At 46.6% G+C, this 57,671-nt stretch carries 60 protein-coding genes and 2 tRNA genes (2 of these 62 running past the window's edge); 8 read left to right on the top strand and 54 right to left on the bottom strand.

All coding sequences use genetic code 11. From position 1 onward, the window contains the following. The 7 genes in view from FD968_RS04650 to FD968_RS04620 are tightly spaced (at most 44 nt apart) and all read right to left on the bottom strand, a layout consistent with a single transcriptional unit that may run on beyond the window. Positions 1-96: the start of a bifunctional 2-polyprenyl-6-hydroxyphenol methylase/3-demethylubiquinol 3-O-methyltransferase UbiG gene (locus FD968_RS04650; RefSeq protein ID WP_215368007.1), read on the bottom strand. Its footprint begins 426 nt before the window's first position; only the first 96 of its 522 coding nucleotides appear in the window; the start codon lies at positions 94-96; its stop codon lies off the left edge, out of view. A 17-nt stretch (positions 97-113) separates the two neighbouring features. After that, entirely contained in the window at positions 114-1,316 is a 1,203-nt protein-coding gene (locus FD968_RS04645; protein WP_215367646.1) for a tryptophan--tRNA ligase, read from the bottom strand. A gap of 31 nt (positions 1,317-1,347) precedes the next feature. Further along, positions 1,348-2,196 (bottom strand): 3',5'-nucleoside bisphosphate phosphatase, encoded by an 849-nt coding sequence (locus FD968_RS04640; RefSeq protein ID WP_215367644.1) that lies wholly within the window; start codon positions 2,194-2,196, stop codon positions 1,348-1,350. 9 nt (positions 2,197-2,205) lie between these two features. Continuing rightward, complete coding sequence (gene zapE, locus FD968_RS04635) at positions 2,206-3,309, bottom strand: cell division protein ZapE (protein WP_215367642.1); 1,104 nt, start codon at positions 3,307-3,309, stop codon at positions 2,206-2,208. Further along, positions 3,310-4,746 (bottom strand): dihydrolipoyl dehydrogenase, encoded by a 1,437-nt coding sequence (gene lpdA, locus FD968_RS04630; protein WP_215367640.1) that lies wholly within the window; start codon positions 4,744-4,746, stop codon positions 3,310-3,312. It lies immediately after the preceding gene. 11 nt (positions 4,747-4,757) lie between these two features. Further along, positions 4,758-5,966, bottom strand: a complete 1,209-nt coding sequence (odhB, locus tag FD968_RS04625; protein ID WP_215367638.1) for a 2-oxoglutarate dehydrogenase complex dihydrolipoyllysine-residue succinyltransferase — start codon at positions 5,964-5,966, stop codon at positions 4,758-4,760. A gap of 44 nt (positions 5,967-6,010) precedes the next feature. Further along, positions 6,011-8,866 (bottom strand): 2-oxoglutarate dehydrogenase E1 component, encoded by a 2,856-nt coding sequence (locus FD968_RS04620; RefSeq protein ID WP_215367636.1) that lies wholly within the window; start codon positions 8,864-8,866, stop codon positions 6,011-6,013. Between the two features lie 300 nt (positions 8,867-9,166). Between FD968_RS04620 and FD968_RS04615 the strand changes: the two genes are divergently transcribed. Further along, complete coding sequence (locus tag FD968_RS04615) at positions 9,167-9,865, top strand: excisionase family DNA-binding protein (protein WP_215367634.1); 699 nt, start codon at positions 9,167-9,169, stop codon at positions 9,863-9,865. Between the two features lie 56 nt (positions 9,866-9,921). Here FD968_RS04615 and FD968_RS04610 read toward each other — a convergent pair whose 3' ends face one another. The 16 genes from FD968_RS04610 to FD968_RS04535 all read right to left on the bottom strand — a co-directional run bounded on the left by FD968_RS04610 (position 9,922) and on the right by FD968_RS04535 (position 23,968). Further along, a complete protein-coding gene (locus tag FD968_RS04610; RefSeq protein WP_215367632.1) occupies positions 9,922-10,206 on the bottom strand; it encodes an H-NS family nucleoid-associated regulatory protein in 285 nt (94 codons plus the stop codon). Positions 10,207-10,408: 202 nt separating this feature from the next. Next, the gene (locus FD968_RS04605; protein ID WP_215367630.1) at positions 10,409-10,828 is read right to left on the bottom strand and encodes a PaaI family thioesterase; all 420 of its coding nucleotides are present in this window, start codon (positions 10,826-10,828) and stop codon (positions 10,409-10,411) included. A gap of 39 nt (positions 10,829-10,867) precedes the next feature. Then, a tRNA-Pro gene (locus tag FD968_RS04600) sits at positions 10,868-10,944 on the bottom strand. Between the two features lie 25 nt (positions 10,945-10,969). Beyond that, on the bottom strand, positions 10,970-11,320 hold the full coding sequence (locus tag FD968_RS04595; RefSeq protein WP_215367628.1) for a MerR family transcriptional regulator: 351 nt from the start codon (positions 11,318-11,320) through the stop codon (positions 10,970-10,972). Continuing rightward, positions 11,298-11,621 carry an integration host factor subunit alpha gene (locus tag FD968_RS04590; RefSeq protein WP_215367626.1) on the bottom strand — a complete coding sequence of 108 codons (324 nt, stop codon included), beginning with the start codon at positions 11,619-11,621 and terminating at the stop codon, positions 11,298-11,300. The genes FD968_RS04595 and FD968_RS04590 overlap by 23 nt, the downstream gene beginning before the upstream one ends. Positions 11,622-11,671: 50 nt before the next feature. Then, positions 11,672-14,128, bottom strand: a complete 2,457-nt coding sequence (gene pheT / locus FD968_RS04585; RefSeq protein WP_215367624.1) for a phenylalanine--tRNA ligase subunit beta — start codon at positions 14,126-14,128, stop codon at positions 11,672-11,674. A 17-nt stretch (positions 14,129-14,145) separates the two neighbouring features. Next, positions 14,146-15,192, bottom strand: a complete 1,047-nt coding sequence (pheS, locus tag FD968_RS04580) for a phenylalanine--tRNA ligase subunit alpha (RefSeq protein ID WP_215367622.1) — start codon at positions 15,190-15,192, stop codon at positions 14,146-14,148. A gap of 27 nt (positions 15,193-15,219) precedes the next feature. Beyond that, positions 15,220-15,585, bottom strand: coding sequence for a 50S ribosomal protein L20 (gene rplT / locus FD968_RS04575; RefSeq protein ID WP_068948443.1), 366 nt, complete (start codon positions 15,583-15,585; stop codon positions 15,220-15,222). Between the two features lie 25 nt (positions 15,586-15,610). Beyond that, positions 15,611-15,808, bottom strand: coding sequence for a 50S ribosomal protein L35 (rpmI, locus tag FD968_RS04570; RefSeq protein ID WP_011902674.1), 198 nt, complete (start codon positions 15,806-15,808; stop codon positions 15,611-15,613). A 135-nt stretch (positions 15,809-15,943) separates the two neighbouring features. Next, complete coding sequence (infC, locus tag FD968_RS04565) at positions 15,944-16,468, bottom strand: translation initiation factor IF-3 (protein WP_191904683.1); 525 nt, start codon at positions 16,466-16,468, stop codon at positions 15,944-15,946. Between the two features lie 42 nt (positions 16,469-16,510). Beyond that, complete coding sequence (gene thrS / locus FD968_RS04560) at positions 16,511-18,433, bottom strand: threonine--tRNA ligase (RefSeq protein ID WP_215367620.1); 1,923 nt, start codon at positions 18,431-18,433, stop codon at positions 16,511-16,513. Positions 18,434-18,548: 115 nt separating this feature from the next. Continuing rightward, positions 18,549-18,625 (bottom strand) — tRNA-Val (locus tag FD968_RS04555). An 18-nt stretch (positions 18,626-18,643) separates the two neighbouring features. Beyond that, positions 18,644-20,671 (bottom strand): bifunctional (p)ppGpp synthetase/guanosine-3',5'-bis(diphosphate) 3'-pyrophosphohydrolase, encoded by a 2,028-nt coding sequence (locus FD968_RS04550; protein WP_215367618.1) that lies wholly within the window; start codon positions 20,669-20,671, stop codon positions 18,644-18,646. Positions 20,672-20,693: 22 nt separating this feature from the next. After that, positions 20,694-22,565 carry an alpha/beta fold hydrolase gene (locus FD968_RS10615; RefSeq protein WP_215367616.1) on the bottom strand — a complete coding sequence of 624 codons (1,872 nt, stop codon included), beginning with the start codon at positions 22,563-22,565 and terminating at the stop codon, positions 20,694-20,696. Between the two features lie 35 nt (positions 22,566-22,600). Further along, the gene (locus FD968_RS04540; protein WP_215367614.1) at positions 22,601-23,251 is read right to left on the bottom strand and encodes a CoA transferase subunit B; all 651 of its coding nucleotides are present in this window, start codon (positions 23,249-23,251) and stop codon (positions 22,601-22,603) included. 15 nt (positions 23,252-23,266) lie between these two features. Continuing rightward, positions 23,267-23,968 (bottom strand): CoA transferase subunit A, encoded by a 702-nt coding sequence (locus tag FD968_RS04535; protein WP_215367612.1) that lies wholly within the window; start codon positions 23,966-23,968, stop codon positions 23,267-23,269. A gap of 159 nt (positions 23,969-24,127) precedes the next feature. Between FD968_RS04535 and FD968_RS04530 the strand changes: the two genes are divergently transcribed. Genes FD968_RS04530 through FD968_RS04515 form a run of 4 tightly spaced genes read left to right on the top strand, consistent with a single transcriptional unit; the run spans position 24,128 to position 27,614 of the window. Beyond that, positions 24,128-25,798 carry an electron transfer flavoprotein-ubiquinone oxidoreductase gene (locus tag FD968_RS04530; protein WP_215367610.1) on the top strand — a complete coding sequence of 557 codons (1,671 nt, stop codon included), beginning with the start codon at positions 24,128-24,130 and terminating at the stop codon, positions 25,796-25,798. Between the two features lie 3 nt (positions 25,799-25,801). Next, positions 25,802-26,188 carry a lactoylglutathione lyase gene (gene gloA, locus FD968_RS04525; protein WP_215367608.1) on the top strand — a complete coding sequence of 129 codons (387 nt, stop codon included), beginning with the start codon at positions 25,802-25,804 and terminating at the stop codon, positions 26,186-26,188. Between the two features lie 2 nt (positions 26,189-26,190). After that, positions 26,191-27,351: a GNAT family N-acetyltransferase gene (locus FD968_RS04520; RefSeq protein WP_215367606.1), complete on the top strand. Its 1,161-nt coding sequence runs from the start codon at positions 26,191-26,193 to the stop codon at positions 27,349-27,351. Next, positions 27,348-27,614, top strand: a complete 267-nt coding sequence (locus FD968_RS04515; protein WP_215367604.1) for a DUF1289 domain-containing protein — start codon at positions 27,348-27,350, stop codon at positions 27,612-27,614. The genes FD968_RS04520 and FD968_RS04515 overlap by 4 nt, the downstream gene beginning before the upstream one ends. Positions 27,615-27,658: 44 nt before the next feature. Here the strand turns inward: FD968_RS04515 and FD968_RS04510 are convergent, their stop codons facing one another. Together FD968_RS04510 and FD968_RS04505 are read right to left on the bottom strand one after the other, a co-directional pair. Next, complete coding sequence (locus FD968_RS04510; RefSeq protein ID WP_215367602.1) at positions 27,659-29,266, bottom strand: ABC-F family ATPase; 1,608 nt, start codon at positions 29,264-29,266, stop codon at positions 27,659-27,661. Between the two features lie 110 nt (positions 29,267-29,376). Next, positions 29,377-30,087 carry a queuosine precursor transporter gene (locus FD968_RS04505; protein WP_215367600.1) on the bottom strand — a complete coding sequence of 237 codons (711 nt, stop codon included), beginning with the start codon at positions 30,085-30,087 and terminating at the stop codon, positions 29,377-29,379. Between the two features lie 95 nt (positions 30,088-30,182). Between FD968_RS04505 and FD968_RS04500 the strand changes: the two genes are divergently transcribed. Next, entirely contained in the window at positions 30,183-31,361 is a 1,179-nt protein-coding gene (locus FD968_RS04500; RefSeq protein ID WP_215367598.1) for an acyl-CoA dehydrogenase, read from the top strand. A 1-nt stretch (position 31,362) separates the two neighbouring features. Here the strand turns inward: FD968_RS04500 and mnmH are convergent, their stop codons facing one another. The 17 genes from mnmH to FD968_RS04415 all read right to left on the bottom strand — a co-directional run bounded on the left by mnmH (position 31,363) and on the right by FD968_RS04415 (position 44,173). Next, positions 31,363-32,436: a tRNA 2-selenouridine(34) synthase MnmH gene (mnmH, locus tag FD968_RS04495; protein ID WP_215367596.1), complete on the bottom strand. Its 1,074-nt coding sequence runs from the start codon at positions 32,434-32,436 to the stop codon at positions 31,363-31,365. A 9-nt stretch (positions 32,437-32,445) separates the two neighbouring features. Continuing rightward, complete coding sequence (locus FD968_RS04490) at positions 32,446-32,865, bottom strand: thioesterase family protein (protein ID WP_215367594.1); 420 nt, start codon at positions 32,863-32,865, stop codon at positions 32,446-32,448. A gap of 20 nt (positions 32,866-32,885) precedes the next feature. Beyond that, positions 32,886-33,230, bottom strand: a complete 345-nt coding sequence (locus FD968_RS04485; protein ID WP_215367592.1) for a TIGR01244 family sulfur transferase — start codon at positions 33,228-33,230, stop codon at positions 32,886-32,888. A 71-nt stretch (positions 33,231-33,301) separates the two neighbouring features. Further along, a complete protein-coding gene (locus FD968_RS04480) occupies positions 33,302-33,739 on the bottom strand; it encodes a YeeE/YedE family protein (protein WP_215367590.1) in 438 nt (145 codons plus the stop codon). Between the two features lies 1 nt (position 33,740). After that, positions 33,741-34,178 (bottom strand): YeeE/YedE family protein, encoded by a 438-nt coding sequence (locus FD968_RS04475; RefSeq protein WP_215367588.1) that lies wholly within the window; start codon positions 34,176-34,178, stop codon positions 33,741-33,743. A gap of 23 nt (positions 34,179-34,201) precedes the next feature. Further along, a complete protein-coding gene (locus tag FD968_RS04470) occupies positions 34,202-35,323 on the bottom strand; it encodes a YeeE/YedE family protein (protein ID WP_215367586.1) in 1,122 nt (373 codons plus the stop codon). A gap of 17 nt (positions 35,324-35,340) precedes the next feature. Next, on the bottom strand, positions 35,341-35,658 hold the full coding sequence (locus FD968_RS04465) for a hypothetical protein (RefSeq protein WP_251367641.1): 318 nt from the start codon (positions 35,656-35,658) through the stop codon (positions 35,341-35,343). Between the two features lie 58 nt (positions 35,659-35,716). Beyond that, positions 35,717-36,640: an MBL fold metallo-hydrolase gene (locus FD968_RS04460; protein ID WP_251367640.1), complete on the bottom strand. Its 924-nt coding sequence runs from the start codon at positions 36,638-36,640 to the stop codon at positions 35,717-35,719. Between the two features lie 59 nt (positions 36,641-36,699). Continuing rightward, a complete protein-coding gene (locus FD968_RS04455; RefSeq protein WP_215367584.1) occupies positions 36,700-37,137 on the bottom strand; it encodes a DsrE family protein in 438 nt (145 codons plus the stop codon). A gap of 21 nt (positions 37,138-37,158) precedes the next feature. Further along, on the bottom strand, positions 37,159-38,889 hold the full coding sequence (gene soxB / locus FD968_RS04450; protein WP_215367582.1) for a thiosulfohydrolase SoxB: 1,731 nt from the start codon (positions 38,887-38,889) through the stop codon (positions 37,159-37,161). Between the two features lie 55 nt (positions 38,890-38,944). Further along, complete coding sequence (gene soxX, locus FD968_RS04445) at positions 38,945-39,568, bottom strand: sulfur oxidation c-type cytochrome SoxX (RefSeq protein ID WP_251367639.1); 624 nt, start codon at positions 39,566-39,568, stop codon at positions 38,945-38,947. A 34-nt stretch (positions 39,569-39,602) separates the two neighbouring features. Beyond that, the gene (gene soxA / locus FD968_RS04440; protein ID WP_215367578.1) at positions 39,603-40,415 is read right to left on the bottom strand and encodes a sulfur oxidation c-type cytochrome SoxA; all 813 of its coding nucleotides are present in this window, start codon (positions 40,413-40,415) and stop codon (positions 39,603-39,605) included. A 44-nt stretch (positions 40,416-40,459) separates the two neighbouring features. After that, entirely contained in the window at positions 40,460-40,768 is a 309-nt protein-coding gene (soxZ, locus tag FD968_RS04435; RefSeq protein ID WP_087909856.1) for a thiosulfate oxidation carrier complex protein SoxZ, read from the bottom strand. 56 nt (positions 40,769-40,824) lie between these two features. Continuing rightward, positions 40,825-41,277 carry a thiosulfate oxidation carrier protein SoxY gene (gene soxY, locus FD968_RS04430; RefSeq protein WP_215367576.1) on the bottom strand — a complete coding sequence of 151 codons (453 nt, stop codon included), beginning with the start codon at positions 41,275-41,277 and terminating at the stop codon, positions 40,825-40,827. A gap of 67 nt (positions 41,278-41,344) precedes the next feature. Continuing rightward, on the bottom strand, positions 41,345-42,433 hold the full coding sequence (locus FD968_RS04425; RefSeq protein WP_215367574.1) for a c-type cytochrome: 1,089 nt from the start codon (positions 42,431-42,433) through the stop codon (positions 41,345-41,347). Next, positions 42,417-43,817, bottom strand: coding sequence for a sulfite dehydrogenase (soxC, locus tag FD968_RS04420; protein WP_215367572.1), 1,401 nt, complete (start codon positions 43,815-43,817; stop codon positions 42,417-42,419). The genes FD968_RS04425 and soxC overlap by 17 nt, the downstream gene beginning before the upstream one ends. A gap of 20 nt (positions 43,818-43,837) precedes the next feature. After that, a complete protein-coding gene (locus FD968_RS04415) occupies positions 43,838-44,173 on the bottom strand; it encodes a metalloregulator ArsR/SmtB family transcription factor (RefSeq protein WP_215367570.1) in 336 nt (111 codons plus the stop codon). 107 nt (positions 44,174-44,280) lie between these two features. On the opposite strand from FD968_RS04415, the gene modB reads away from it, so the two are divergent. Then, positions 44,281-44,928, top strand: a complete 648-nt coding sequence (modB, locus tag FD968_RS04410; RefSeq protein ID WP_371817743.1) for a molybdate ABC transporter permease subunit — start codon at positions 44,281-44,283, stop codon at positions 44,926-44,928. After that, entirely contained in the window at positions 44,928-46,034 is a 1,107-nt protein-coding gene (locus tag FD968_RS04405; RefSeq protein WP_215367566.1) for an ABC transporter ATP-binding protein, read from the top strand. Before modB ends, FD968_RS04405 begins: the two co-directional genes overlap by 1 nt. A 6-nt stretch (positions 46,035-46,040) precedes the next feature. Here FD968_RS04405 and FD968_RS04400 read toward each other — a convergent pair whose 3' ends face one another. The 12 genes in view from FD968_RS04400 to FD968_RS04345 are tightly spaced (at most 60 nt apart) and all read right to left on the bottom strand, a layout consistent with a single transcriptional unit that may run on beyond the window. Beyond that, positions 46,041-46,664, bottom strand: a complete 624-nt coding sequence (locus tag FD968_RS04400; RefSeq protein WP_215367564.1) for a bifunctional 2-polyprenyl-6-hydroxyphenol methylase/3-demethylubiquinol 3-O-methyltransferase UbiG — start codon at positions 46,662-46,664, stop codon at positions 46,041-46,043. A 22-nt stretch (positions 46,665-46,686) separates the two neighbouring features. Beyond that, entirely contained in the window at positions 46,687-47,895 is a 1,209-nt protein-coding gene (locus tag FD968_RS04395) for an O-succinylhomoserine sulfhydrylase (protein WP_215367562.1), read from the bottom strand. Positions 47,896-47,955: 60 nt separating this feature from the next. After that, positions 47,956-49,494, bottom strand: coding sequence for an amidophosphoribosyltransferase (gene purF / locus FD968_RS04390; protein ID WP_215367560.1), 1,539 nt, complete (start codon positions 49,492-49,494; stop codon positions 47,956-47,958). A 4-nt stretch (positions 49,495-49,498) separates the two neighbouring features. Beyond that, a complete protein-coding gene (locus FD968_RS04385; RefSeq protein WP_215367558.1) occupies positions 49,499-50,065 on the bottom strand; it encodes a CvpA family protein in 567 nt (188 codons plus the stop codon). Further along, on the bottom strand, positions 50,065-50,889 hold the full coding sequence (locus FD968_RS04380; protein ID WP_215367556.1) for an SPOR domain-containing protein: 825 nt from the start codon (positions 50,887-50,889) through the stop codon (positions 50,065-50,067). The genes FD968_RS04385 and FD968_RS04380 overlap by 1 nt, the downstream gene beginning before the upstream one ends. A gap of 3 nt (positions 50,890-50,892) precedes the next feature. Beyond that, the gene (gene folC / locus FD968_RS04375; protein ID WP_215367554.1) at positions 50,893-52,218 is read right to left on the bottom strand and encodes a bifunctional tetrahydrofolate synthase/dihydrofolate synthase; all 1,326 of its coding nucleotides are present in this window, start codon (positions 52,216-52,218) and stop codon (positions 50,893-50,895) included. A gap of 4 nt (positions 52,219-52,222) precedes the next feature. Further along, positions 52,223-53,110, bottom strand: coding sequence for an acetyl-CoA carboxylase, carboxyltransferase subunit beta (accD, locus tag FD968_RS04370; RefSeq protein ID WP_215367552.1), 888 nt, complete (start codon positions 53,108-53,110; stop codon positions 52,223-52,225). 5 nt (positions 53,111-53,115) lie between these two features. Then, complete coding sequence (trpA, locus tag FD968_RS04365) at positions 53,116-53,913, bottom strand: tryptophan synthase subunit alpha (protein WP_215367550.1); 798 nt, start codon at positions 53,911-53,913, stop codon at positions 53,116-53,118. A gap of 47 nt (positions 53,914-53,960) precedes the next feature. Next, a complete protein-coding gene (trpB, locus tag FD968_RS04360; RefSeq protein WP_215367549.1) occupies positions 53,961-55,154 on the bottom strand; it encodes a tryptophan synthase subunit beta in 1,194 nt (397 codons plus the stop codon). A 30-nt stretch (positions 55,155-55,184) separates the two neighbouring features. Then, positions 55,185-55,862 carry a phosphoribosylanthranilate isomerase gene (locus tag FD968_RS04355; RefSeq protein WP_215367548.1) on the bottom strand — a complete coding sequence of 226 codons (678 nt, stop codon included), beginning with the start codon at positions 55,860-55,862 and terminating at the stop codon, positions 55,185-55,187. Between the two features lie 36 nt (positions 55,863-55,898). Beyond that, on the bottom strand, positions 55,899-56,726 hold the full coding sequence (gene truA / locus FD968_RS04350) for a tRNA pseudouridine(38-40) synthase TruA (RefSeq protein ID WP_215367547.1): 828 nt from the start codon (positions 56,724-56,726) through the stop codon (positions 55,899-55,901). 9 nt (positions 56,727-56,735) lie between these two features. Further along, on the bottom strand, positions 56,736-57,671 hold the 3' portion of the coding sequence (locus FD968_RS04345) for a FimV/HubP family polar landmark protein (RefSeq protein WP_215367546.1). The gene runs 450 nt beyond the window's last position; 936 of the gene's 1,386 nt are visible here — the last part of the coding sequence; its start codon lies beyond the right edge, outside the window — the gene reads right to left on this strand; it ends in the stop codon at positions 56,736-56,738.

Genomic DNA, 57,671 nt, shown 5'->3' with positions numbered 1-57,671 from the left:
TGCGCCGCATGCCAAATCGAGCACCAAACCGCCTTTAGGAATTTGAGTTGCAAAACGCCTCACCCAAGGTGAAGCGTTCAGTTGAGCATCATGCATCGCAAGCAATGAAAATCTTAATCGTAAGCTAGGCCCATCGCTTCGCGGACCTCACGCATGGTTTCTTGAGCAACCTTGCGGGCCTTGTCGCAACCATCAGCAATGATCGAACGCAATAGACTTGGATCATCTAAATACTTTTGTGCACGCTCAAACATCGGCTGTTGCTCAGCCAAAATCGCATCGATCACTGGCTGTTTGCATTCAAGACATCCTATGCCAGCAGACTTGCAACCCTTGTCCACCCATTGCTTAGTCTCTTCATTGGAATAAACGCTATGTAATTGCCATACTGGGCAACGGGCTGGGTCTCCAGCATCGGTTCTGCGAACGCGCGCTGGATCTGTTGGCATGGTTCTAATCTTTTTAATCACATCCTCAGGCAACTCTCGCACGCTAATCGTGTTGCCATAAGACTTCGACATTTTTTGACCATCAATCCCTGGCATACGGGATGCAGAGGTTAATAAAGCCTGTGGTTCTGGCAGAATAATTTTGCGTGCGCCCTCTAAGAAACCAAAGAGTCTCTCGCGATCAGCCATCGATAAACTTTGCGCTTCTTGTAATAGCGCTTTAGCCTGCTCTAAGGCCTCATCATCACCACGCTCTTGATATGCAACGCGTAATTCGAGATACATCTTGGCGCGCTTACTGCCTAATTTTTTGACTGCTTCGAGCGCCTTCTCTTCAAATCCTGGTTCACGACCATAAAGATAGTTAAAGCGACGCGCTACTTCGCGGGTCATTTCTACATGAGGAACCTGATCTTCACCCACAGGCACGTGCTGAGCGCGATAGATCAATATATCGGCCGCCTGCAGCAATGGGTAGCCCAAAAAGCCATAAGTTTGCAGATCTTTCTCTTTGAGCTTTTCGATCTGATCTTTATAGGTTGGAACACGCTCTAACCATCCCAAAGGGGTACCCATAGAGAGTAATAAGAATAGTTCTGCATGCTCAGGCACCTTACTCTGGATGAATAAAGTCGCTTGATTAGGATCTACGCCAGCAGCCAACCAATCAATCACCATATCCCAAACAGACTGCTCGATCACATCTGGAGTTTCATAGTGAGTTGTTAAGGCATGCCAATCCGCAACAAAGAAAAAGCAAGGATATTCAGATTGCAAGCGCACCCAATTCTTTAATACACCGTGGTAATGCCCAAGGTGTAAATTGCCCGTGGGGCGCATACCGGATAGAACACGTTCAGCAAACATCGTTTTTCTTTATCTTTATCGTGAAGTTAAATTAATGAAAGACAGACCAAACAGGAGTCAAGTGATCTGGCAAATGAGGCAATGTACCTAAGTCAATATGACTTTCATCAGGATCATGAAAATCTGATCCACGAGAAGCTAAGAATCCATATTGCTGGGCAATCTTCCCATAGGTTTGATATTGATCAGGGCTATGGCTACCAGTAACCACCTCAATTCCTAGGCCGCCTATATCTTTAAAGTGCTTATACAACTCGTCCATTTGCATGGCATTCAAGTTGTAACGGCCTGGATGGGCAATGACTGCCACGCCACCCGCAGCCTTAATCCAAGCTACCGCGTCATCTAGCTTAGCCCACATATGGGGTACGTAACCCGGCTTATCTTCAACTAAATAGTTTTTAAAGACATGCTCAGTATCTTTACAAATGCCCTGCTCGACTAAAAAGCGCGCAAAGTGTGTTCTAGAAATAAGCTCGTGATTGCCCGCGTATTGCAAAGCACCCTCATAAGCTCCAGGTATTCCCACCTTAAGTAATTGCTCGGCCATCATCTTGGCACGATTACCACGCCCATCACGCGTACGGCGCAAGCCCTCAATAATGCCCATGTGATCAGCGTCAATGCCAAGGCCAACAATATGAATCGTTTGCCCCATCCAAGTCACTGAGATTTCTACTCCAGCCAAGTAATCCATATTGAGTGCACTGGCTGCAATCTTGGCACGCTGTTGTCCACCCAACTCATCGTGATCGGTGAGTGCCCATAAATTGACACCATTCGCCTTAGCGCGTTCGGCTAATGCTTCAGGCGTTAAGGTGCCATCAGAGACCACAGAGTGGCAATGTAAATCGGCATTTAGGCTGGAAAGGCTGCTCATGACCCTATTTTAGGTCAAGCTGGTATCAATTACCCGGCGAGGCGCATCAAGGTAGTCTCGCGACTGCATCTCAATCAAGCGGGATACCGTTCTAGAGAATTCAGCGGTAATTTGACCTTCGGTATATAAATCTGGTGCCGAGACCTCGGCAGACATGATCAGCTTGATTTTGTGGTCATACAGGACATCAATGAGCCAAATGAAGCGCCTTGCTTCATTGGTCATTCTGGGGGGCATATAAGGCACGCCTGACAAAATCACCGTATGAAACTGATTGGCAATCTCTAGGTAGTCATTTTGTGAACGTGGCCCACAACACAGCGTTTGAAAATCAAACCATACGACACCATCAGCCATATGTAATGGCCGTAACTCACGAGATTCAATATTCAACACGGGATTACGTTTTTCTCTTTGATTACCAATCAAGGTCTGAAACATTTGTCCGAGGATGGTCTGCGTCTCTGCATTGACTGGGGTTAAATAGGCCTCAACCTGCGCCATTTGTACGCGGCGGTAATCATTACCTGCATCAACGTTCAACACCTCCAACTTTTCTTCGAGCAGTTTGATGGCAGGCAGCAAACGGTCACGATGCAAACCATTTGGATACAGCTGATCTGGTCGGTAGTTCGATGTCATGATAAATTGCACGCGGTCCTCAAAGAGGGCATTAAGCAAGCGGTACAAAATCATCGCATCAGCGATGTCGTTAATATGAAACTCATCAAAACAAATCAGGCGATAGCGATTTGAAATACGCTTTGCTAACTCATCTAAAGGATCGGATAAGCCTGATAACTCATGAAGCTCACGATGCACTTCTCGCATGAATTCATGAAAATGAATGCGGATCTTTTTCTCTAACGGCGAGGCTGCATAAAAGCAGTCCATTAAGAATGATTTGCCACGCCCTACTCCGCCCCAAAGATAGAGCCCTTGTGGCAGGTCAGGCTTAAAAAGCGCTTTTTTGAGGTTATTACTGCGGATTTCTTTATAGGCAATCCACTCATCTTCGCACTGCTGTAAACGCTCTACAGCGCGAAGCTGCGCGGGATCGCTTTGATACCCGCGCGCCTTTAACTCTTGATGGTAATACTCAATGGTTTTCAATTACATATTGAGTGCACGTTGATCTGTCGCCAATGCTGCTTCACGCATCACTTCTGACAAACTTGGATGCGGATGGCAGATACGTGCAATATCTTCTGCTGCTGCTTTAAATTCCATTGCGACAGCAGCTTCAGCAATTAAGTCAGAAGCATTTGGTCCAATGATGTGCACTCCGAGAATCTCATCAGTTTTTGCATCGGCTAATACTTTGACAAAACCATCGGCGCGGCCCATGCCTAATGCACGACCATTTGCTGCAAATGGAAATTGACCTGCTTTATAAGCAACACCTGCCTCTTTGAGCGCTTGCTCTGTTTTACCAACCCAAGCAATTTCAGGATCGGTGTAGATCACCCAAGGAATACAGTTGTAATCAATGTGGGGTTTTTGGCCTGCAATCACTTCAGCAACCAGAACGCCTTCGTCTTCTGCTTTATGTGCCAACATGGGTCCACGCACAACGTCACCTACGGCGTATACGCCTGGTGCTGACGTAGCGCAAGTGTGATCATCAATGGGAATAAAGCCACGCTCATCCACTTTGAGGCCAATCTTATCTAAACCCAATTTATCGGTGTTTGGTACGCGACCAACAGATACGATCAAGCGATCGCATTCCAATTTGGCAGCTTTACCAGCGCTATCGGTGTAATTGACCACTACACCCTTCTTATCCGCTTTGACTTCACCGATCTTCACGCCCATATTGATATTTAGGCCTTGCTTCAAAAAAAGCTTTTGTGCTTCTTTGGCAATACCCACATCACATGCAGCCAAGAAAGAAGGTAAGGCCTCAAGTACAGTCACTTCTGATCCAAGGCGACGCCACACAGAACCGAGTTCAAGACCGATCACGCCAGCACCAATCACACCTAATTTCTTAGGCACTGAATCAAACTTCAAGGCACCTTCGTTATCACAAATTAAGACGTTGTCTACTGGCAGACCTGGTAAGTGACGCGCTTTAGATCCAGTGGCAATAATCACGTTCTTTGCAGAAACGGTCTCTTTATCCTTGCCATCAATTTTCACTTGATAGCCATCAGCACCCTTACCTTCGAACGAAGCATGTCCTTTGAGCAAAGTGATTTTGTTCTTACGGAATAGATACTGAATCCCACCAGTCATCTTCGTCACGATGTCATCTTTACGAGAAACCATCTTCTTAGAATCAATGCTGACAGAGCCAACTTTGATGCCGTGATCAGCAGCGTGATGACCGATCTTCTCGAATTCTTCGGAAGAGGCCAACAAGGCTTTAGATGGAATGCAACCCACATTCAAGCAAGTGCCGCCTAAGCGTGGCTCGCCTTTAGGATCATCATAGGCATTGGATTCTGCGCAGGCAACCTTGAAACCGAGTTGCGCTGCACGAATAGCGGCGATGTAGCCACCAGGGCCACCGCCGATTACGAGTACATCAAAAGCTTGGCTCATGATCTTCCCTTTTACAAATCAAGGAGAAGACGTGAAGGATCTTCTAAAGCATCCTTCATCGCAACCAAACCAAGCACAGCCTCACGGCCATCAATGATGCGGTGGTCATAAGACAAAGCTAAGTAGTTGATTGGGCGAACCACCACTTGACCATTCTCTACTACAGCGCGGTCTTTAGTTGCATGAATACCAAGAATCGCTGATTGAGGAGGATTAATGATTGGTGTGGAGAGCATTGAGCCGAATACTCCACCGTTAGAGATGGAGAATGTGCCACCAGTCAATTCTTCAATTGACAATTTACCTTCACGAGCTTTGGCACCAAACTCAGCAATCTTCTTCTCGATATCAGCCAAGTTCATCTGGTCAACGTCACGCAAAATTGGCACTACCAAGCCACGTGGTGAGCTTACGGCAATACCGATATCAAAGTAACCGTGATAAACGATGTCATTGCCATCAACCGAAGCATTGAGGAGTGGGAATTTCTTTAAAGCATGAGTAGCTGCTTTGACAAAGAAAGACATAAAGCCTAATTTCACGCCATGAGTCTTTTCAAACTGATCTTTGTATTTATTACGCAATGCAATCACTGGACCCATATTGACTTCATTGAAGGTAGTCAAGATGGCATTGTTTGCTTGTGACTCCAGCAAACGCTCCGCAATACGAGCACGCAAGCGACTCATTGGAACGCGCTCTTCTGGACGATCACCCATTGGAATTTGTGCACTTGGCAACGCAGCAGACTTAGCGCCACCTGCAGAAGCATTCAAGGCATCGCCTTTAGTGATGCGGCCATCACGTCCAGAACCCGCAACTTGACCAGCGTCGACGTTTTTCTCAGCAAGAATTTTTGCGGCTGAAGGTGAGGCGGCTGCACCAGAAGATTTCGCAGGGGCTGGAGCCGCCGCTTTTGCAGGAGCGACGGGTGCGGCAGCAGGTGCTGCAGCAGCGGCAGGAGCAGCAGTAGCTACTGCAGTGCTATCAATCTTAGCAATCAACTGTTCAGCAACAACAGTACCCCCATCCGCAACGATGATTTCTGTTAATACACCAGCAGATGGTGCTGGAACTTCGAGAACCACTTTGTCAGTTTCGATTTCAATCAAGATTTCGTCTTGACCGACTGCATCACCGACCTTCTTTTTCCATTGCAATAAAGTTGCTTCAGCAACTGATTCGGAGAGTTGTGGAACTTTAACTTCAAAAATAGCCATGATTAATCCTGTTTATTTGTATGTATGTTGAGTAATGAAGACGATTATTTCGTGATCACATAACCCTTTAATTTGGCAAAAGCCGCATTCAGAAGAGATTTTTGCTGTTCTTGGTGGAGATGCGCATATCCGCAAGCAGGTGAAGCAGATGCAGGACGGCCTGAATAAGCCAGCTTCATGCCGTCAGACATGTTTTCCAAGATATTGTGTTGAACGAAGAACCATGCACCCTGGTTTTGTGGCTCGTCTTGACACCAAACAACCTCTTCCAATTTTGGATATTTCTTCAACTCAGCAGTCAATGCTTTGTGCGGGAATGGATATAGTTGCTCCAAGCGAATGATTGCTGTGTCTATGGCTTTCTTCTCAGTGCGTTGCTTCACTAAGTCGTAATACACCTTGCCTGAGCACATAATTAAACGCGTTACCTGCTTAGCATCGATTGTGCTATCACGCTCACCTAAAATTGTCTGGAAGCCACCTTTAGTGAACTCAGACAATGGTGATGCAGCTTCTTTATTACGCAGCAATGATTTAGGGGTCATCAAGATCAGTGGTTTGCGGAACTGACGAATCATCTGGCGACGCAATACGTGAAAGATCTGTGATGCGGTTGTTGGCTGAATCACTTGCATGTTGGTGTCAGCGCACAGTTGCATAAAGCGCTCAAGACGTGCAGAGGAATGCTCTGGGCCCTGGCCTTCATAACCGTGCGGCAACATCATGACCAAGCCGTTAGCACGGCCCCACTTTACCTCACCCGAGGCAATAAACTGATCGATCACTACTTGAGCACCGTTCGCAAAGTCGCCGAATTGAGCTTCCCAGATGGTCAGCGTATTGGGTTCAGCTGAAGCATAGCCATATTCAAAACCAAGAACGGCCTCTTCAGAGAGGATCGAGTCAATCACGAGGAATGGTGCTTGATCTTTTGCAACATGGCGCAATGGAATATAAACACCGGTATCCCACTTCTCGCGATTTTGATTGTGCAGAACTGCATGACGATGGGTAAAGGTTCCGCGACCACTATCTTCACCAGATAGGCGAACTGGATAACCACTGGCGACCAATGATGCAAAAGCCATGTGCTCGCCCATACCCCAGTCAATATTGGTTTCGCCACGACCCATTGCTGCGCGATCGTTCAATACCTTCTCAACTAAAGGATGTACCTTGAAATCTTCACGTGGAGTCGAGATGCGCTCAGCCAAGCGCTTCCATTCCGTCAACGGGATGGCTGTATCAGCCTCATCCGTCCATTTTTTATTCAAAAACGGAGACCAGTCCACTGAGAACTTACCCTTGTAATTACTCAGAACAGGGTCAGAAGTCTGAATACCAGCATCCATAGCAGCTCGGTAGTCCTTGACCATCTGGTCTCCTGTGCCAGCAGGCAAGGATCCCTCTGCTTCTAACTTATCACTAAAGAGTTTGCGAGTGCCTGGATGTGCAGCAATAATTTTGTACATTAAAGGCTGAGTCATCGAGGGAGTATCTTGCTCGTTATGACCGAGTTTTCTGAAGCAAACAATATCAATCGCCACATCTTTATGAAACTGTGTACGGAACTCGATCGCTAACTGTGTTGCCAATACCACTGCTTCAGGATCATCACCGTTTACATGCAATACCGGAGCATCGATAATCTTCATGATGTCCGTACAGTACAAACTGGAACGCAAATCGCGCGGATCTGACGTTGTAAAGCCAATTTGGTTATTGATCACAATGTGAACTGTGCCGCCAGTCGAATAACCGCGCACTTCAGCCATTGCTAAAGTTTCTTGCATGACACCTTGACCAGCGATTGCAGCATCGCCATGCACCAAAACAGGAAGTACCTGCTGACCTAAAAGATCTCCACGACGATCCATACGAGCGCGCGCTGAACCTTCCACTACAGGATTCACAATCTCTAGATGAGAAGGATTAAATGCCAAAGAAACGTGGACTGGACCTGTTGGGGTAGAAATATCACTTGAGAAACCTTGGTGATATTTGACATCGCCTGCAGGCAAAGTCTCAGGGCCTTTGTGCTCAAACTCTGCAAACAAGTCTTTTGGCATTTTGCCCAACGTATTGACCAATACGTTGAGACGGCCGCGGTGAGCCATACCAATCACAATCTCTTGAACTCCCTTGGCACCTGCGCCATGAATAAGTTCATCCATACAGGCGATGAAACTTTCACCACCCTCTAGAGAGAAGCGCTTTTGACCTACATACTTTGCTTGAAGGTAACGCTCTAAGCCCTCTGCAGCTGTAATGCGGTCTAATATTTGACGCTTTTTCTCTACGTTAAATGCTGGCTTTGAGCGAATAGACTCCAACTTCTCTTGCCACCACTTCTTAATCTTTTGATCGGCAATAAACATATACTCGGCGCCGATCTTGCCGCAATAGGTTTCGCGCAACGCTTGCAGTAAATCGCGCAAGGTCATTTCGGTTTTACCGAAGAAGGTATTACTGGTGTTAAAGACGATATCCATATCGCCATCGGTAAAGCCATAGAAAGCAGGATCTAGCTCAGGAATGTCCTGGCGTTCTGTCCGCTTTAAGGGATCTATATCAGCCCAGCGATTGCCGACGTTACGATACGCCGCAATAAGCTGTTGAACTGCAACACGCTTGCGTCCCATTTCAGAGTCAGCCGAATCAGAAATTGTTCTAATCGGGCCTTGCTTAGCGCGCTCAGCAAATGACGCAACAATCGGTCCGTGCGCAATGTCAGTTCGAGATGAGCCATCGACCGCAGGGACTTGTTTTACGTTATCAAAATAATCTCGCCAATGATCAGCAACAGAAGTTGGATCGTGCAAGTAGGATTCGTAGAGCTCTTCTACATAGGGGGCGTTTCCGCCGAAGAGATAGGAATTATCTCTTTGGTCCTGCATCATGATGCTCACCTTTCATCGGGTTTCCCGAATAAAAACTGTGGTTATAACCATTCGTTATACGGCTACACCGCTTCACGAATTGATCTGTGCAAATACTGTTACTACAACAGTAATTTACCACGAGTGACCATTGCCCTATAAAGGACTTTCCCTGATTTATCGGGTTTTGGGGGTATCTCCCTATAAACCAGCCATGAATAAGAACTTTCCTACTTTGCTTTCAATAATTACGGACAGATTGAAATTGATTTGATTTTTATTCTCTAAATCTTCAGGTGAATTAATGAAATTAAGGAGAATATGAAAGCAATTACGCCAGAAATGGAATATCTCAGCACCAGACAAAGCGCCAAAGTCTTACAGGTGTCTCTTGGAACCGTCCAAAAAATGGTGGAATTAGGTGAATTAATTGCCTGGAAAACCCGGGGAGGCCACCGCCGCATTCTTGCCAGTTCCCTCGAACAGCAACTTTTGAGAAGAAAACGGGCTATGCGGCAAAAAACAACCCAAAACTGCGTGGCCATGGGCATCTTTAGAAGAACTGAAAATAGCGAAGAGTTATTGAGTTCGATCCAAGACTGGCAACTCAAAGTTGAAATGGAAGTGGCTGTCGACAGCCTGGAGGGCTTAATGAAGGCTGTTTCAATTGCCCCAGATTTGATCTTCTTGGATGCCCTGATACCCCCCGTGGAGCAGGTTCATTTAATCCATTATCTGAGTAAAAACAAGGACACACAGCGTATACCTATACTAGTAGATGAAGGTTTTATTAAGCTTCACCCAGGCGTTGTTGCCTTAGCAGATGAAAACCATGGAAATAGGCCTCAGCTCACTGAAAGCATTAAAGAAGAGCTGGAAAATGGCCTGATTGACCTTAATCCCCTCATTATTGCTTATCCTGCTACCAATTCTGATGTGGATAGCAGCCTATCTCAGGGTAGCCGCCATGATCTCCTGGAGCCGCTTTTTCTGGAGGCTCTTTCAAGGAAGTGTGCCTGAGCTGGCATTAATAAAAAGGCCGCATCTGCGGCCTTTTTAACTTGAAATTCAGTAACTTAGATTAAGTAGCTACTACGATCCCTGCCCTCAATCCACTTAGGTGCCTTACCACGACCAGTCCAAGTTTCACCGCTTGAAGGGTTACGGTATTTAGGGGCTACCTTGCCACCAGCACTTTTACCGCCGGCCTTACGGCTAAATAGGTCAGATGCAGACAAGTTATATTGCTCAATAATCAGCTTTGCTTTTGTGATGCCATCTGCCTTTTCACGGGCAATTGCTTCTTTAATCTGTTTATCTAATTGCTCACGTTGAGCTAAGAGTTCTTTATAAGAAGACATCTATGGGTTTCTCCGAATAATAGGTGATTAGAAATATCTAATTGATAATGTATTTCAAGAGTTCATTATATAGATGAATTAATCAATAACTCAATATCGATTAATAATAGATATAAACCTTTATTTATCAAGGGTTTATATTGATAATAATGATTGAATATACATAATCATTATAAATACTATTATTAATATTTTAGGATGGTTATCTCCTGAGCATAAATGTACCGCTGGCCTTAGCGGTGATCTCACCCGCCTCATTCAACGCCACGGCTTCGCAGTAATTAATCGATTTTCCAGCCTTCAATAAGGTGCCCTCCACCACTATCTTGCCAGTGCTGGGACGCAAAAAACTCGTAGTCATGTCGATCGTGATAGCCCCTAATTGATGGTTTGAGGCTGTACGTGCTGCAGCACCCATTGCAAAATCTAAGAGAGTCATAATGAGGCCCCCTTGGGCCACATGGAAGCTATTGGTGTGCTCCGGCTTCACGGTATAGCTAATCCTGACTTTACCCGCTTCGGCAAATTCAGGCACTACCCCTAGATGATCCAAAAATGGAATATCCAAACCGAAGTACAGGGTTCTATTGTGATTTTGAGAGTTGGGGCTGGATGTATTCATATTGAATAAATTAAAACACTAAAACAACACTAAAACGAATGGTCGGGGCGAGAGGATTTGAACCTCCGACCACATGCACCCCATGCATGTACGCTACCAGGCTGCGCTACGCCCCGACGAAAGACAAAATTGTATCAGTATCTATTTAGATAGAATTTGCAGAACTGCTTGCAGTTCATCACGCAAACGGAGTTCACCGCGCGCTTCATCAAGGCGATTTCTGGCGCCGCTGATGGTAAATCCTTCTTCGTACAGTAGCGCACGAATTTTACGAATTAACACCACTTCATGATGTTGGTAGTAACGGCGATTGCCACGGCGCTTCTGCGGACTAAGCTGAGAGAACTCTTGCTCCCAATAGCGAAGGACATGTGAACGTACGCCACAAAGATCTGCTACCTCACCAATAGTGAAGTAGCGCTTAGCAGGAATGGGGGGAAGTTGAGAGCTCGGAAGTGCCGAGCTAGCATCAAACTCGGTTTTCTCGAGCATGTGACTCCACTACATCTTTGAGCTTTTGACTTGCATGAAATGTCACTACTCGTCTTGCAGCAATTGGAATCATTTGACCTGTCTTTGGATTTCGGCCAGGACGAGCCGATTTATTGCGCAACTGAAAATTACCAAAACCAGAAATTTTTACTTCTGTACCCGCTTCGAGTGATTGACCAATGCGGTCAAAAAACGCATCAATCATATCTTTCGCTTCACGCTTATTCAAACCGACTTGATCAAAGAGGGCCTCTGAGAGTTCGTTCTTGGTCACTGTATCGTTGGCAAGTATTTCGTTCATGAATAGTCTCTTTTGTAGCTATTTGTTTTGGTATTTCAGTAATAGTAAACCTAGCGCAGGCGAGCCGCACATTTTTTTTCTACCGCACCCAATAAAGCAGCCATAACAGCATCAATTTGGGGGTCTTGCAATGTTTCTTGAGGATTTAATAAGGTCACCCGGAACGCCAAACTCTTCTCATCATCCGCCATGCTACTTGAGCCAGCCTTTGGCTTAAATTCATCAAAGAGCTCGATGGCTCTTACAAAATTTTGTTTGCTGGATGTCATGGCATCCAATATTGATTGAGCAGAAACGCTTTGCTTCACAACGACCGCTAAGTCTCGCTGTACTGCAGGAAATTTGCTCAACTCCTCTGGAGCTGGTAAACCAAGTTCACGAATCGGCTCTAAATCCAACTCAAACAGAACTGGGGCTTGTGGAAGTTCGTATGCCTGTTGCAGACCAGGGTGCAACTCACCAATCCAACCCACTTCAATTACATTCTTACCAACCGTAAGCAACACCTTTGCGCTACGACCAGGATGCAAAGCAGGATGAAGGGCTGCCTCAGTAACAAAATGCAAAGGATCTAAGACGCGCTCTAAATCACCCTTCACATCAAAGAAATCTACTGCCCTAGTTGCATTGGCCCATTGTTCTGGAACAAAAGAGCCGTAAGCTAAACCACCAATCTTTTGAGGTTGATGAAAACCGGCAACCTTGCCATCAGCCTCTTGAATACTGGCATCACGGCTGAATACCCGGCCCGTCTCAAACAAGCGTACCCGCCCTGCTCCACGGTTCAAATTAGCCTTTAGATTGGAGAGTAAACCACCCCAAAGATTGCTACGCATCACGGCGTATTGATTGGCAATAGGGTTGAGAACCTTAATGAGGTCTTGTTCTTTGGCACCAGCAAGACGATGTTCGCTTTCGAGATCGGTAAAACCAAAATTGACCGCTTCTTGATAACCTTGCAATGCTAGACGCTGACGCAATAAATGAATACCACGTTTGGCCTCTGCCTTAGCGCTCATCTTCAGTGAAGCTACCGGAGGCAGGTCGGGAATATTTTCAAAGCCGTACATACGCGCGACTTCTTCGATTAAATCTTCTTCGATTTCAATGTCGAAGCGATAGCTTGGGGGTGTAACAATAAATGCATCGCCCTCTTGCTTGAATTCAAAACCAAGGCGCTTAAATACGTCGGCAACGATTACTTGAGTTAGCGGAATACCGATCACTTTTTGCGCTCTTGCCAAACGCATCTTGACTGGCTTGCGTTCTGGTACGTTCAGTACCTGATCATCTACAGGGCCAGCCTGTCCGCCGCAAACCTCAAGAATGAGTGCAGTCAGATACTCGAGGCAATGAACCGTATTTTGAGGATCTACGCCGCGCTCAAAGCGGTGCGCAGCGTCTGTGCTGAAATTAAATCGGCGTGCGCGACCCTGAATAGCAGAAGGCAACCAATACGCCGCCTCTACATATATGTTTTTGGTGTCATCGCTCACGGCGCAATGATTACCACCCATAATTCCCGCCAAAGCGACCGGACCTTTTTGGTCTGCTACTACCCCCGCTTCTTGTACTTTGCCGGCAGAATCTGGGCCTACGAGAGTTACAGTTTGACCATTGAGGAGCTCAAGAGTTTCGCCAGCTTTAGCCCAACGAACAGTAATATCGCCTGATAGCTGATCAATATCAAATACATGGGTTGGTTGACCCATCTCCAACATAACGTAGTTGGAGAGATCAACTAAAGCAGAAATACTTCTTTGCCCAGCGAGTGATAAACGCTTCACGATCCAATCAGGGGTTTTTGCTTGTGGATTGACACCACGAATGACGCGACCAGCAAAACGACCGCAGAGCTCTTTACTCTCTACCGAGACTTTACGCTTGTCATCTATCGATGCTGCTGGTGTATTCCATTTGGGAGCACACAGCGCTGCGCCAGTGATGGCAGATACTTCTCTTGCCATACCTAGGAGAGATAAGCAGTCTGCTTTATTCGGAGTCAACTTAATCACAAATACTTGATCATCGAGATCTAAGTACTTACGAATATCTTCACCAACCGGTGCATCTGCTGGTAACTCCAAAATACCTTCGTGGTCATCACCAAGCCCGAGTTCACGACCTGAGCACAACATGCCTTGGCTTTCTACGCCACGGAGTTTACCTACTTTAATCATGAAGGGTTTGCCGCCTGCCTCTGCTGGTGGCAACTCAGCGCCAACTAAAGCGCACGGAATCTTAATGCCGGCTCGCGCATTTGGGGCACCGCAAACAATTTGCAATTCCTGGCCAGTGCCTGCATCAACTTTACATACGCGTAAGCGATCGGCATCGGGATGTTGCTCAGCAGACAGAATCTGCGCAACCACAATCTTCGTAAATACTGGCGCAACTGAGTGCTGCTCTTCTACCTCTAAACCCGCCATCGTCATGGCGTGACCTAGGGCATCACTATCGAGTGATGGGTTCACATACTGACGGAGCCAAGATTCAGAAAATTGCATAACTTATCTATACTTTCTTATGCAGGGAACTGCGCTAAGAAACGCAAATCATTTTCAAAGAAGAGGCGTAAATCATCTACGCCATAACGCAACATTGTTAAACGCTCCAAACCGGAGCCAAAAGCGAAGCCGGTATAGCGCTCTGGATCAATACCCATATTGCGTAATACATTGGGGTGGACCTGCCCTGCACCAGAAATCTCTAACCAGCGACCGGCAAGCTTACCGCTACCAAAGGCCATATCGATTTCAGCAGAAGGCTCTGTAAATGGAAAATACGATGGACGGAAACGCACTTGCAATTCATTGGTTTCAAAAAAAGTTCTCAAGAAGTCGGTATACACACCTTTGAGATCTGCAAATGAAACACTTTCTGCAATCCACAAACCTTCAACTTGGTGGAACATTGGTGAATGCGTTGCATCACTATCGACACGATAGGTTCTACCAGGTGCAATGACTTTTATTGGCGGCATTACATCTAAGTGAGCATATTTTTTAACATGCTCACTCGCGTAGCGAACTTGAATCGGGCTAGTGTGGGTGCGCAATAGCAAAGGCTTCTCATGAGCATCTTTACCATCGATATAAAAGGTGTCCTGCATTGAACGTGCAGGATGATTTTCTGGGCTATTGAGGGCCGTGAAATTAAACCAATCGGTTTCAATTTCAGGACCATCCGCCACATCAAAACCAATGGAGCGAAAGATCTCCTCTACACGCTCCCAAGTTCGCATTACGGGATGCAAACTGCCTACTGCTTGACCGCGCCCAGGTAAGGACACGTCAATAGACTCGGCAGCCAAACGCTGAAGCAATACGGCATCCGCCAAAGCTTGGCGACGCTCTTGTAAGGCAGCTTCTACTTGAGTTTTGATTTGATTGATTTGGGCGCCAGCACTCTTGCGCTCTTCAGGCGACATTCCACCAAGCGCTTTTAAACGCTCAGTGAGAACACCTGATTTACCGAGATACCTGGCTTTCGCGTCCTCAAGAGCCGCCGAATCGGCAGCTCCAGAGAAATCACGTTTGGCATCCTCGACAATTTGGTCGAGAGAAACCATTGCAGCTTAGTTTTTAGAAACTAAGAATTAAGCTGCAGCGTTTACTACGGATTTGATCCGTGTAACCAAAGCAGCAAAAGCCGCTTTGTCAGCAATGGCCATATCAGAAAGCACTTTGCGATCGAGTTCGATTGCAGCTTTCTTCATACCATTCATGAATACGCTGTAGGTCATGTTGTGCTCACGCACTGCCGCATTGATACGGGCAATCCACAAAGCGCGGAATACACGTTTCTTATTGCGACGGTCGCGATAAGCATATTGACCAGCACGCATAACCGCTTGCTTAGCAATACGGAATACGTTTTTACGACGGCCGCGGTAACCTGTTGCGGCATCAGTGATTTTCTTATGACGGGCTCTTGCTGTAACCCCACGTTTGACTCTTGGCATTGAATTCTCCTAATCTAGTCTGAGGTTAAGCGTAAGGAAGCATGGAGCGAATTGACTTAACGTCAGCTTTCGCAACTTCTGTGGAACCACGCAAATGACGCTTGTTCTTGGTGGTCTTCTTGGTGAGGATGTGGCGTTTGAAAGCCTGACCTCGTTTGATCGTTCCGCCTGCGCGAACCGTGAAGCGCTTCTTCGCGCTACTCTTGCTCTTCATCTTGGGCATAAAGCACCCCTTCTTCTACTTGTGCGACATAGGTGGTAACCGACGGTTACTCTTCCTGTACCCAGAAGCACTTCTGACTGCCAGCACCTTCATCACAAAGGGTGCCTCCCTACATAAGAACCAGGTAGAACCTAGTTACTTAGCCTTACGAATGGGGGCCAATACCATCACCATCTGGCGGCCTTCCATTTTTGGAAACTGTTCAACTTGGCCAAACTCTTGTAAGTCCAACTTCAAACGTTCCAACATTCTTGCTCCGATTTCTTGGTGGGCCATTTCACGACCCCGAAACCGCAGCGTAATCTTTGTCTTATCGCCATCTTCCAAAAAGCGGATTAGATTGCGTAGCTTCACACCGTAGTCACCATCATCAGTGCCGGGACGGAATTTTACTTCCTTCACCTGAATCACCTTTTGCTTCAGCTTAGCTTCATGCATCCGCTTCGCTTCTTGGTACTTGAATTTGCCGAAGTCCATGATACGGACTACAGGTGGTACAGCTGTTGGAGCAATTTCAACCAGGTCGGTCTCTTTCTCTTCTGCTGCAGCCAAGGCTTCACTCAACTTAACTACACCGATGGGCTCTCCATCAATTCCAATCAAACGCACTTCAGGAGCAGTAATTTCCCGGTTAATGCGTTGCAATTTTTCAGTAGCGATCTTCTTAATTCCTTTAAAAAAACAATAAAAACCGTTCTAACCCTAGCTAGGCTCGGGTCCGACTTTCTGGGATATATCCTGCTGGAGTCGGGCAACGAAGGCATCAATAGGCATTACACCTAAATCCACTCCGCCACGGGCACGAACGGCCACCGTATTACTTTCAGACTCTTTATCACCTACAACCAGCAAAAATGGGATCTTCTGTAATGCGTGCTCGCGTATTTTATACGTAATTTTCTCGTTCCGCAAATCCGATTCAACTCTAAACCCTTGTTTTTTCAGCATTTGCTGCACTTGTTGTGCATATGCAGCAGAATTTCCAGAGATATTGAGGACCACAGCTTGGGTCGGAGCTAGCCAAACTGGCATGTTTCCAGCATGATTTTCGATCAAAATGCCAATAAAACGCTCTAAAGAGCCCACAATTGCCCTATGGAGCATGACCGGGGTCTTGCGACTATTGTCCTCAGCCACATATTCAGCCCCAAGACGGGCCGGCATTGAGAAATCCACCTGAATCGTGCCGCACTGCCAGGTACGTCCAATAGAGTCCTTGAGGTGATATTCGATCTTTGGACCATAAAAAGCACCCTCACCTGGCAATTCTTCCCACTCTTGGCCAGAAGCCTTCAAGGCTCCACGAAGCGCCTCTTCGGCTTTATCCCAAATCGCATCATCGCCAACACGCTTAGCAGGACGCAAAGCTAATTTCACAGCCACTTCAGTAAAACCAAAATCTTGATACACAGCGCGCACCGCTTTATCAAACTGAGCAACCTCAGACTGAATCTGATCTTCGGTACAGAAAATATGACCATCGTCTTGAGTAAAGCCACGCACACGCATCAAACCGTGCAATGCACCAGATGGTTCATTGCGGTGACATTGACCAAATTCACCAAAACGTAATGGCAACTCACGATAACTATGTAAGCCAGAGTTATAAATTTGGACGTGCCCAGGACAGTTCATCGGCTTTAATGCATAAGCACGATTCTCCGACTCCGTCGTAAACATATTTTCTTTGTAGTTTTCCCAGTGCCCGGATTTTTCCCAAAGCGCTCGATCCAAAATTTGTGGGGCTTTGACCTCTTGGTAGCCTTCTTGCTGATACACGCGGCGCATGTATTGCTCAACCTCTTGCCAAATGGACCAACCTTTTGGATGCCAGAAAATGAGGCCAGGCGCTTCTTCTTGGAAGTGGAATAAATCGAGTTGTTTACCGAGACGACGATGATCACGCTTTTCAGACTCTTCCAGCATATGAAGATACGCATCTTGGTCTTCTTTACGCAACCAAGCAGTGCCGTAAATACGCTGCAACATCTCATTCTTACTATCGCCACGCCAGTAAGCACCAGCAAGCTTCATGAGCTTAAATACTTTTAATTTGCCAGTCGATGGTACGTGTGGGCCACGACATAAATCTGTGAACTTGCCTTCTGCATAAAGTGATACATCTTCATTTTGCGGAATGCTGGCAATGATTTCTGCTTTGTAATGTTCGCCTTGATCTTTGAAGAATTTCACCGCTTCATCACGTGGCAAAACACTGCGCACTACTGGCTCATCTTTTTTAGCAAGCTCAGTCATTTTCTTTTCAAGAGCTACTAAGTCATCTGGAGTGAATGGGCGGTGATAAGAGAAGTCGTAGTAGAAACCATTCTCGATAACTGGACCAATGGTGACTTGCGCTTCTGGAAATAATTCTTTAACCGCGTAAGCCAATAAGTGAGCTGTGGAGTGTCGAACAATCTCTAGTGCTTCAGGACTCTTATCAGTAATGATGGCGAGCTGACTATCTTGATCGATAACAAAGCTGGTATCTACCATCTTGCCGTCAACAATACCGCCTAGAGCAGCTTTAGCAAGACCACTGCCGATGCTTTGGGCAACATCCGCTATACGAACGGGAGCATCAAACTCACGTTTTGATCCATCGGGCAGAGTAACTACTGGCATAACAACTCCATCTTATTAACTGAACTTCAGCATCACTACATCAACCTAAAAAGAAAGCGCGGTAGCTTTGGGGCATCCGCGCCTCTTGGGTTTCCCCTTTTGGGTCATTATTCGTTGGTAGGCTCGATTGGACTCGAACCAACGACCCCCACCATGTCAAGGTGGTGCTCTAACCAGCTGAGCTACGAGCCTATACAGCCCTAGAGTTTATCACCGGCGACGCACTTGGGTGACCCCTTTAACCTCTTCTAGGCTATTTTGAACCACCCTCAAGACCTCAGAATCCTTGACCTCAACCGTTAAAAGGATCTGCGCTAGACCTTTTTTGGCTGATTTGCGTAGATCAGTCACATGTACGCCTTGGCGGGTCAGAATCTCAAATAGCTCTCGCATCAATTCAGGTCGATCCAAGCCGGTCACAACTAAATCCGCTGGAAAGACACGCTTTTGATCTGAGCTGACTTCTGGATCTGCGGCAGAAGCAGTCCAAGCAGTCTGAATCACACGTTCTGGAGCTCTATCTAATAGCCCCCTAAAGGTTTTACATGAGCGCCGATGAATCGATACACCTCGACCTTGGGTGACAAAACCCGCAATCGAGTCTGGTGGCACAGGTCTACAGCAACGAGCAAGTTGCGTTAACAAAGAATCCACACCCACAACCAAGACATCGCCACCTTGTCCAGTTTTACGACTGCTATTCCGCAAAACAATTTCTGGTGCAACTGGTTTGGTTTCAATAGGCGCTTCAGACTTAGTCTCCGCTACTTTTGCAATCTGACCAGCCTCTTCATCATCAAGAGCATTAAACCAAGCGCGCACCCGTTGACGCGCTCTTTGAGAGCGCACATAATTTTTATCGGGACTAATCCAATCTCGTGATGGGCCGCCATGCTTCACGGCAATGATTTCTACCGTCTGCCCGTTTTGTAAAGCAGTTTCTAAAGGAACCATTGCGCCATCGACGCGCGCTCCACGACAACGATGCCCTAGGTTGGTATGAACTGCATAAGCAAAGTCGATAGGGGTTGAACCCTTCTCTAAAGAAATCACCTTGCCTAATGGTGTAAGCACATAAATATGATCATCGATCTCGTGATGCTTGAGTTGATCCCAAGCATCCTCTTTCCAGGAGATGAGCTGCCTTGCCCAAGCAATCTGTCTCTCATAAGCGACCTCTGCACTATGGGTGCCTGGTTGATGATGAATACTAGGTTGATTCGTCTTTGTAGGATTAGGTGGTGTCGCCATACCCACATAAGCGCCTTCTTTATAGCGCCAATGCGCTGCTAAACCATATTCAGCCTGTTGATGCATCTCATGGGTACGCACTTGAATCTCAAATGCAGTGCCATCTTCATTCATCACTACGGTATGCAGAGATTGATAGCCGTTAGGCTTAGGCCTAGCAATGTAATCATCAAACTCACGAGGCACAGGTTGCCAGACATTGTGCACAATTCCAAGAACGGCATAACAAGCTTTAACGTCTTCCACCAGTACACGAAACGCTCTCACATCATAGAGGTTTGCAAAGTCCAAGGACTTGCCCTGCATCTTCCTCCAAATGCTGTAGATATGTTTTGGTCTACCCAATACATCACCAATAATATGAGCGCCCTTTAATTCTTGTTTTAGTTCACGCACGATTCGCTCGATAAAAGCTTGACGTTCAATACGTTTAGCATCCAGCATCTTGGCGATATCTCGATAGACTACCGGCGATAGAACGCGAAAAGCAAGATCCTCCATCTCCCACTTCATTTGCCAGATACCTAGTCGATTCGCTAAGGACGCATCAATATTGAGAATCTCTTGTGCCCAAGCGCTTGGCATCTCCATGTTTTCCTGAGTTACCCAGCGCAGGGTCTGCAGGCGTGATGCAAGATAGATCAGCACAACCCGCAAGTCATCGCCAAATGCCAAAAGCATTTTGCGTAGCATCTCCTCTTGTCCAGAAACACTCAAACCACCATCTTCGCGTACCAACTTTGCTTGTGCCTGCCGTAATCCACGATAGCCTATCAAGAGTTTGGCAGATTCTTCTCCAATCAACTTGGCGAGCGCGTCTTTTCCATGGGTGCGGGCAATATTGTTTGCCGCAACTAAAGTAGCTTCATCTAAATTGAGAGACTGCAGAATTTGCGTTACACCTTCAGCGTGGGACTCTGCCGGTTCGCCGTACCAGGCGTCCTGAAACAGGGCTGCCTTTTCGGGTTTGAGAGGAAGGTTTGCCATAGGCAAAAATGAGCTGTAAAGATTAACTAAAGAATTCTTTTGCTAAAGCGATCTGCTCTGGCTTTACAAATGCTGGCGCATGACCAACATGAGGAATTTCAATACTGCGGGCATATGGATTGACTTTGCACATCTCAGCAACGGTTGCTGCAGATAGAAGATCAGAATCCCCTCCGCGTACGATCAGCATTGGAATATGAATCTGCTTAAAGGCATGCCACATCGCCATCTCACCAGCTTTGGCCATGATGGGATTCACTGAGGCAAACGGTACAGAGATATTAGGATCGTAGTGCATGATCCACATGCCATCACGCTGAATCAGCATCGGTCCGTTATAGATCTCCCACTCCTCAAGGGTGTGCTCACCAAAAGAAGCGCAAATTTGATTTAAACGAGTAAGGGCTTCAGCACGATTTGCAAAAGCAAAAGGTTGACCAACATAAGAGCCTAAACGCTTGATAGCTTCGGGCTCGATCTTTGGGCCAACGTCGTTAATTAACATCTTCCGAATGGGTGAAGTCGGCATGGCGGCATAGACCATGCCGATCAAACCTCCCATCGAGGTACCAAACCAATCCACCTGAGATACACCTAAGGTTTTAACAAGCTGTGCAATATCAGCAACATATTGAGGCACTGCGTATTGCATTGGATTACTTAAGCGATCCGAGTCGCCTCGACCAACCACATCAGGACAGACTACGTAATAGTCTTTGCACATCGCCTTTGCCAAGGTCTTGAAATCAGCGCCACGTCTTGTTAGACCATGCACACACATCAATACTTTGGGATTACTAGGATTACCCCAAGCGTGATAAGCCATGCGGTGTGAAGACTCTCCACTAGAGCATTGCACATAGAAGGTATCACCCTCATGAAACACATTACTAGATTGCTCCTGTCTTGGAGCATCATCAATTCCGTGATCATGATCATGTAACTCACTGTACTCTTCTGGTTGCAGAGTGACGTGATCAATGCCGTGTTTATCTAACAGCATGGTGTTAATGCGAGCCATGATAGAGGGCCACTCTTTGATGTCAGCAATTTCAATATGGCCAATCAGGGCAGGAAAGCTAGGGGTCATCTCCCAGACATGCAAATCATGCACAGCCAACACGCCTGGAATATTTTTTAGATCCTTGCCCACCTCTAAATAATCAATATGCAGTGGTACGCCTTCCATCAAGAAATGATAGGACTCATGCAAAATGGAAATCGTCGACTTGAGAATAAGTAGCGAGACCAAAATAGAGAGGATTGCATCAATCGGCATCCAACCGGTCAACTGAATGACGACACCTGCTATTAAAGCTGCGATAGAGCCGAGTAAGTCACCCATCACGTGCACCAATGCGGCACGAGTATTGACGCTCTTCTTATCGCGTGACAGCACCCATGCCACGACGATATTCATCAGCAAACCAATCGCCGCAACAACCGTCACTGTTAAACCATCGACCTTATGCGGATCATAGAAGCGACTAATTGCTTCCACCACAATCCAGGCAACTAAAGCTAACATCACAATGCTATTGACAAATGCGGCTAGCGCTTCTGCCCTACCAAAACCAAAGGAATGCTTTGGCGAAGGAGGTCTGCGAGAAATAATTTGTGCCAAGAGCGCTAAACCTAAAGCGGCAGCATCGGTCACCATATGACCCGCATCGGAGATCAGCGCTAGAGAATTTGCAAAATACGCTGCAGCACCTTCAACCCCAGCAAATCCAAGGGTCAGGATTAAGGCAATCAGCAGTAAGTTTTGATTAGAAACTTCCTTACTATGGGAATGCTTTGCATCCCCCTTTTTATGTGCATGTAAAGAAGGATCAACCCCAGATGCTGTCTGGGGTTTTACTGGCTTCGAGTGGAATAGATGGGAGCCCGACATGGTGAGCCCATTATTCCATTAAATGATGATGGGTGTTAGAAACCCGTTGTATCAACAGGGGCACCCGTTTTGGCGATCACTTCTTCTTTGGTAACGCCAGGAGCCAATTCAACCAAGTTCAATCCAGAGCGGGTGATATCTAAAACACAGAGATCCGTGATGATCTGACTAATCACACCTACACCCGTCAAAGGCAAGGTGCACTTAGGCAAAATTTTGAGTTCTTCAGTGCCGTCTTTTTTCTTGGCCACGTGCTCCATCAATACCACAACGTGTTTTACGCCGGCAACCAAATCCATTGCACCGCCCATGCCCTTCACCATTTTTCCTGGAATCATCCAGTTAGCGAGGTCACCGTGCTCACTCACTTGCATTGCGCCCAAGATCGCAATATTAATTTTTCCACCACGAATCATTCCGAATGAATCTGCAGATGAAAAAATAGAGGAGCCAGGCAAGGTTGTAATCGTTTGCTTACCTGCATTAATCAAATCAGCATCAATTGTCTCCTCCGTCGGGAATGGACCAATACCAAGTAAACCATTCTCTGACTGAAGCCACACTTCCATATCTTTGGGCACATGGTTTGCCACTAAAGTCGGCATACCAATACCGAGGTTTACGTAGTAACCGTCTTTTAATTCTTTAGCAGCACGTGCTGCCATCTCGTCTCTAGTCCAAGGCATATCAATCTTCCTAAATTAAGCTTTTGCAGTCAGAGTGCGCTGTTCAATGCGCTTCTCTGGAGTTTTATGGAGCACCAAGCGGTGTACATAAATACCTGGTGTATGGATCTCGTCAGGATGCAGTTGACCGTTCTCGACAATCTCTTCGACCTCAGCGACGGTAATCTTGCCAGCCATTGCGACCACTGGATTAAAGTTACGCGCTGTATAGCGATACACCAAGTTACCGGACTTATCGGCTTTCCATGCCTTCACTAGCGAGATATCAGAAATGATCGAGCGTTCCATGATGTATTTCTCACCATCGAATTCTTTTTCTTCTTTACCTTCAGCAACTAAAGTGCCTACGCCAGTTTTGGTATAGAACGCTGGGATACCGCAACCACCAGCGCGCAATTTTTCTGCCAAGGTTCCTTGGGGGGTGAATTCCAATTCCAACTCTCCTGCTAGGAACTGACGCTCAAATTCTTTGTTTTCGCCAACGTAGGAAGCGACCATCTTTTTGACTTGACGTGAATTCAGTAACAAGCCTAAACCGAATCCATCTACGCCGGCATTATTTGCAATCGCGGTGAGATTTTGTGCGCCTAGATCCTTCACAGCCTGAATCAAGGCTTCTGGAATACCGCACAGACCAAAGCCACCAACTGCCAGCTTTTGTCCATCCTTCAAGATATCCCGCAGGGCATCGACTGCCGATGGGTAAGTTTTATTCATAACTTTTGTCCTAGTATTGCCAAAAAGGGTAAAAAAGCAATCATAACGCCTCAACCCCTTCAGCCTTGGCAGTCCTGGCACTAAATTGGTTTTTAGCAGTTGGAACTAAACTATCTAGGCTGAAATACCCTATTTTTTAAGAAATCTCGGAGAAATTGCATGAACCAGGCGCAGCTACTAGAACAATTTGGACCCAGGGAATCTATGGATTACGACCTGGTCATTGTTGGTGGTGGCCCCGCCGGACTCTCGGCCGCAATCAGAGCAAAGCAACTGGCCAATGAATCTAGCAAAGACATCAGTGTTTGCGTTTTAGAAAAGGGTTCTGAAATCGGTGCGCATATTCTGTCTGGCGCGGTGATGGACCCCAAAGCCATTACTGAGCTCTTTCCGAACTGGAAAGAATTAGGTGCGCCGCTAAATACCGAAGTGACGCAAGATCAATTTCTCTTTTTAACTTCAGATAACTCTTATCAAGTTCCCAATTGGATGTTGCCCCACTGCTTTAAGAATGAGGGTAACTATATTGTGAGCTTAGCTAACGTCACTCGTTGGTTGGGCGAACAAGCAGAAGCACTTGGCGTAGAAATTTTTCCAGGCTTTCCTGCGGCAGAGGTTTTATATAACGAGCAAGGCGCAGTGAGTGGTGTGATTACAGGCTCGATGGGTTTAGATAAAGAAGGCAACCCCACTGATCAATTCCAACTTGGTATGGAATTGCGCGGCAAGTACACATTATTCGCTGAAGGAGCTCGTGGTCATCTAGGCAAGCAGTTGATTACTAAGTTTGCTCTAGACAAAGATTCTGATCCGCAAAGCTACGGCATCGGCATTAAAGAGCTTTGGGAAGTAGAACCCTCTAAGAGTAAGCCTGGCTTGGTCGTGCATACCGCAGGCTGGCCCCTAGAGAGCGATACATATGGTGGCTCATTCCTTTATCACTTAGGTGATAACAAGGTTGCCGTTGGTTTAGTAGTAGGCCTTTCTTATAAGAATCCTTACCTCTCCCCCTTTGAAGAATTCCAACGGTATAAATTGCATCCGAAGATTCGAGAAACCTTTGAAGGCGGTAAACGTATTGCCTATGGTGCGCGTGCATTGACTGCGGGCGGCTTAAACAGTCTTCCTAAAATGGTATTTCCTGGTGGCGCACTGATTGGCTGTGATGCCGGTTTCTTAAATGCTTCACGCATTAAAGGAAGTCATGCTGCAATTAAGACGGGCATGTTAGCTGCCGAAGCAGCAGTAGCTGCCCTGAATGACAATCGCTCCGTAGATGTTCTAGCGGCTTACCCAAGTGCATTCCAAAACAGTTGGTTGCATACTGAGCTCAATCAAGCGCGTAACTTCAAGCCGTGGATGTCTAAGGGTCTTTATGTAGGCACCTTGATGGTTGGTTTAGAGCAGAAGGTCTTGGGTGGCAATATGCCATGGACCATTCACCTCAAGCATGCCGATCATGAATGCCTAGAGCCAGCAGCTCAGCACAAGCCGATCGACTACCCAAAGCCAGATGGGAAGATTACTTTTGACCGCCTCTCATCCGTGTTTATCTCCAATACGAACCATGCTGAGAATCAACCAGTTCATCTCACCTTAAAGGATGCCGCCATTCCCGTGAGCCTGAACCTCAAAACCTACGCAGGTCCAGAGCAACGCTACTGCCCTGCTGGCGTATATGAATACGTAGAAGCGGATGGTCAGCCCCGTTTACAAATCAATTCACAGAACTGCGTGCATTGCAAAACCTGTGACATTAAAGACCCAAGCCAAAATATTGTTTGGATAACACCTGAAGGTGGTGGTGGCCCTAATTACGGAGCAATGTAAACCATGATGATCTTGCACACGATGCTGCGCGTTGGTGACCTCCAGCGTTCAATTGATTTCTATACCAAGGTATTGGGCATGAATCTTTTGCGCACTACTGAGCGTCCAGAGCAAAAGTATTCCTTAGCTTTTGTCGGCTTTGGTAAAGGCAATGGCGATGGTCAAGCTGAGATTGAGTTGACCTATAACCATGGCGTTCATTCTTATGATTTAGGTACAGCCTATGGGCATATTGCCATCGGTGTGCCAGATGCTTATGCAGCTTGCGACAAGATTAAGGCAGCGGGTGGCAATGTCACACGCGCGGCTGGTCCAGTTGCTGGTGGCGATACGATCATTGCCTTTGTGACCGATCCTGATGGTTACAAAATTGAACTTATTCAACGCTAACAGTGTCAGGCGTCAATAAGCTCCACATAGAAATCCTAGATCGTCTATCAGATGTATCTGCAGCAGAGTGGAACGCCCTGCACGGTCCTGACGCTGGACCTTTTCTAAAGCATGAATTCTTAAGTGCTCTTGAAGAGACGGGTTGCGTTGGTGGTACCACTGGGTGGCAAGTTGCCCATTTGGTTTTAAAGCGAGATGAGCAGTTAGTTGGTGCAATGCCACTCTATTTGAAGCAGCATTCCTATGGTGAGTTTGTTTTTGATTGGTCTTGGGCCCAGGCTTATGAACAACAAGGCTTGAACTATTACCCCAAGGTTCTTTGCGCCATCCCTTTCACCCCGGTACAGGGATCGCGCATCCTTTGCAAATCTGAATCAGATCAGAATGCGCTGATTGGCGGACTGAAGTCCTTGTTGAGTGAGAATGGCCTCTCTTCTGCTCACATTCTATTTCCTATGGCTACTGAAGCAGAACAACTTAAGGCACAAGGCTTTTTATTGCGAGACTCGGTGCAGTTTCATTGGCATAACCAGGACTTTCAGAGCTTTGAACAGTTTTTGTCTGCGCTAACCATGAAGCGCCGCAAGAATATCCGTAGAGAACGTGAACAAGTAGCACGAGAGGCGATTTCATTTAGACACGTTCCCGGAAAAGAATCAACTGATCAAGATTGGGAGTTCTTTTTTGACTGTTACCAAAATACTTATCTTGAGCATCATTCGAGCCCCTATCTCAGCGAAGCATTCTTCAAGCTGTGGGTAAAACGATCCCCTGAAAATCTTCACCTCATCATTGCCCAGCGGAATGGAGTTTCGATTGCATCCTCTTTGCTCGTAGTCGATAAACAATCCTCTAAAGCGTATGGCAGATACTGGGGTGCACTGGAGCACATCCCTTGCCTGCACTTTGAAACCGCTTACTACCAGGCGATTGAATATTGCATTACTCAAGGCATTCAGACCTTTGAAGGTGGCGCACAGGGCGAGCACAAAATGGCGCGGGGATTTTTACCCACCACTATTCAATCGGCTCATTTCATTCAAGACCCTAGGTTTTCTAAGGCTGTTGCGCACTTCCTTGAACGTGAACACCAAGGCATTGGCGCATACGTTGATGAGCTTGCCGAGCATAGTCCGCTGAAATCGACTAAAGTACTTCCATGAATTCTGGAAGTAATCACAATCAAGCACCGCAAGATGGCTCACATTCACTCTCTACTGGAGACGATGAATCCGACTCGCCTTGTATCGGCGTCTGTACCACTCTTTATGATGAGATTTGTCAGGGCTGTGGTCGCACTCTCAGTGAAGTCAGCAATTGGGTCTTCTTCTCTGATGAAGAAAAAGCTTCGGTCTGGAAACGCATCCGCGAAGATGGCACTGCCACTCGCTTTCAGCGACAGGCCAAAGAAAATAAGCCCGCGTAATTCGCAGGCTTATTGTTTGTAAAACTTTATTCTTAGCTAATTGCTTAGCCAGTCAATTCTTGGCTACGTAAATACTCTTCATAAGTACCCGAGTAATCCACCACGGTGCCATCCATCTTGACTTCTAAGATGCGGTTCGCTAAAGCAGATACGAATTCACGGTCATGAGAAACAAAGATTAGCGTGCCATCAAATTTCTCAAGTGCAATCTGCAAGCTCTCAATTGATTCCATATCCATGTGATTGGTTGGCTCATCCATTGCCAGCACGTTGTATTTCTGGAGCATGAGTTTGCCCCAAATCATGCGACCCTTTTCACCACCAGAGAGAACCTTGACTGACTTGCCAATATCGTCACCAGAGAACAAGAGGCGACCCAAGGTGCCACGAATGACTTGATCATCATCACCAGTGTTACGCCAGTTATTCATCCAATCCATGAGTAACTCATCTTTGGTGAACATCTCAGTATTATCCTGCGGCATCACGCCAACGTTGGCGTTTTCAGCCCACTTAACGTCACCGCTATCCGCAGCAATACCATCAAAGCGTTTGCTAAGAATGGTTTTAAGCAATGTTGTCTTACCTGCTCCGTTTTGACCAATGATGGCAATCTTTTCACCAGCACGAACACCCAACTTGAAGTTCTTGAAGATCACGCGGTCATACGCTTTAGTGAGTGCATTGCACTCAACCGCCATGTTATGCAGTTTTTTCTCAGTATCAAAACGAATGAATGGATTTTGACGTGATGATGGCTTCACTTCTACAACTTCAATTTTCTCTAACTGACGTTGACGCGAAGTTGCCTGACGTGCTTTAGAAGCATTTGCAGAGAATCGTGCAACGAAAGCCGCTAATTCAGCAATTTTCTCTTTGGCTTTGACGTTATTGCTTAACTGTTGTGTGCGCGCCTGCACAGATGCAAGCATGTATGAATCGTAATTACCAGGATAGACTTTGAGTGTTCCATAGTCCATATCCGCCATGTGTGTACAGACCTCATTGAGGAAGTGGCGATCATGGGAAATGATGATGATCGTGCTCTTGATCTCATTGAGAATGTCTTCTAACCAATGAATGGAGTGAATATCCAAGTTATTAGTTGGCTCATCGAGCAATAAGACATCTGGATCAGAAAACAAAGCCTGGGCAAGTAATACGCGCAATTTCCAACCTGGGGCGACGTTGCTCATCGGGCCATTGTGCTGCTCAATCGGAATACCAATTCCCAACAATAACTCACCTGCTTTTGCTTCGGCGGTATAGCCACCGTATTCAGCATACTTCCCTTCGAGCTCTGCAGCCTTCATGTAGTCTTCATCAGTAGCATCTGGGTTTGCGTAGATCGCATCGCGTTCTGCGGCTGCTTTCCACATCTCTTCGTGACCCATCATCACCACATCAAGCACACGCACATCTTCATAAGCAAACTGATCTTGACGTAACTTACCTAAACGAATACCAGGATCCAAGCTTACGTTGCCGCTGGTTGGCTCTAACTCACCGCCAAGGATTTTCATGAAAGTGGATTTGCCGCAACCGTTTGCCCCAATGAGGCCATAGCGATTACCACCGCCAAACTTCACGGAAATATTTTCAAACAGGGGCTTTGCCCCAAACTGCATGGTGATATTAGATGCGGACAGCACGGATGTTTTCTAGCTTTCTGAAATTCAATTCAACAGATACCCCTAGCATTAGGGGCAAAGACCATTATTTTAACGGTTTAGAGCTGGGAAAGCTCTAAATCAGGTCTTGCTTAGACTTTGACCCGAAATGGTGTGAAATTCGTGTGAATATCGTAGTAATCCTCGTTTTCTTTACGCTTGAGGAAATTGACAATCCAGTAGGTCAAGGGTGTTGCCAAGACCTCCCAAGCCGTTTTGAGTGCGTATTGGGCTAGAGCGACTTGGATGATTTCATGGGTTTGCCAAATGCCATAGAAGGCCAGCATGTAAAAGAAGGATGAATCGACTAACTCACCCACTGCCGTAGAGCCGATCGTGCGCATCCACAAAAATCGACCTTGAGTCCAAATCTTCATCTTGGCCAATACGAAACTATTGGTAAAACTACCGCACCAGAAAGAAAACATCGAGGCCAGCGCAATGCGCCATGAATTTCCAAAAACAGTCTCTAGACCATGCTGATAATTGGCCATGTACGCCCCAGGTGCGACTGGCAAAGCAATCACAATCTGCGCCATGATGGCTGCAAAAGCCAAAGCTGCAAACCCCGCCCAAACAGCGCGCCGGTCATAAGCATAGCCATAGACTTCAGTGAGGATATCGCCAAAGAAATAGGCAATCGGGAAAAATAAAATACCGCCACCAAAAGTCAATTCACCAAAATAAGGCAGGTTGACGACAGCCGCTTTACCAGCCCCGATAAAGTTCGAGCACAGCAGCACAACCACAAAGGCAGCCAGAATCAGGTCGTAATAGCGATGGTGTCGTCTTGGCGAGTCCATAAGTCTAGAAAAATGGATAATAGAAAGAAGAATATCCGCATTCTTGGACTTACGCAGGAGGCGGGCAGAAAACAATCCATAGGACGACGAGAACCATGAGTAAAGCCAGTTTTAATTGGGAAGACCCCTTATTACTAGATACCCAGCTAAGCGAAGAAGAGCGAATGATCCGCGATGCTGCTGCGGAATATGCTCAGGGTCGTTTGATGCCCCGCATTTTAGATGCTTACCGCAATGAAACCACTGACCCCTCCATCTTTCGCGAGATGGGTGAACTTGGTCTCTTGGGCATCACGATTCCAGAAGAGTATGGTGGCGCAAATTTAAATTATGTTTCGTACGGATTAATTGCTCGTGAAATCGAGCGCGTCGATTCTGGTTACCGCTCCATGATGAGCGTGCAGTCCTCTTTAGTGATGGTGCCGATTAATGAATTTGGCTCTGAAGCCCAAAAACAAAAATATCTGCCTAAATTAGCTACTGGTGAATGGATTGGTTGTTTTGGTTTAACTGAACCAAACTATGGCTCTGATGCAGGCGGCATGATTACACGTGCAAAGAAAGTTCCTGGTGGATTTTCTTTAACAGGCTCCAAGATGTGGATCTCCAATGCACCGATTGCCGATGTCTTTGTAGTGTGGGCTAAGAATGATGAAGGCGTGATTCGCGGCTACATCCTTGAAAAAGGCATGAAGGGCTTAAGCGCTCCAAAGATCAGCGGCAAGATGGGTTTACGCGCTTCTATCACCGGTGAAATCGTGATGGATGAAGTATTCGTCCCCACTGAAAATGAATTCCCTGAAGTCACAGGTCTCAAAGGTCCATTCACCTGCTTAAATTCTGCGCGTTACGGAATTTCTTGGGGCGCATTAGGTGCTGCTGAATGGTGCTGGCAAGCTGCGCGCCAATACACCATGGATCGCAAACAGTTTGGCAAGCCATTGGCTGCCAATCAACTGATTCAAAAGAAATTGGCTGATATGCAAACCGAGATTGCACTTGGATTACAGGGCTGCTTGCGTTTGGGTCGCATGAAGGACGAAGGTATCGCTGCCCCAGAAATTACCTCCATCATGAAACGCAACTCTTGCGGTAAGTCGCTAGACATTGCGCGTATGGCACGCGATATGCACGGAGGCAATGGCATCTCTGATGAGTATGGCGTAGTCCGCCATATGATGAATTTAGAAGTGGTGAACACCTATGAAGGCACTCACGATATTCACGCCCTCATTTTAGGTCGTGCACAAACCGGCATTCAAGCTTTTAGCTAATCTAGACTTTTTGCTTTGCCACGATGGCCTTTGCGGCTTTAGCAAAGGCCTCGTCACTATCATTCTCTAGCTGCACAAAGTTCTCAATCTTGTATTGAGGAAAATTGCGCACAATGGAGGATTGATAGGATGGGTCATAGTGCTTGACCAACAACTCCTCTACCAATTCCGGAAACTGCCCTGCATCAATCGCCTCATTCCATTTAGCGATTTGCACTTTTCCATAATGCGCTGTTAGCAAAGAAAGTTTGTGCTTAAAGTTGTCGGTATCGCTCAAAAAATGATGGTATTCACGGATGAGCCACGACACCCGTGTTTGTGTGCTCGAGCGTAATTCAATACAAGCCCCATTGCGAATCTTTTCCATCAGGGCATCAGGTATGTGTACGCCACCTACTTTCTTGCTCTCAGACTCAACGAGTACAGGCTTGGAAGGATCCAAGGAGCGCAGCGCATTCCAAAGCTCAGTCTCAAAACCTTTTTGCGAGGGCTGCTCGATGTTTGGCTCATTGCCCAACACGGATCCACGATGAATGGCTAAGGCTTCAAGGTCCAAAATCTGAGCGCCATAGTTCTGCGCTTCTTGCAGCACTCGAGTCTTGCCACTGCCGGTCATGCCGCAAATCACTTGAAACGAAAATTGCTTTGCAGCCCCCTCTAAGCCGTCAATGACAGTGCGCCTAAATCCTTGGTAGCCACCCTCTAGCTGCATCGCTTTCCAGCCAATACGGTTGAGAATATGGGTAAATGCCCCACTTCGCTCACCACCACGCCAACAATAAATCAATGGTCTCCACTCACGCGGGAGTTCCAATAAATGATTTTCAAGATGATTGGCAATATTGCGAGAGACTAATGCCGCACCTAATTTCTTTGCCGCGAATGGCGATACTTGTTTATACAAAGTACCTATTTGAGCGCGCTCTTCATTATTCAGGACGGGGTAATTTACAGCTCCGGGAATATGATCGAGAGCAAATTCTGCCGGCGATCTAACATCGATGATGAGATCAAAGCGATCTAGCTCAGTCAGAAATTGATCCAACCTTAAGATATGCGGATTGCTAGGTTGCATATCGCAGCGTTAGCTAATCTTCCGCAGAATATCTTCTGGCCAAGGGGCTGATTTATTGGTATTGAGGTCTACCCAAACCATCGTAGCACCGCCAATTGCAGCCTCTTCATCAGGCGCGGTAGTTAAAGCCATACTGGTATAGACATCCATACTGGTTCTGCCAATCGCACCAATAGAGGTTTTTAAGATGAGCTCACCTGGATAAGAGAGTTGCTTGTAGAAGTTGCAAAAGCCATTCATCATCAACATGGACTCTCGCCCTGGTGCTACTTGATAGCCTAAAGAGGTAATCCACTCAACCCGCGCCTGCTCCATATACCGAAAGTACACGGTGTTATTCACATGCCCATAGGTATCCATATCGCCCCAACGAATTGGCATGACCATTTCATGAACGAGCTTACGTTCCTCTGGAATAACAATGCGCATGGTGATTGCTTGCTTTGGCTTTATTTCACTTGCAATGCAAGCTGGTACAAATTGGTTGAGCGTGCGCCTGATCTACAGAAAGCCAGAACAGGTCCCGGCATTGTTTTTAATAAGCGCGCCATCTCTCGTACTTGATCAACAGTGATTGCGCTTGGTACTACAGGTAAATAGGCGTAATTCAATCCTAACTTTTCTGCTTCAGCTTGTATGCTGGCATTGGTTGGTTGATCAGGGCCGCCTTCCCCATCAGGGCGATTGTTGATAACGCTTTTATAGCCTTGCTTGGCAATTTCAGCTAAATGACTCGAATCGATCTGACCGAGAGTACCGAATTGATCGTTATGACAAGTAATAGGAAGACTCATTACACCCTCTTCAATTAAGAATTAATCACTAAGAATAGGATTCATTCTAAATCAGGCGCTATTAGACCGTCCTAGACTATCTTTCTATGGGCACTAAAGAAGCGATCGCAAATTTCCATGCCTGCCAACATAGCGATTGCGAATACCAACGCCTTGACATGTCCAGCACCTAAGGCCACCAAGGCTGGACCAGGACAAAAGCCTGCTATTCCCCAGCCAGCACCAAAGATCAGGCTGCCAATGATCAGCGGTTTGGTAATGTCTCTTCTCTTAGGAATATGCAGTGCACCACCAAAAAAAGCTTCGGTTCGCTTGCTAACGACATAAAAGCCAGCAAGACCCACCAAGACTGCACCGGCCATGACAAACATCAGAGAGGGATCCCACGATCCTGCCAAATCTAAAAATCCCAAGATTTTCTGGGGATTACTCATGCCGGAAATAATCAGACCCCAGCCAAAGAGAACGCCGATCAAATACTGACTCAATAAACCGAAGTGCTTTTTCATCTTAGCCTCCGATCACATGGCGAAGAACAAACACCACCAGGAAACCAGCTCCCATGAATGAGAGCGTAGCCACCAAAGAGCGTGGTGATAGACGAGAGAGACCGCAAATTCCGTGGCCGCTAGTACAGCCAGAGCCATATTGAGAGCCAAAACCAACCAATAATCCTGCGATGATAATTGCAATCCAATCGGCATCTACTTCAACGATGGGTCGAATTTCAAAAAACAAAGCTGCCAATACAGGAGCAGTAAGTAAGCCCAAAACAAGCGCAATACGCCAAGCGCGATCGTCCTGTTTGGGATGGAGCAGGCCAGAGATGATTCCACTAATACCGAGTATGCGACCGTGGAGCAAAACATACAGTGCGGCTGCGATCCCTAAAATCATGCCACCCAGCAAGGATGGAATGGGGGTAAATGTGAGCCAATCGATTTGCATGGGTTTTATTTAGTGAGTTCGTTTTAGCTACAAGGATTTGGGGCAAGGCGCATTTTTAAATAACGCAGAGCCAAATAGGCGCCAAATATGAAACCTGGGAGCGCCAATAAGGAACCAAGGGCTAGAGTTGAAATACCACTTAAACCCTGACCTACTGTGCAACCTAAAGCGGTAACACCACCAAAGCCCATCAAGCTTGCTCCTACTAAATGGTTGGCGGTATCTTCAGTATTGCGAAATGATTCCCAGCGGAATGTTTTTGTCACGATTGAAACGATGAATGAACCCAGAATCATGCCAATCACAGCAACGATACCTACAGTGAGTACTTTTGAGGTATCGCTATACATCATGAGCCAATCTAGAGAATAGGCATAAGGCGCAACAAAAGATAAGCTTTCCATACGGCCAGAGTTTGTTACCAAAAATACCTCTTCAAGCGTATTTGGATCTTCCGCCACAAATCCTAAGCTGCCAGATACCCACCAGACTGCACAAATTGCTACCCCAACTGCAATACCTGCAAACAGATTATTAGCCGTCCAAAATGCTTTGCTGGACAAGGCATAAGCAATAAATGCAAAGCCAATCAAGAGGCCCAAGGCAAGATGTAGATTCGCGCGAGCCATACCCAAAGGACCGCTGAGCAGGCTAGGCAAATCTTGTGGACTATTAAATGCAATAAACACGGTATCCAGAGTATTGATACGCACAACACCCAAAAAACCACGCATGGTCATATAGGCAGTCAAACCCAGCACCATAAAGACAATCACGGACTTCAAGTTGCCTCCGCCGATGCGAACTAAAGTCTTGCTTCCGCAACCGGACGCTAAAACCATTCCGAAACCAAATAGCGTGCTACCCACAATCGTCGAGAGCCATAAGAACTTATTGCCGGTATAAAAACTCTTCAGTGAATCAATCAAGCCCAAATGAGATAACAAAGTAAAGCCCAAAATAGAAACGCCAATCGCTAAGAACCACTGTCTTAGACGATCCCAACTGGACATGATGAATGCATCAGAAACAGCACCCATGCTGCAAAACCCAGTCTTTTGCATAATTGCACCGAGAGCAAATGTAATAGCAAAAGTCGCCCAAAGGACTGACCTACTTAAAGAATTAATATCTACAACATCCATAGCGACTATATAAAAAATTAAGGTTTAAATTTATAAAACTGTTGATTGAGATAGGCAGCAACGTCAGCCTCATCCTCTGGAAAAAGATCTAAGCGAAGTTCGGTATTACACAGACCCACCATCTTCTTCAAGTTGGCCATTGACTTCACCTTGCTATCGCTACGCGTATAAATCATGTCGCCATTACCAAAACCCGTTTTTTTAGCATGGCAGGCATAGCATTTTTGTTGATCAATGCTTTTACCGTTTGCCAAATCAGGTGCGGACAAGACTGGTGCAGAAACGAGTGCACTCAGAATCACGACTGAAAGGTTTCGAATAAAAATCATTTTCATTACAAATCAAGGATTTAGCATTAATCCTCTATTTTAAGGCCCAATGGCCAAAATTGCCCTATTCCGCCTGGATCGACAGATAAACGTTATAGGCATTCATGCGGTTGGCCGCTCTAAACAAAGGCATTCCTTCGTATTCAGACCAATCAGCTTGCTTGTAGGCATCCTCAAAAGAGTCGAGATTCAGGGCGGCTTCCGTCATGGATTGACGTAGATACTTGAGGTAGTTCCTTGTGAAGGCAATATCCTCAACCGGCTTCACTGAATATCCACCATGACCCGGAATCACAATAGTCGGATTGATTCGTTCAATTTCATCTAGAGCAATTAACCAACCCTTGCTATCCGCATTGCCAACAAAGGGAATGCGCCCCCGAAAGACGAGATCCCCAGCAAAGAGGACTTTTTCTGAGGGCACGTAAACCATCAAATCTTCAGGGGCATGCGCAGGACCAACCCGACTGATGAAAAACTCTATTCCACCAATATTGAGTTTTGCCTTCTGATCAATCCAAATATCTGCGGCAATTAACTTGGTGTTCTCATTGACCCATGGTGCAAAGTCCATCCTAGAAGCGATCAAGCGTTGCTTAGCAGTCTCAGAAGAAAGATAGTTTCTACCCTCACCCTGTGCATATATTTTTACGCCAATCTTTTTAAACTCTTGCAAACCATAAACATGATCAGCATGGTAGTGACTCACAATCAGTGCAACTACCTTTTGATTGGTCACTTTCTTAATCTCGGTAATCAACTTTTGCGCCAAGATAGGCGAACCCAATGCATCCACTACCACTACGCCACCTGGGGTCACCACAAATCCCGCATTAGAAATAAAGTTCTGATTGGTGCCACTACCCATCTCAGCAAAACCTTGCACAAAATAAGTATGGGGCGCCACCTGAATCGGCTTCAGCGCAATGATATCTCCTGTCTTGGCAGCTTGTGCGCAAGCGATACCACTAAAGACGAGGGATCCCATGAGGATCCCTATCAAATAACTTGCAAATCGAATATAGCTAGTCAAGCTATTCATCATGCTTATGGCTTGATGTAAGCAAAGCCATCTTTGTATTGAAGATCAGCAACGCGCACCACACCTGAAGGCGTGAAGTCCGCATCCAATGTGAATTGGTCTTTTTTCAAGTTACGATTTTTCAAAGTAATTTCGCAAACTTCAAATTTGACGCCTCGCGATTTCAATGCGCCAACTAGTGGGGCATATTCTGTACCATTCTTTTTATCTTTAGCACCCTCCATCAACAAGTCAACACCATTGGCATGCGTCACCACAATAATGGTCGTCTGTGGGGAAACATCTAAATGATTGCGAATATTGCGTAAACCTTTCAAGCCTTGGGCTTCAGCATCATCGATGTGATAGACCACTTTGGTATTGCCCGTAGGTTGAGCTAAAGCAGTTGAGCAGAACCCTAAAGTAAGGGCCAGAGCAGTAAGAAAGGAAAGTAGTTTTTTCATATGAATATTCGATGAATATAATTAGATTGGAGCCATGCCGGGATTATTCGCAACACCTTTAATGATCGGCTCATTGAGCTTAACAGCTTTAACGACTTTGACATCACGCAGGTGTCGTTCCATGACATCCCAAATTGCTTCGCCACCAGCATTTTTGGCCTCTTCGCTGACTGGAGCCCAACCTGCAACCTTATAGGTCTTGCTGGCCTCAATCGGCTTACCATTCAAGCGCATATCGGTGATGCGCTTACCAGCAGTTTGCGCTGGGTCAATGGTGTACTGCATTCCACCTACACGTACCATGTCGCCACCCTGCTGGTAATAAGGATCAGGGTTAAATAAGTTATCGGCAACGTCTTCTAAAATGGTTTTGATGGTCTCACCAGTCATGTTGGTGACGGTGGTGTATGGATAGGTAATCGCAGTTTGATCCAACAAGTTCTCGCGAGTAATCGCTTGGCCCGGCAACAGGCTAGTTCCCCAGCGGAAACCTGGTGAGAACGCAATCTCCGCATTCTTCTGCGCCATCAATCCATCCAAGATGAGCTGATCGAAGCTGCCATTAAAGTTGCCACGGCGATATAACAGTCCTTCAGTGGTAGCTAGCTTTTCATTTAACTTCGCTTCATATGGTGCCCTGACTTTGGTGATGAGTTTGCTCATCGTTGGGTCAGCCGGAATCATATTCGAGAAGATCGGCAGCAACTTGTAGCGGAAATCAACAGGCTTTCCGCCCTTCACATCAAAATCGAGTACACCAAGGAACTTACTATTGGAGCCTGCATTAGTAACAAGCGTTACACCACCAGCATTTTTTACCTTAACCGGAATAGGAACGCCGTCATGAGTATGCCCACCTAGGATTGCGTCCAAACCACGAACACGGGAAGCCATCTTCAAATCCACATCCATACCATTGTGAGACAGAAGCACCACAACCTTGGCCCCTTTTGATCTCACCTCATCGATAGTCTTTTGCATATTCTCTTCCTGAATACCAAAGGTCCAATCAGGAGTGAAATAGCGAGGGTTAGCAATTGGTGTGTAAGGGAAAGCCTGGCCAATGATGGCCACTTGTATCCCGTTCTGTACCTTCATGACGTATGGATTAAATACCATGTCACCAAAGTCTGCAGTCTTAATGTTTTGCGCAATAAAGGAGACCTTGCCTTTGAAGTCACCATTCACAATTTCCATCACGCGCTTCTCACCTAGCGTCATCTCCCAGTGAGGCGTCATCACATCAACACCTAAAGCAAGAGCGGCATCAACCATGTCTTGACCATTAGTCCAGAGCGCCGTGCCAGAGCCTTGCCAAGTATCGCCACCATCGAGCAATAACGCTCCAGGACGACTGGCTTTCATTTGCTTGATCAGTGTGGCCATATGGGCAAAGCCACCCATCTTGCCGTAGTTTTGTGCAGCAGCTACGTAATCCAAATAGGTAAACGCGTGAGCATCGCGAGTTCCGGGTGCAATTCCATTCGCTTTTAAGAAATATTCGCCAACCAAGTGTGGCGTCTTGCCTTCTTGCGTGCCAATACCCAGATTAACATTTGGCTCACGAAAATAAATTGGTAGCAATTGCGCATGGCAGTCCGTGAAATGTAGAAAATGTACGTTACCAAATTTAGGCAAGTCATAGAATTTTTGAGCAGTAACTTGTGCATTTACAAAATTGGATTGCAAACTCATCCCGCCAGCAGAGGCAATCGCCAAGGCCTGCAAAAAATCGCGACGACTTAAAGACATAAGATTCCCCTTACAAAAACAGGCCTGTCGGCCTGTTTTTTATTTTGGTATTTATTTACTGATTTACTGGAGAGGCAGGATCGAGCAGCAATGCCATCACATCCTGAATCTGCTGTTCATTTAAAAGCTTGAAGTGGGCGAAACGCGGCATATTACTACATGCGTTATAAGCCTTGGAATTATTAATACGATTCCAGGTATAAGTCACAACCTCTGGAGAATAGCCACGGAGTTTGCCGTAGTTCCACAAAGTAGGCCCAATCGTGCCATAAGAAATCTCTTTCTTATCAATCTGATGACAGTTGTAGCAGCCGCCTCCAACGGGGGTATCTGCTTTATCAGTCCAAGTAGCGCCACGACCGCTTTGGGCAATCGCCTCACCCTTCTTCCAATCGCCGATGTACTTGCCATCGGAAGGCTGCTTAATGCTGTCCATATTCATTTTCTGAATCTTGTCACGCATCTTTTCACCCTGCTTGCTATTTGCAAACACGGGATCGGAACAAAACTTTTGCGTTGCATCTTGATCAATACGGTCAAGACCGGCGATACCTTCAGCTCTAAAACCATCCTTCATCATTTTGTTGAACTTAGGATCATTCGCTTGTTGAGCATTTACGGGAGCTTGAATAGCAACAGCAGCCAAAGCAAATACAGTGGTGGCTAAGAGGGATTTCATGTTCATCATTTTCATATTCTCTGTCTCTTATCCATTAACGCTTCAAACCGGGGGTTTCAACTGTGCCGCCATTGGCGTTCTTTGCCATATACATCGACAAAGCTACAGTTAAATCAGAGCCATAAATTGGGAATGGGAAACGTTGCTGACGATAGCAATCATTCAAACGCTGTTGCATTGTCCAGAACTGTCCACTGGAAACGCGATAGGCTGGCCAATAACCCCAACCCATAGCTGCACCCTTTTGAGTCGTGATGTTAGGCAAATCTTGCAAGCGAATTCGCTTACCATCTTCACCGTGACAAGAGGCGCAGGAGAAATCCATTGGACCACCCTGGAAATAGAATGCACGCTTACCAAGCTCATACATTTCTTTTTCTTTAGGATGACTGGTGCTCACTTTAATCTTGTCGCCCTTAGATAAAGTCACGACATAAGCAACAATCGCCTCCATATCTTTCTTTGGACCTTTTTGAAATGGTGCATCGACCATTTCTTGTGGGTCACGACCTTGTAGCTTCTGCATACAGGTCATCAAACGGGACTCCAGATCTTGAACCTTGTTGGTGTCTTTAAAGTAGCGTGGCAACTGCGCTGCCGCACCCTTCACAACGCCAGGTCCTAGACCTAAATCACACTTTTCAAGAGTAGCATTTTTGGGGCCAGCTGGCTTTTTCCAAAGCTCTTCACCTGCAGCCTCATAAAGTTCGGAAGGGTTTCCGTCTGCAATCATCTCGCGATATTTTGCAATATCGTCTGTTGCATTTTGCGCATAAGACGAAGATGAAATTGACAACATCGTTGCCAATAATCCTGAGGCTAAGCCTAAGGTGAATTTACGCTGCATTTGTTACCCTTTCAAAACCATTCAGACGGTGAAGATGAATCGCATTAAGAAGCTGTTGCTTCGTCAGTACGTTTGTCGCCCTTACTATCTACCCAGCTCACCACAATCTTGTCACCTTTAGCGCCCTTGTATTTGAAGTTCAAAAATGGATCCTTAGAAACCGCTGGACCAAACTGACCATTCAAGACATCTTTACCATTGGCTTTGACATTAATTGTGCTGATGAACCATGCTGGAATGGTTTTACCGGCAGCATCTTTACGCTGACCTGATTCCATGTCATGTTTCATCAAAATTTTTACATCCACAATTCCACCGTTCTCAGCAGCTCTAACGCGCATTGGATCAGCCATGTTTTCCTCTTTTAATCTAGTTATTCGTTAATCGTATTTATTGGGATTGCGTGCTATTAACCGCCGCAACCACCTAAAGTCACTTTCACTTCTTTAACAGCCATGCTCCATTTGCCATCCGCTTTTACTAAAGCATAGACATTAGAGGTTTGACCCATCTTGATACGCGTAGTAACAAATGGTTCAGTGCCGGCTGGAATAAAGAATTGCGCTGCTAATGCACTTGGGTTTTTCTCAACCAAGATTGCCATTTGCTCTGCTTTGAGAGTTGTGACAATGCCAACTGGAACTACCGCACCATTTTCCGCAATATCTGGGGCGTTCAAAGTGACGGCGCCAGATTTGTCTGGGCTACCCGCACCCAAGACTTTAAATACTTCATCAAGGCTCTTCCCCTCAAAAGCGGCTTTATTCCACTCTTGTGCTTGGGCTACGCTAATAAGACCCGCAGAAGCCATCAAGCCAAAAACGGCTGAATATTTCAATAAACTGCGTCGCTGCTGATTCATAAAAACTCCTTTAATAATCTACTCGTAGTATCAAATATAGTGGTATTTCAAAAAACCTTCTGTAAATCTACTGTCCCGTTAATACCCAACGCACTAGAGTCGCTCTATCCTCATCAGATAGCTGTGCCTGTGGCGGCATCGGAATCGCCCCCCAAACCCCTGAACCCCCATTTTTGACCTTAGCCATGAGCTTTTCTTGAGCCCCACTCTGCCCCTTATATTTCGCTGCAATATCGGCAATAGACGGCCCAACCAATTTGGCATTCGGTGCATGACATGCTGAACAGTTTTCATTCTTAAACAGCGCTGCAGGGCCTTTTGTAGTAGCAGCATGGGTATCAGCAGCATGTGCCAGACCTTCACCAGATGATCCAGGTAATTTAGCAATTGGTGGCTTGGTTGAATCTGAGCCGCGATATGGTCCATACAAGCGATTTTGCTCTGCAATATTGCCATGGGCATTTCTGGCGAAGTCTGGGAGGGTTGATCCAATCTGCACAAACTTCACGCAATTAGTCATGCAAGATGAACCATTCACGTCTGGCTTGCCGTTCACGCTCCAGAAGCCATGGTTGCGAGTCATACCATTGCGGTTAGGCATCTTCTTCTGCACTTCTGCGATATTGGCATTACTCAAGACAAAATCATCTGGAACGATTTCACCCAAACTTAAGATAAATGCGACTAGAGCATAAGTATCATCCGCCGTTAATGATCTTGGTGCGTTCCAAGGCATAGCGCGATAGATGTAGTCCCACAAAGTAGAAACTGTAGGGACCTTCATTAAGGTAGTGCGTTGAGGTTGCTTACGATCCGCCAAAGAAGCAACTCTTCCGGTCTTTACGTCATCAGTAGTTGTTCCCCCAGCGATCGGAGTAAATATCTCATTCGATTCACCAAAGACACCGTGACAACTAGCGCATTTAGATTCCCAGATTACTTGGCCTTGCGCAACAGAGCCAGATCCTTTTGGTAGGCCTTTGAAATCAGGTCGTACATCGATGTCCCAAGCAATCACCTCTGCAGGTGTGGCATTGCGGCCGATACCTGGGAATTTAGTAGACCCCTGGGTGCTTTGTGCAAACGCTAGATGGGCGGAAAATATCCCAAAGGCTAAAAGCGCTAGGCGAGCAAATAATTTATCCAACTTGCACATTGCTCACCTCACCGTTTGCATCTAATTTCCAGGACTGAATTGCATTGTTGTGATAAATCGAGCGGTTACCTCGTAAATCTCGCAATATCTTAATTGACGGTTGAATGTATCCAGTGTCATCTACTGCTCTAGATTGCAATATTGCTGGTGACCCGTCCCATACCCAATCAATATTAAAACGGGTAATAGACTTCGTCAGCACTGGAGTCTCAAGCCGTGCAGTCCGCCAGTTATTGCCGCCATCAAAGGAGACATCAACCCGTTTAATCTTGCCGCGACCCGACCATGCCATGCCGCTCACGTTGTAGAAACCTTTATCCAGTAGCTGCTGCCCACCAGAAGGTGTAGTAATGACCGATTTACATTCTTGAATCGAAGCATATTGACGATGCATACCATCTGGCATTAATTCAATATAGTGAACCGCTTCATCCTTGGTGTTCCACGGCATATCCCCCACCTCAAGACGCCGCAACCACTTCACCCAGCTAACACCTTGAACACCTGGCACCACAAGACGCAATGGGAAGCCATTTTCAGGGCGCAACATCTCGCCATTCATGGCCCAGGCAACAATCGTGTCATCTAAACAGCTCTCGAGATTGATCGTACGAGTCATACCAGAACCATCACCACCTTCAGCAAGCAAGAACTTACCTTTTTTCAGATCGGCGCCGCACTCATCTAGCAATACCTTCAGTGGTACGCCAGTAAATTCGCAACAAGAGAGCATGCCGTGGGTATATTGCACAGTTGGAACTGCAACGTTGCCCCACTCCAATCCAGTATTGGCACCACACTCAATAAAGTGTGTACGAGAAACTGAGGGCAATCTCATCAAATCATTCATTGTGAATACACGGGCATTCTTGACCATGCCATTCACCATCAAGCGATGGGTCTCTGGGTTGAGGTTGTACCAACCTTGGTGGTGACGCTCGAAATGCAAACCGTTTGGAGTAATCGTTCCAAATAAACCTTGCAATGGTGTGAAGGCAACTGAAGCAGCTGAGACACGAGTTAAACCAGGAGATTCACGACGAATCAAATTGGCTTCATAGATTGATGGCACACCATACGGCATGGTGGCAACGTTTTTACCCAATGTAGTTTGCCACTCCTGTTTCTCAAGAATTGCTGGGTCACCTTCACCGGCTGCAAAAGCCATTGGAGCGGCCAAGCCAGCAGCCGCACCACCAATAGCCGATAAAAAACCCTTACGCAAGAAGCCGCGACGCGTTTCATCTAATCCGTTGGCATTGATATCGGCGATTAATTCTTGAGAAACGAAATGCTCTGGGGCTTTCACTAGACGAGCTCTGTTAGTAGGCTTCTCAACTGCAGATATATCCTGAGCACTCAGTTCAATTTGCTTCTTAGTCATAAAGTCTTTATCTCAAAAAATTAATGAATGCCTTCGGCGATCTTGGCACATACCGACTGGCACATATCTACAGTAGCGTTATCCGCAATCGCGTAATAAACAGTGACGCCCTCTTTGCGTCTGAGCAGTATTCCGGCTTTGTGCAATGCCAAAAGATGTCTTGAGACATTGGCCTGGCTAGAACCGCAAAGCTCAACAACCTCAGAAACAGACTTCTCTCCACTGCAGACTGCATACATAATTCTTAGGCGCGAGGGTTCGGATAGCACATTGAAATATGCCGCCACTTTTGAAAATACCTTCTCCATTTGCTTGGGAGTGAGATTTTTCGTCGCTTTTTGAGCTCTAGCTTTCATGTACTCTATCGATATATGCGTATATACGCATATTTAACGCTGATGTATCAGAACTTTATATAGAGAGATACCCTGATGGAATCTGACGATACAATCAATTTATGGATATGGAAGCACTACTTCTCTCAATCAAACTGGCTTTTTGGACTCTTGTCCTGATCCTGCCGTTTGGGGTTTGGGTGGCCCACTCACTGCAGAGGATGGGTAAAAGTAGGTCTTGGATTGAGGCTGGATTAGCTCTTCCCCTGGTACTTCCGCCGACCGTATTGGGCTACTACCTTCTTGTTGGTCTGGGTGGTAAGACCATATTCGGCATTCCACTCGTATTTTCATTCACCGGCATCCTGATAGCCTCCCTGATTGTAAATTTACCGTTTGCTATTCAGCCAATCCAGCGTGCTTTCGAATCGATTAATCCGGAAATCAGAGAGGCGGCTCAAGTGAGCGGTCTTTCTCAATGGCAAATTTTTCGCTTGATTGAGCTTCCTTTAGCTTGGCGAGGCATTACTAGCGCAGCAGTTCTCACCTTTGCCCATACCCTTGGCGAATTTGGCGTGATCCTCATGGTTGGTGGCGCCATCCCCGGAGAGACTAAGACTGTTTCAATTGCAATCTATGACAAAGTACAAAGCTTTGATACTGCGGGTGCTGGTGCGCTGTCATTAATCTTATTGGCTACTTCGCTAATTGCTATTGCCATTTCCTATGGCGTATTTGGTCGCCAACCATCAGCAACTAAAAGATGGGGAAGCTAATGCTGAAAGTTAAGCTCTCCCAGATTAACCCTAACCCTTTGCAACTTAGCATTGAGTGCATTCCCGGTGAGTTGCATGCCCTAGTGGGCCCTTCAGGAAGTGGCAAGACAACAGCTTTGCGCACCATTGCTGGACTCAATCATGCGGATAGCGGAAAAATTGAATGTGATGGTGAGTTATGGTTTGAGGCCAATGATATTCATGGCGTTTCTACATCTCTTAGTCAGGCCAATCGTTCATGCGGCTTCTTATTTCAGCAATACGCTCTATTTCCCCACTTAACAGCTTTAGATAATGTTTGTATTCCCCTGTTCAACTCGGTCACCAATCTTGTTGATCGTAAGGCTCAAGCACAAGAATGGTTAGATCGAATGGGTATTGGTGAATTGGCCAACCGCATGCCAAATCAACTATCGGGTGGGCAGCAGCAACGAGTTGCTCTGGCTAGAGCGTTAGCGCGATCGCCAAAAGTATTATTGTTAGATGAACCCTTCTCTGCAATTGACGCACCTACTCGTCAAGGTCTTTACAGAACACTGGCCGAGCTTCGCAAAAATTTAAACATTCCAATTCTTTTAGTCACCCATGATTTGCGTGAAGCAGATTTATTGGCAGACCGCATTACCGTGATTGATCGAGGCGTAGGGCTACAAACAGCGGCACCTCAAGTTCTATTCGATAGACCTAGAAACTCACGGGTCGCTGAGCTGGTTGGTATTAGCAATATGTTTGAAGGGATCTTTACCGCGGGCAAACTAAGCTGGAATGGAAGTCAGCGCACCTTTGAAGTAGTGGATAAAGGCAAGATTCCACCTGACACCCCTGTTGCATGGGTGATACCAGCTGAAGGTTTAAGTCTGCATGCAGAGGGCAGTGTTGCGAGCATTGAGTCAACCGTAGAGCAAATTAGTACCCTTGGGCAGATGGCCGTGATTCAACTTCGTACCACAGATGGTGCGCATGTGATTACCTGGGAAGCGTCTGCAGCTGAAGTAAAGCGCTTAGCTCTAGAGGCAGGAAAAATTACCCATCTTGAAATAGATGGCGGCAAGATTCATATCATGCCCTTGCGCCCAATCAACGATCCTAGGCGCTTCAGCAATTAATTAAAATCAAATAGGCTTTTGAGCTATTAAGCCCAAGATTGCTGACATACCAGTATGTCTTGGACCTTCAGAGAGTTCTTTCTCGTAGCTAACGAGCTCTAGGATCTGAAAATCTTTAGCAAGATCTCTGATCAACTCTTCTGTGTACAGATGTTCAATTAAAGATGGTCCACCAGTTTTATATTCAAGCTGCTTAGGGGTATAGCCCTGCAGGATAAAGAGTCCGCCTGGCTTGGTCGCCTTATATGCTTGCTGGAATATTCTGGCGCGCATTGCTGGATCAGCGAACTGTATGAAGATCCCAATCACTGCATCATAAGTATTTTGATGCCATGCAAAACCATCAGTATCCGAGAACGAATACTCGACCTCGACTTGATTATCTTTGGCAAACTGCTTTGCCTTACCCAAAGCGATATCCGATGCATCAAAACCAACCACTTGCATGCCCTGCTTGGCAAGCCAGACACCATTGCGACCTTCGCCGTCAGCAATACATAAAACTTTATCTTTGGGCTTTAGGTATTGCTTTGTTTTCTCAACCAGATACTCATTGGGTTCTTTGCCAAAGATGAACTCTTCTTTATCGAAGCGCTCATTCCAGAATTGGGTTGCATCAGCAAAGCCCATAGACTTACTCTGATGTACCTGATTACTTTTTGAGTCCACCAACGAGGTCGTTCTTTAAGTCGTTGATGTTTTCAAGGCCAACCGCAATACGTACTAAGCCATCAGAGATGCCGGCGGCTTTTCGAGCTTCTGGAGTCACTCGACAATGCGTTGTTGTGGCTGGATGCGTAATGGTCGTGCGCGTATCACCTAAGTTTGCCGTAATCGAGCAAAGCTTAGTTTGATTAATGAGCTTGAACGCCGCCTTCTTGCCACCCTTCAAGGTGAAAGAAACAATCGCACCACCCTCTTTTTGTTGGCGCATTGCCAAGGCATGTTGAGGATGCGATTTCAGGCCAGGATGGTAAACGCGCTCAACGCCGGACTGTTTCTCTAACCATTGCGCTAAAGCAAGTGCATTTTGACTCTGTTGCTTCATACGCAGCTCAAGCGTCTCAAGTCCTTTAAGGAAGACCCAAGCATTAAAAGCAGACAGTGTTGGTCCCGCTGTACGAACGTAGGGAAATACTTTACCCATGACAAAGTCTTTACTTCCGACAATCGCACCACCAACCACTCTACCCTGACCATCTAAATACTTCGTTGCCGAATGAATCACGACATCTGCACCCAATGCCAATGGCTTTTGTAAGACTGGCGTGCAAAAGCAGTTGTCTACCGCAAACAAGGCCTTAGCTTTCTTGGCAATTTTAGAAATCGCTTTGATATCCGCAATTTCCGTTAAGGGATTAGACGGAGTTTCTAAATAGAATAGTTTGGTATTTGGCTGGACAGCGGCCTGCCATGACTTGGTATCCGCCAAATCAACATAAGTCGTGGTAATGCCAAAACGACCGAGGATATTGGTGAATAGCTGAATCGTTGCACCAAATACAGAGCGAGAACACACCACATGATCGCCGGCCTGCAAATGCGCCATCGCCATGGTCAAAATGGCTGACATACCAGAGGCTGTAGCAATACAAGCTTCGCCACCTTCTAAAGCAGCTAGGCGATCCTGGAACATGCTCACGGTTGGATTAGTAAAGCGCGAATAGATAAAGCCCTGGTCTGCATGAGCAAAGCCATCGGCCGCTAACTCGGCACTATCAAAACAGAAACTGGAAGTGAGGAACATCGCCTCCGAATGTTCTTGGTATTCAGCAGTACGGCGAGTACCAGCGCGAACCGCTAAGGTCTCTAGCGCTAGCTTAGAAAAATCAGGTTTTTTGCGGGTAGTTTTACTCTTCATGCTGCTATTTTGACACCGAATTGCTAATTTGCCTCGCAAGAGGTAAATTGCTGTCGCTTTTTAGTCTTCGGTTGCCAAATGCAGATGGAGCTGAGAACGGGCAAAGTCACTGGAATCCCGCTGACGATCGGCTTTAGCTGCAGAGGAATTGCGTTGCGCTTCCAAGGCATCCAAATACGAGTCATTAATATCGCCAGTGATGTAATGGCCATCAAAGCAAGAGGCTTCAAAGTTCTTGATATTGGGATTGATATCTCTCACCGCTTGCTTCATATCTTCGACACTTTGATAGATCAATTGATCTGCACCAATCATCTTATTGATTTCTTCATCCGTACGACCATAAGCAACCAACTCGCTTCTTGTTGGCATGTCGATACCATACACATTTGGGAAGCGCACAGGAGGTGCAGCAGAAGCAAAGATCACCTTCTTCGCACCGGACTCACGAGCCATCTGCACAATCTCAAATGAGGTTGTGCCGCGAACAATAGAGTCATCCACAATTAAGACCGTCTTGTCTTTAAACTCAATCCGCATAGCATTGAGTTTTTGACGAACAGACTTTTTACGCACCGCTTGACCAGGCATGATGAAGGTGCGACCGATATAACGGTTCTTAAAGAAACCTTCGCGATAATCCACACCCAAGTTTTTAGCCACCTGCATTGCAGCAGGACGACTGGAGTCAGGGATCGGCATGACCACGTCGATCTCATCGACATTGGTTTCCTTGCGAATCTTCTCAGCTAAATAATCACCCATACGCATGCGCACGTTGTAGACAGTGACGCCATCAATCGTAGAGTCTGGACGAGCCATGTAGACGTACTCAAAGATGCAAGGCGTCAGAACTGCATTCGGTACGCATTGACGCGCATAGAAATTGCCATCCAAATCAATATAGATTGCTTCCCCAGGATTCACATCCCGTACAAAGGTAAAACCAAGACCCTCTAGTGCAACTGATTCCGAAGCCACCATCCATTCAGGACCTTGTGGTGTATCGATACGACCAATGCATAAAGGACGAATGCCAAACGGGTCACGGAATGCTAATAATCCATAGCCGGCAATTAAAGAGACCACTGCGTATGAACCTTTAACGCGACTGGTTACTCCAGTAACGGCATTAAACATTGCGCCCTCATCTAAGGCAACGCTATTGGTTTCTTTTTGAAGCTCGTCAGCTAAAACGTTTAACAATACTTCGGTATCAGAGCTTGTATTGATGTGACGACGATCACGGTAAGCCATCTCTACACGTAGACTCGGCGCATTAGTGAGGTTGCCATTGTGGGCCAAAATAATGCCGTATGGGGCGCTCACATAAAACGGTTGCGCCTCTTCTTCGCTGCTGGCTGAACCTGCAGTTGGGTAACGTACTTGACCAATACCAGCACTACCAACCAAGCTGCGCATATTGCGGGTTCTAAAGACATCTCGTACCAAGCCATTGGCTTTATGCATCGTGAATGAATTACCATTCATCGTCGCAATACCAGCTGCGTCCTGGCCGCGATGCTGCAAGAGCAACAACGCATCGTAGAGAAGTTGATTTACTGGTGAGTGGGAAACAGTTCCGACGACGCCGCACATATCTCTAGATTCCTATTGTTAATTTAGGAGTAATGGTAGGGGTAACTTTAGGCATTGCATCACTCAACTGCTTTGCCCAATCGGCTGGTAACCAACCTTTAATCAATCCAGTGGCCATATCTACGGCCGGTCTGGTGATGGCATTCTTCCATGCCATGCTTTGGGGAATCGGAGTTAAGGCAGCTAAAGTAGCAAGTAGCACCACAATCAAACCACCACGCAACAAGCCGAATACCAGACCTAAAAAACGATCAGTCAGACTTAAGCCTGCTGACAAAATAATCTTCTGCACTACCCCACCAAACAACCCACAAATAATCAGCGTTAATACAAACAGAATCAGCCAACTCAGACCAAGGCTAAGCAACTCATCTAGGTGAAAAGTGGAAAGCCATTCGGTTGAAAGGTAGTTACTGTAGTGGTAAGCCACCCAAGCAGCAACAAACCAAGAGGCAAGTGCAAGCACTTCTTTAAATAAGCCGCGAGAGATACCCACCAAAGCAGACACCAAGAGCACAACTAGGGTGAAGTAATCCACCGATGTTAGCTTTAAGGTGGATATGTATTCCATTACTGCTTACCAGTCTCGACGAGTCTTGGTGAAAGACCCATCGCCTTGATTTTCTTTTCGGCTGCCTCAGCAGCATCCTTATCTGCGTAAGGTCCAGCGCGCACTAGAAAAATCTTGCCGCCATCAGTACCTGCTTTATTCAAAACAAAACTAGGAATCTTTTGATTTTTGAGTCTAGCAACTAATGCTTTAACGTTGTCCTCAGATGCAAAAGCACCAATCTGAATCACGTATTTACCTGAACCATTTGCGCCATTACTTACTGCATTCGCTTTGCTCGCATCATCTACTTTTGGTTTAGTAGCAGTAGCAGCAATTACCTCTTCGCCAGCAGCCAAACCGAGAGCGGGAGCTTTGCTTGGGGCTGGTGTACTTGGTGCGGCTGGTTTAGTTTCTACTTTCGCCTCGACCTTAGTTTCTGGTTTTGCTTCAGTAGCAGGCGCAGGTGCAGCAACTTTTGGAGACTCAGCAGGAGTTTCTGTTTTTAGTTTCTCTTCTGGCTTAGCGTCAGGCTTTGTTTCGGCGCCTGGCATCGGCAAACTCGTCACGATATTGACTGCAATATCGTTGGGTGCCGTTTTTGGTCTGCTATCAAGAATACGAGGTAAGCCAACTACCGCAATGAGGACTAATACTGCAGCGCCAATTAAACGATGGCGCGCGCGTTGTTGTTCTGGATCTTCGGTGAGCGCAAGCTCTTCTGCTTCAGCAGCACGTTGAAAACTGCGAGGGGCAGCCCGTTTAGCGGAGCGTCGCCCTACTGAACCTAATTCAAGGTCATCAGCCTGTGTTTTTCGCTTAAAAAAGCTTGGTAAACGAATCATGGATCAATGCGCCTGGTTGTTTCGATAAGCCATTACGCCTGCAACGGTATAGAAGGATCCGAAGGTCACAATTCTATCACCCTCACCAGCCTGAGAAAGCGCTTTTTGATACGCTAAAGCAGGATTTTCGAAGATTTCGATGCCGCCGTCAGCCCCATTTTTAGGATTTACCCCCATAGCTTCGAGCTTTTGTGCCAAGTCTTTTGCAGTAGCTGCTCGAGGGGTCGGTAAATCAGTGCAGAACCAGAAATCGACGATATTGAGTAAGGGTTTGATCACACCCTCAATATCTTTATCGGCCATAGCCCCAAAAATGGCATAGGTGTAGGGGTGATAGCCCATTTTGTCTAAACCCTGACCAAGAGTCGCGGCAGCATGGGGGTTATGAGCTACATCCAAAACTACGGTCGGCTGGCCAGGCAGGACCTGAAAGCGCCCTGGCAACTCCACTAGAGCAAAACCATTGCGAATATCTTGAGCGCTGACTGGCAGGCGTTGATGTAATGCCATTAATGTGGCAATGACGGCTGAAGCATTGAGAATTTGATTGGCGCCTCGCAGTGCTGGATAGCCCAGACCACTAAAACGTTTATTACGCCCAGCCCAGCCCCATTGCTGTTTGTCACCCTGGAAGTTGTAGTCACGCCCTTGCAGCCAGAGATCGCATCCCAACTTTTCTGCGTGGTCAATGAGCGTTTGTGGTGGCACGGGATCTCCGCAGACCGCAATATGGCCTGGGCGGAAGATGCCCGCCTTTTCTAAGGCAATGGCTTCACGCGTACCACCCAAAAAATCCGCATGGTCAATATCAATGCTCGTCACAATCGCACAGTCAGTATCCACAATATTGACAGCATCTAAACGCCCACCCATACCCACTTCCAATACAACTGCATCTAAATTGGATTTAGCAAACAAATGCATGATCGCTAAAGTAGTGAACTCAAAATAGGTAAGCGTTGGGGCATCAGCCAAACTGACTCGCGCCTTTTCAACTGCAGTGAAGTGTTCGAGCAAAAGATCATCTTTGACCTCTTCGCCATTCACCCGAGCCCGCTCATTAAAGCTGAGTAAATGGGGTGAAGTATGGCAACCGACTCGATAGCCAGAGGCTAGCAAAATACTTTCTAGATACGCACAGGTAGAACCTTTGCCATTGGTACCAGCAACCGTAATCACTGGGCAATCAAAGTGGAGATCTAAGGCAGCTTTAACGCGATTAATCCGCTCAAGACCCATGTCGATACCGACTGGGTGAGCCGTTTCGAGGTGGCTTAGCCAGGCCTCGAGGCTAGAAAATAGAATTGGGGCTTGGTGTGCTGTGCTCAAGCGCTTAAACTGCTGCGCTACCCGCGATCGCAGGCTCAGGAAGTTTTTGCAGCAAAGCTAATAAGCGCGCAATCTCTCCACGCATCTGACGGCGATCCACAATCATGTCAATGCCACCTTTTTGCATTAAGAACTCAGAACGCTGAAAACCTTCCGGCAATTTTTCACGAACAGTTTGCTCAATCACGCGAGGACCAGCAAAACCGATCAAGGCTTTTGGCTCAGCCATCACGACATCACCCATAAAGGCGAAGCTAGCGGAAATACCACCCATCGTAGGATCAGTTAATACGCTGATATAAGGCAAACCTTTTTTGGATAGCAAGGTCAACATCGAGTTGGTCTTAGCCATCTGAAATAGAGACAGCAAGCTTTCCTGCATCCGTGCGCCACCAGTAGCAGTCACACAAATGAAAGCGCATTTTTTATCAATGGCTTCTTGTACGCCACGCGCAAAGCGCTCACCTACTACTGATCCCATGGAACCGCCCATGTATTGGAATTCAAAGCAAGCGGCTACTACTGGAATCGTTTCAATTTTTCCGCCCATCACAATCAGAGCCTCTGTTTCACCGGAAGCATCATTGGCTTCTTTAATGCGATCGGGATACTTTTTAGAATCTTTAAATTTGAGTGGATCGGTTGGATAGATATCGGCACCGATTTCGTAACGCCCTTTAGGATCAAGTAAGTTATCTAAGCGCTGACGTGCGCCAATGCGCATGTGATGACTGCATTTTGGACAAACCGAAAGATTGGCTTCGATATCGGTACTGTAGAGAACTGTTTCACAACTGGGACACTTAACCCACAATCCTTCTGGTACTGATTTGCGATTTGCAGGATCAGTATGTTGTATTTGGGGAGGGAGTAATTTATCTATCCAGCTCATTAGTTTTAACTATCCAATGTGTCGCGAATCTCACGAATGAAGGTTTCCAGTGATTGTACCGCCTGCCCTGGGGGCGCATCCTCCAAAAGACGAATAATCCGACTGCCAATCACTACCGCATCAGCGCTAGTAGAGACTGCCTTGGCGCTGGCCGCATCGCTAATACCAAAGCCTACGGCGATTGGAATATCGGTCTCCTCGCGGATTTTAGGGATGATGCTGGCCACATCTTGGGTGTTTAGGTGTGATGCTCCAGTAACGCCCCGCATGGACACGTAATAGATATAACCAGAAGCTATTTTGGCGGCTTCTTTAATGCGTTCATGCGATGAGGTTGGCGCTAATAAGAAAATTGGATCGATTCCCGCAACCCGCATGCGCGCTGCAAAATCCACACACTCTTCTGGCGGATAGTCGACCACTAAGACGCCATCAACACCAGCAGCTTTTGCTTCAGTTGCAAAACGCTCCGCTCCCATTTGCTCAACCGGATTGGCATAACCCATGAGTACTACTGGAGTGCTTGCATCTTTTGTACGAAACTCTTTGACCATCTCTAAGCAAGAATGCAATGTCACGCCATGTGTCAATGCACGCTCAGATGATCTCTGAATCACTGGACCATCAGCCATAGGATCGGAGAATGGTACGCCGAGCTCAATTACGCTTGAACCACCGCGCACGAGTGCATGCATCAACTCCACCGTCATTTTTGGGTCAGGATCACCCGCAGTAATAAACGGAATCAATCCTTTTTTGCCAGTAGCTTTTAATTCTTTAAAGAGTGCAGTAATTTTGGACATGCTATTTCGATTTTCTATTCTTGTTTTTCTTCTTGTATTTCTATTGCTTAGCCTTCAGATCCAGTTGCTTGAGCAACGGTGTGCATGTCTTTATCGCCACGACCAGAAAGATTAACCAAGATGGTTTTGTCTTTTGGCAAGGTCTTCGCAAGCTTGCAGGCATAGGCAATCGCATGGGAAGACTCGAGTGCTGGAATAATGCCTTCAATTTGGCAACAATCGTGGAACGCTTTTAATGCTTCCTCATCGGTAATCGCAACATAGTCAGCACGACCGGAGTCTTTTAACCAAGCATGTTCAGGCCCAACACCGGGATAGTCCATACCAGCAGAAACAGAATGCGTTTCGGAGATCTGACCATTCTCATCTTGCAAAAGGTAGGTGCGGTTGCCATGTAATACGCCTGGCTTACCAACACACAGCGCCGCTGAATGCAATCCACTACCCAAGCCATGTCCTGCTGCTTCTACGCCGACTAGTTTCACTTCTGGGAAATCAATGTACGGATAGAAGATGCCCATGGCATTAGAACCACCACCAACACAGGCTAATACAAAGTCAGGTTGACGACCTGTCATCTCTGGCATCTGCACCTTGCACTCTTCACCAATCACGCTCTGGAAATCGCGCACCATCATTGGATAGGGATGCGGACCTGCAACAGTGCCGATGATGTAAAAAGTATTGTCTACGTTTGTCACCCAATCGCGCATGGCTTCATTGAGCGCATCTTTTAAAGTTTTGGTGCCAGACTCCACTGGAACCACTTTTGCACCGAGTAACTTCATGCGGAAAACGTTTTGGGCCTGGCGGGCTACATCCACAGAACCTTGATATACAGTGCAATCCAAGCCAAAGCGTGCGCAGATGGTTGCAGTAGCAACGCCGTGCTGGCCTGCCCCTGTCTCCGCAATAATGCGGGGCTTACCCATCCGCTTAGCCAACATCGCTTGGCCAATCACGTTATTAATCTTGTGTGCACCGGTATGGTTTAAGTCTTCACGCTTCAGATAGATCTGCGCGCCACCGAGCATTTCGCTCCAACGCTTCGCGTGATACACCGGTGAAGGTCTACCTACAAAGTGTTTAAGCTCGTAATGAAACTCTTCCATAAATTCTGGATCGTGTTGATATTTTGCATAGGCTTCTTTGAGCTCATCTAATGCATACATCAAAGTCTCAGAAACAAACACACCGCCGTAAGGACCGAAATGTCCTCGTGCATCTGGCTTGTCGTACATAGCTACCTCTTTTGATTTATCTACAGCAAATTATTGGGATGATGCTTTGGCATCTGCTGCGCGCACTGCTTTGACAAACTCAGCCATGAGCGCAGGATCTTTGACACCCCTGCTGCTTTCTACGCCACTACTGACGTCAACTGCACAAGGATGCAGGCGAGCAATCGCCTCGCCCACGTTGTGCGTGTTCAATCCACCACTCAAAACGACCCGAGGCGCGTTTTCGCTTACCCATGTCTGCGGAATTCCTTGCCAATCAAAAGGAACGCCTCCGCCACCATATCCCTCGACGAGGGCATCCAGCAGAAAAGCGTTTGCATCCTTGTATTGTAGGGAAAAATCGTCAAACGCGAAGCCTGCTCCAACACGGGCAGCCTTCATCCAGGGCTCACCTTGAGCTAATTGGACGCATCTTTCGGGGGTTTCATCCCCATGAAACTGCCATAAGGTGATGGAGGCAGCCGCCCGAATAGCGGCAAACTCCTCGTCTGTGGCGTTTACAAGCAATCCAACGGCATCAATCCCCGCTGGAAGCCTAGAAATGAGCTGGGCAGCGATATTCGGGCTGACAGCCCTCAAGCTGGGTGGGTAAAAGACAAAGCCGACAGCATCGACTCCAGCCAAAACAGCTGCATCGATATCTGCTGAGGTCTTTAAACCGCAGATTTTGACCCGGGTACGACCCGGAGAGTATGTCAGTAAGCCCATAAAGGAATGATAAGGCCTTCGTAAGGCATGGGCAGCCTATTTGCCTGTTACCTTGGCTGGCAACCAAGAGTTTTCAATCCAGGGCGCAGGAATATCAAATTCTTCTGGATAAGCGATCTTAGTCAAATATAGGCCATCGGGCATAAAAGTGGGGGCAGCAAAATGACGATCCTTGGCTGCCAATAACTCAGCCATCCATTCTGGCTTTTGTCTGCCACGGCCAATCTGCAAAAAACTACCAACAAGATTGCGCACCATGTGATGTAAAAACGCATTGCCTCGAATCCGAAAATATAACCAAGGCTCATCCGAAATAATATCAATCGCATATATGGTTTTGACGGGGGTCTTACTTTGGCATTCCGAAGATCTAAATGAAGTGAAATCATGTTCACCGATGAGGCATTTAGCTGCCTCTTTCATGGCATCGAGATCAAACCATTGATTGGGTGGCAGCAGAACATAGCCTGCACGTTCATTCATCATCGGCGAGCGACATGGTCCTCCATGCAATGCATAAATATAAGTACGTTCAAATGCAGAGAAGCGTGCACTAAATTCTTCAGGAACGACTTTTGCCCAATTGACGACGATTGAGCCTGGTAAAAAAGAATTGACTCCCCTTACCCAAGAAAAATCTTCACGCTCTACCTGGGTATCGAAATGAACAACCTGCCCTAGGGCATGGACACCTGCATCCGTTCTGCCTGCAGTGATGGTGTGCACCGGAAAGTTTTTTGCTTCCTCACCAATAAAGGCGGCGATCGCTTTTTCTAATTCTGCTTGAACGGTATTGTGATTGTGCTGAACTTGCCAGCCAGCATAGGAACTACCATCGTATTGGAGGCCAAGCGCTATTCGCATCGCTCAACCCTAGGCTTGACGATGGGAGAGCTCAGACAACAATCCTTGTGCTTCAATGGTAATTGCTGGATCTACAGAGTTACTAATACGCAGCACTTCTTCTAATGACTTCTTAGCAGCCGTAAAGTCTTCGATCGTGATGTAGGCACGCGCCAAATTGAGTTTGACTCGCAATGTCTCTGCCAAAGGATTACCTTCAGCAGCGGGAATAAATTGTGCAACTTCAACTGGAACTTCTTTAGCTGGTTTAGAGAGATCAAGATCAATTCCAGCAAATAAAGCCTTGGCGCGCTCAGGCATTTCAAATGGCGTTGATGGTGCTACCTTTCCATGGCTTGTGCCAGATCCTACAAATGTTGGTTGTTCGGTGCGGCGGGCATTGCGAGCTAAACCCCACAATAAAAGCCCTGTTAATCCGATGAGGCCGACTGCCAAGATTGCAGGGCCAAAGCCACCTAGACCAAAGTTGTTATCAACTGCTTTTTTATCTTTCGATTTTTCTAAGAGGCGTTGCAAGTCAGCAATATTTTTTTCCAGTTCTGCAACCCGCGCCTTAGCTTGCTCTAACTCTCTCTCTTGAGCAACGAGGTTTTCTGTATAACGACGCTCTTCCTCATTACCTTCGGCACTAGAACCAATCTTCAAACGATCTTTCGCTGTAATATCAGCAGATTTGGATGTGCCTGATTTAGCTCCGCCAGCTACCCCTTTCGCATCCTGTTCAGAGCGCCACTCTTCATTCGCATCAGCAACAAACTGATTGGCTTCGGCAGGGCTAATCGAGCGCAAGAGTGCCTGGCTTGGCTTATTGAGTTCTACACCGGCAGCCAAACGATTAATGCTGCCACTCGCAAATGCATCTGGATTCGCCTTATATAAAGCCATAATGGCTTGATCAAGCGTTGCGCCCTCTAACTGTGGCGCCATGAGTGCAGCAATCTCAGA

The organism is Polynucleobacter sp. AP-Titi-500A-B4, assembly GCF_018688095.1.
Classification (GTDB): Bacteria; Pseudomonadota; Gammaproteobacteria; order Burkholderiales; family Burkholderiaceae; genus Polynucleobacter.
The sequence above is the reverse complement of the archived record's forward strand: the minus strand, read 5'-3'. Positions and strand labels throughout refer to the sequence as shown.

Excerpts from the sequence above, each read along its gene's own strand:
- FD968_RS04540 (WP_215367614.1), bottom strand. The coding sequence starts at position 23,251 with ATGCCTTGGACTAGAGACGAGATGGCAGCACGTGCTGCTAAAGAATTA.
- soxY (WP_215367576.1), bottom strand. The coding sequence starts at position 41,277 with ATGAATCAGCAGCGACGCAGTTTATTGAAATATTCAGCCGTTTTTGGC.
- FD968_RS04550 (WP_215367618.1), bottom strand. The coding sequence starts at position 20,671 with ATGGCAAACCTTCCTCTCAAACCCGAAAAGGCAGCCCTGTTTCAGGAC.
- FD968_RS04380 (WP_215367556.1), bottom strand. The coding sequence starts at position 50,889 with ATGATTCGTTTACCAAGCTTTTTTAAGCGAAAAACACAGGCTGATGAC.
- FD968_RS04620 (WP_215367636.1), bottom strand. The coding sequence starts at position 8,866 with ATGATGCAGGACCAAAGAGATAATTCCTATCTCTTCGGCGGAAACGCC.
- FD968_RS04485 (WP_215367592.1), bottom strand. The coding sequence starts at position 33,230 with ATGAGTCTTCCTATTACTTGTCATAACGATCAATTCGGTACTCTCGGT.
- FD968_RS04385 (WP_215367558.1), bottom strand. The coding sequence starts at position 50,065 with ATGGAATACATATCCACCTTAAAGCTAACATCGGTGGATTACTTCACC.
- FD968_RS04515 (WP_215367604.1), top strand. The coding sequence starts at position 27,348 with ATGAATTCTGGAAGTAATCACAATCAAGCACCGCAAGATGGCTCACAT.
- modB (WP_371817743.1), top strand. The coding sequence starts at position 44,281 with ATGGAAGCACTACTTCTCTCAATCAAACTGGCTTTTTGGACTCTTGTC.
- rpmI (WP_011902674.1), bottom strand. The coding sequence starts at position 15,808 with ATGCCCAAGATGAAGAGCAAGAGTAGCGCGAAGAAGCGCTTCACGGTT.
- gloA (WP_215367608.1), top strand. The coding sequence starts at position 25,802 with ATGATGATCTTGCACACGATGCTGCGCGTTGGTGACCTCCAGCGTTCA.
- FD968_RS04595 (WP_215367628.1), bottom strand. The coding sequence starts at position 11,320 with ATGCTCGAGAAAACCGAGTTTGATGCTAGCTCGGCACTTCCGAGCTCT.
- FD968_RS04500 (WP_215367598.1), top strand. The coding sequence starts at position 30,183 with ATGAGTAAAGCCAGTTTTAATTGGGAAGACCCCTTATTACTAGATACC.
- trpB (WP_215367549.1), bottom strand. The coding sequence starts at position 55,154 with ATGTACGACAAGCCAGATGCACGAGGACATTTCGGTCCTTACGGCGGT.
- soxB (WP_215367582.1), bottom strand. The coding sequence starts at position 38,889 with ATGTCTTTAAGTCGTCGCGATTTTTTGCAGGCCTTGGCGATTGCCTCT.
- FD968_RS04535 (WP_215367612.1), bottom strand. The coding sequence starts at position 23,968 with ATGAATAAAACTTACCCATCGGCAGTCGATGCCCTGCGGGATATCTTG.
- soxX (WP_251367639.1), bottom strand. The coding sequence starts at position 39,568 with ATGAAATCCCTCTTAGCCACCACTGTATTTGCTTTGGCTGCTGTTGCT.
- trpA (WP_215367550.1), bottom strand. The coding sequence starts at position 53,913 with ATGTCCAAAATTACTGCACTCTTTAAAGAATTAAAAGCTACTGGCAAA.
- FD968_RS04480 (WP_215367590.1), bottom strand. The coding sequence starts at position 33,739 with ATGAAAAAGCACTTCGGTTTATTGAGTCAGTATTTGATCGGCGTTCTC.
- FD968_RS04405 (WP_215367566.1), top strand. The coding sequence starts at position 44,928 with ATGCTGAAAGTTAAGCTCTCCCAGATTAACCCTAACCCTTTGCAACTT.
- FD968_RS04400 (WP_215367564.1), bottom strand. The coding sequence starts at position 46,664 with ATGGGCTTTGCTGATGCAACCCAATTCTGGAATGAGCGCTTCGATAAA.
- accD (WP_215367552.1), bottom strand. The coding sequence starts at position 53,110 with ATGAGCTGGATAGATAAATTACTCCCTCCCCAAATACAACATACTGAT.
- purF (WP_215367560.1), bottom strand. The coding sequence starts at position 49,494 with ATGTGCGGCGTCGTCGGAACTGTTTCCCACTCACCAGTAAATCAACTT.
- lpdA (WP_215367640.1), bottom strand. The coding sequence starts at position 4,746 with ATGAGCCAAGCTTTTGATGTACTCGTAATCGGCGGTGGCCCTGGTGGC.
- FD968_RS04465 (WP_251367641.1), bottom strand. The coding sequence starts at position 35,658 with ATGAAAATGATTTTTATTCGAAACCTTTCAGTCGTGATTCTGAGTGCA.
- odhB (WP_215367638.1), bottom strand. The coding sequence starts at position 5,966 with ATGGCTATTTTTGAAGTTAAAGTTCCACAACTCTCCGAATCAGTTGCT.
- soxA (WP_215367578.1), bottom strand. The coding sequence starts at position 40,415 with ATGCAGCGTAAATTCACCTTAGGCTTAGCCTCAGGATTATTGGCAACG.
- FD968_RS04415 (WP_215367570.1), bottom strand. The coding sequence starts at position 44,173 with ATGAAAGCTAGAGCTCAAAAAGCGACGAAAAATCTCACTCCCAAGCAA.
- FD968_RS04530 (WP_215367610.1), top strand. The coding sequence starts at position 24,128 with ATGAACCAGGCGCAGCTACTAGAACAATTTGGACCCAGGGAATCTATG.
- FD968_RS04590 (WP_215367626.1), bottom strand. The coding sequence starts at position 11,621 with ATGAACGAAATACTTGCCAACGATACAGTGACCAAGAACGAACTCTCA.
- truA (WP_215367547.1), bottom strand. The coding sequence starts at position 56,726 with ATGCGAATAGCGCTTGGCCTCCAATACGATGGTAGTTCCTATGCTGGC.
- FD968_RS04605 (WP_215367630.1), bottom strand. The coding sequence starts at position 10,828 with ATGAATACATCCAGCCCCAACTCTCAAAATCACAATAGAACCCTGTAC.
- FD968_RS10615 (WP_215367616.1), bottom strand. The coding sequence starts at position 22,565 with ATGTCGGGCTCCCATCTATTCCACTCGAAGCCAGTAAAACCCCAGACA.
- FD968_RS04455 (WP_215367584.1), bottom strand. The coding sequence starts at position 37,137 with ATGAAAAAACTACTTTCCTTTCTTACTGCTCTGGCCCTTACTTTAGGG.
- rplT (WP_068948443.1), bottom strand. The coding sequence starts at position 15,585 with ATGCCAAGAGTCAAACGTGGGGTTACAGCAAGAGCCCGTCATAAGAAA.
- FD968_RS04640 (WP_215367644.1), bottom strand. The coding sequence starts at position 2,196 with ATGAGCAGCCTTTCCAGCCTAAATGCCGATTTACATTGCCACTCTGTG.
- FD968_RS04615 (WP_215367634.1), top strand. The coding sequence starts at position 9,167 with ATGAAAGCAATTACGCCAGAAATGGAATATCTCAGCACCAGACAAAGC.
- pheS (WP_215367622.1), bottom strand. The coding sequence starts at position 15,192 with ATGGTTTCTCTCGACCAAATTGTCGAGGATGCCAAACGTGATTTCTCT.
- soxC (WP_215367572.1), bottom strand. The coding sequence starts at position 43,817 with ATGACTAAGAAGCAAATTGAACTGAGTGCTCAGGATATATCTGCAGTT.
- FD968_RS04610 (WP_215367632.1), bottom strand. The coding sequence starts at position 10,206 with ATGTCTTCTTATAAAGAACTCTTAGCTCAACGTGAGCAATTAGATAAA.
- FD968_RS04490 (WP_215367594.1), bottom strand. The coding sequence starts at position 32,865 with ATGCGCATTGTTATTCCAGAGGAACGTAAGCTCGTTCATGAAATGGTC.
- mnmH (WP_215367596.1), bottom strand. The coding sequence starts at position 32,436 with ATGCAACCTAGCAATCCGCATATCTTAAGGTTGGATCAATTTCTGACT.
- FD968_RS04475 (WP_215367588.1), bottom strand. The coding sequence starts at position 34,178 with ATGCAAATCGATTGGCTCACATTTACCCCCATTCCATCCTTGCTGGGT.
- FD968_RS04355 (WP_215367548.1), bottom strand. The coding sequence starts at position 55,862 with ATGGGCTTACTGACATACTCTCCGGGTCGTACCCGGGTCAAAATCTGC.
- FD968_RS04460 (WP_251367640.1), bottom strand. The coding sequence starts at position 36,640 with ATGGGATCCCTCGTCTTTAGTGGTATCGCTTGCGCACAAGCTGCCAAG.
- pheT (WP_215367624.1), bottom strand. The coding sequence starts at position 14,128 with ATGCAATTTTCTGAATCTTGGCTCCGTCAGTATGTGAACCCATCACTC.
- FD968_RS04470 (WP_215367586.1), bottom strand. The coding sequence starts at position 35,323 with ATGGATGTTGTAGATATTAATTCTTTAAGTAGGTCAGTCCTTTGGGCG.
- FD968_RS04645 (WP_215367646.1), bottom strand. The coding sequence starts at position 1,316 with ATGTTTGCTGAACGTGTTCTATCCGGTATGCGCCCCACGGGCAATTTA.
- FD968_RS04425 (WP_215367574.1), bottom strand. The coding sequence starts at position 42,433 with ATGTGCAAGTTGGATAAATTATTTGCTCGCCTAGCGCTTTTAGCCTTT.
- FD968_RS04395 (WP_215367562.1), bottom strand. The coding sequence starts at position 47,895 with ATGAAGAGTAAAACTACCCGCAAAAAACCTGATTTTTCTAAGCTAGCG.
- thrS (WP_215367620.1), bottom strand. The coding sequence starts at position 18,433 with ATGCCAGTAGTTACTCTGCCCGATGGATCAAAACGTGAGTTTGATGCT.
- FD968_RS04505 (WP_215367600.1), bottom strand. The coding sequence starts at position 30,087 with ATGGACTCGCCAAGACGACACCATCGCTATTACGACCTGATTCTGGCT.
- soxZ (WP_087909856.1), bottom strand. The coding sequence starts at position 40,768 with ATGGCTGATCCAATGCGCGTTAGAGCTGCTGAGAACGGTGGAATTGTG.